This is a genomic window from Brenneria alni (assembly GCF_003666245.1).
Taxonomy (GTDB): domain Bacteria; phylum Pseudomonadota; class Gammaproteobacteria; order Enterobacterales; family Enterobacteriaceae; genus Brenneria; species Brenneria alni.
This window is the reverse complement of the sequence record NZ_MJLZ01000034.1, coordinates 1-50,027: the sequence shown is the minus strand read 5'-3', so window position 1 is coordinate 50,027 and position 50,027 is coordinate 1. Positions and strand designations below refer to the sequence as shown.

46 protein-coding genes, 1 tRNA gene and 2 pseudogenes are annotated in these 50,027 nt (G+C 51.4%); 34 read left to right on the top strand and 15 right to left on the bottom strand.

From position 1 onward, the window contains the following. Nucleotides 1-370 precede the first annotated feature (370 nt). The 10 genes and pseudogenes from BIY29_RS14485 to BIY29_RS14435 all read left to right on the top strand — a co-directional run. Entirely contained in the window at nucleotides 371-1,585 is a 1,215-nt protein-coding gene (locus BIY29_RS14485) for an aspartate aminotransferase family protein (protein ID WP_121575804.1), read from the top strand. 30 nt (nucleotides 1,586-1,615) lie between these two features. After that, nucleotides 1,616-2,650 carry an arginine N-succinyltransferase gene (gene astA / locus BIY29_RS14480; RefSeq protein WP_121575803.1) on the top strand — a complete coding sequence of 345 codons (1,035 nt, stop codon included), beginning with the start codon at nucleotides 1,616-1,618 and terminating at the stop codon, nucleotides 2,648-2,650. Then, nucleotides 2,650-4,134, top strand: coding sequence for a succinylglutamate-semialdehyde dehydrogenase (gene astD, locus BIY29_RS14475; RefSeq protein WP_121575802.1), 1,485 nt, complete (start codon nucleotides 2,650-2,652; stop codon nucleotides 4,132-4,134). The genes astA and astD overlap by 1 nt, the downstream gene beginning before the upstream one ends. 62 nt (nucleotides 4,135-4,196) lie before the next feature. Continuing rightward, nucleotides 4,197-5,537 (top strand): N-succinylarginine dihydrolase, encoded by a 1,341-nt coding sequence (gene astB / locus BIY29_RS14470; RefSeq protein ID WP_121575801.1) that lies wholly within the window; start codon nucleotides 4,197-4,199, stop codon nucleotides 5,535-5,537. 12 nt (nucleotides 5,538-5,549) lie between these two features. Continuing rightward, nucleotides 5,550-6,545: a succinylglutamate desuccinylase gene (gene astE, locus BIY29_RS14465; protein WP_121575800.1), complete on the top strand. Its 996-nt coding sequence runs from the start codon at nucleotides 5,550-5,552 to the stop codon at nucleotides 6,543-6,545. A gap of 123 nt (nucleotides 6,546-6,668) precedes the next feature. Continuing rightward, nucleotides 6,669-7,355: a histidine ABC transporter permease HisQ gene (hisQ, locus tag BIY29_RS14460; protein WP_121575799.1), complete on the top strand. Its 687-nt coding sequence runs from the start codon at nucleotides 6,669-6,671 to the stop codon at nucleotides 7,353-7,355. Then, nucleotides 7,352-8,056, top strand: coding sequence for an ABC transporter permease (locus tag BIY29_RS14455; protein ID WP_121575798.1), 705 nt, complete (start codon nucleotides 7,352-7,354; stop codon nucleotides 8,054-8,056). Before hisQ ends, BIY29_RS14455 begins: the two co-directional genes overlap by 4 nt. A gap of 32 nt (nucleotides 8,057-8,088) precedes the next feature. Continuing rightward, nucleotides 8,089-8,862, top strand: a complete 774-nt coding sequence (gene hisP, locus BIY29_RS14450) for a histidine ABC transporter ATP-binding protein HisP (RefSeq protein WP_121575797.1) — start codon at nucleotides 8,089-8,091, stop codon at nucleotides 8,860-8,862. Between the two features lie 118 nt (nucleotides 8,863-8,980). Further along, complete coding sequence (gene ctlX / locus BIY29_RS14445; protein WP_121575796.1) at nucleotides 8,981-9,901, top strand: citrulline utilization hydrolase CtlX; 921 nt, start codon at nucleotides 8,981-8,983, stop codon at nucleotides 9,899-9,901. Nucleotides 9,902-10,031: 130 nt separating this feature from the next. Continuing rightward, nucleotides 10,032-10,160, top strand: a pseudogene (locus BIY29_RS14435) (IS110 family transposase); the annotation flags it as partial. A 107-nt stretch (nucleotides 10,161-10,267) separates the two neighbouring features. Here BIY29_RS14435 and BIY29_RS14430 read toward each other — a convergent pair. Beyond that, nucleotides 10,268-12,667: a glycoside hydrolase family 3 N-terminal domain-containing protein gene (locus tag BIY29_RS14430; protein WP_121575794.1), complete on the bottom strand. Its 2,400-nt coding sequence runs from the start codon at nucleotides 12,665-12,667 to the stop codon at nucleotides 10,268-10,270. A gap of 384 nt (nucleotides 12,668-13,051) precedes the next feature. Between BIY29_RS14430 and BIY29_RS20255 the strand changes: the two genes are divergently transcribed. The 3 genes from BIY29_RS20255 to umuC all read left to right on the top strand — a co-directional run bounded on the left by BIY29_RS20255 (nucleotide 13,052) and on the right by umuC (nucleotide 15,037). Continuing rightward, nucleotides 13,052-13,207 carry a hypothetical protein gene (locus BIY29_RS20255; RefSeq protein WP_170158948.1) on the top strand — a complete coding sequence of 52 codons (156 nt, stop codon included), beginning with the start codon at nucleotides 13,052-13,054 and terminating at the stop codon, nucleotides 13,205-13,207. A 146-nt stretch (nucleotides 13,208-13,353) separates the two neighbouring features. Then, nucleotides 13,354-13,773 carry a translesion error-prone DNA polymerase V autoproteolytic subunit gene (gene umuD / locus BIY29_RS14425; protein ID WP_147437160.1) on the top strand — a complete coding sequence of 140 codons (420 nt, stop codon included), beginning with the start codon at nucleotides 13,354-13,356 and terminating at the stop codon, nucleotides 13,771-13,773. Between the two features lies 1 nt (nucleotide 13,774). Further along, nucleotides 13,775-15,037, top strand: a complete 1,263-nt coding sequence (gene umuC / locus BIY29_RS14420) for a translesion error-prone DNA polymerase V subunit UmuC (RefSeq protein WP_121575793.1) — start codon at nucleotides 13,775-13,777, stop codon at nucleotides 15,035-15,037. 32 nt (nucleotides 15,038-15,069) lie between these two features. Here umuC and BIY29_RS14415 read toward each other — a convergent pair. Both BIY29_RS14415 and BIY29_RS14410 read right to left on the bottom strand, forming a co-directional pair. After that, nucleotides 15,070-15,146: transfer RNA gene (locus BIY29_RS14415), tRNA-Val, on the bottom strand. 199 nt (nucleotides 15,147-15,345) lie between these two features. Next, nucleotides 15,346-16,716: an MATE family efflux transporter gene (locus BIY29_RS14410; RefSeq protein ID WP_121575792.1), complete on the bottom strand. Its 1,371-nt coding sequence runs from the start codon at nucleotides 16,714-16,716 to the stop codon at nucleotides 15,346-15,348. Between the two features lie 332 nt (nucleotides 16,717-17,048). Between BIY29_RS14410 and BIY29_RS14405 the strand changes: the two genes are divergently transcribed. Beyond that, nucleotides 17,049-17,684, top strand: a complete 636-nt coding sequence (locus BIY29_RS14405; protein ID WP_121575791.1) for a riboflavin synthase subunit alpha — start codon at nucleotides 17,049-17,051, stop codon at nucleotides 17,682-17,684. Nucleotides 17,685-17,734: 50 nt separating this feature from the next. On the opposite strand, the gene cfa is transcribed toward BIY29_RS14405, so the two are convergent. After that, nucleotides 17,735-18,895, bottom strand: coding sequence for a cyclopropane fatty acyl phospholipid synthase (gene cfa, locus BIY29_RS14400; RefSeq protein ID WP_121575790.1), 1,161 nt, complete (start codon nucleotides 18,893-18,895; stop codon nucleotides 17,735-17,737). 343 nt (nucleotides 18,896-19,238) lie between these two features. Then, nucleotides 19,239-20,270, bottom strand: coding sequence for an HTH-type transcriptional repressor PurR (purR, locus tag BIY29_RS14395; protein ID WP_121575789.1), 1,032 nt, complete (start codon nucleotides 20,268-20,270; stop codon nucleotides 19,239-19,241). A gap of 377 nt (nucleotides 20,271-20,647) precedes the next feature. Between purR and cydH the strand changes: the two genes are divergently transcribed. Continuing rightward, nucleotides 20,648-20,737: a cytochrome bd-I oxidase subunit CydH gene (gene cydH / locus BIY29_RS14390; protein WP_121575788.1), complete on the top strand. Its 90-nt coding sequence runs from the start codon at nucleotides 20,648-20,650 to the stop codon at nucleotides 20,735-20,737. Nucleotides 20,738-20,838: 101 nt separating this feature from the next. Here cydH and BIY29_RS14385 read toward each other — a convergent pair whose 3' ends face one another. After that, on the bottom strand, nucleotides 20,839-21,714 hold the full coding sequence (locus tag BIY29_RS14385; RefSeq protein WP_121575787.1) for a C40 family peptidase: 876 nt from the start codon (nucleotides 21,712-21,714) through the stop codon (nucleotides 20,839-20,841). Between the two features lie 342 nt (nucleotides 21,715-22,056). Here BIY29_RS14385 and BIY29_RS14380 point away from each other — a divergent pair, with 342 nt between their 5' ends. Then, nucleotides 22,057-22,407, top strand: a complete 351-nt coding sequence (locus BIY29_RS14380) for a Grx4 family monothiol glutaredoxin (RefSeq protein WP_121575786.1) — start codon at nucleotides 22,057-22,059, stop codon at nucleotides 22,405-22,407. A gap of 102 nt (nucleotides 22,408-22,509) precedes the next feature. Here BIY29_RS14380 and rnt read toward each other — a convergent pair whose 3' ends face one another. Both rnt and gloA read right to left on the bottom strand, forming a co-directional pair. After that, nucleotides 22,510-23,181 carry a ribonuclease T gene (gene rnt, locus BIY29_RS14375; protein ID WP_121575785.1) on the bottom strand — a complete coding sequence of 224 codons (672 nt, stop codon included), beginning with the start codon at nucleotides 23,179-23,181 and terminating at the stop codon, nucleotides 22,510-22,512. Between the two features lie 171 nt (nucleotides 23,182-23,352). Beyond that, nucleotides 23,353-23,760 carry a lactoylglutathione lyase gene (gene gloA / locus BIY29_RS14370; RefSeq protein WP_121575784.1) on the bottom strand — a complete coding sequence of 136 codons (408 nt, stop codon included), beginning with the start codon at nucleotides 23,758-23,760 and terminating at the stop codon, nucleotides 23,353-23,355. A gap of 343 nt (nucleotides 23,761-24,103) precedes the next feature. Here gloA and BIY29_RS14365 point away from each other — a divergent pair, with 343 nt between their 5' ends. Both BIY29_RS14365 and slyA read left to right on the top strand, forming a co-directional pair. Then, a complete protein-coding gene (locus BIY29_RS14365; protein ID WP_121575783.1) occupies nucleotides 24,104-24,349 on the top strand; it encodes a DUF1289 domain-containing protein in 246 nt (81 codons plus the stop codon). A gap of 165 nt (nucleotides 24,350-24,514) precedes the next feature. Next, on the top strand, nucleotides 24,515-24,952 hold the full coding sequence (gene slyA, locus BIY29_RS14360; RefSeq protein WP_121575782.1) for a transcriptional regulator SlyA: 438 nt from the start codon (nucleotides 24,515-24,517) through the stop codon (nucleotides 24,950-24,952). A 407-nt stretch (nucleotides 24,953-25,359) separates the two neighbouring features. Here slyA and BIY29_RS14355 read toward each other — a convergent pair whose 3' ends face one another. After that, complete coding sequence (locus BIY29_RS14355; RefSeq protein WP_121575781.1) at nucleotides 25,360-25,827, bottom strand: outer membrane lipoprotein; 468 nt, start codon at nucleotides 25,825-25,827, stop codon at nucleotides 25,360-25,362. Between the two features lie 344 nt (nucleotides 25,828-26,171). Here BIY29_RS14355 and anmK point away from each other — a divergent pair, with 344 nt between their 5' ends. The 5 genes from anmK to pdxY all read left to right on the top strand — a co-directional run bounded on the left by anmK (nucleotide 26,172) and on the right by pdxY (nucleotide 30,976). Next, nucleotides 26,172-27,284 carry an anhydro-N-acetylmuramic acid kinase gene (gene anmK / locus BIY29_RS14350; protein WP_121575780.1) on the top strand — a complete coding sequence of 371 codons (1,113 nt, stop codon included), beginning with the start codon at nucleotides 26,172-26,174 and terminating at the stop codon, nucleotides 27,282-27,284. Between the two features lie 115 nt (nucleotides 27,285-27,399). Further along, complete coding sequence (locus BIY29_RS14345) at nucleotides 27,400-27,711, top strand: MliC family protein (protein ID WP_121575779.1); 312 nt, start codon at nucleotides 27,400-27,402, stop codon at nucleotides 27,709-27,711. Nucleotides 27,712-27,881: 170 nt separating this feature from the next. Further along, complete coding sequence (gene pdxH / locus BIY29_RS14340) at nucleotides 27,882-28,538, top strand: pyridoxamine 5'-phosphate oxidase (RefSeq protein WP_121575806.1); 657 nt, start codon at nucleotides 27,882-27,884, stop codon at nucleotides 28,536-28,538. A gap of 213 nt (nucleotides 28,539-28,751) precedes the next feature. Continuing rightward, a complete protein-coding gene (tyrS, locus tag BIY29_RS14335) occupies nucleotides 28,752-30,029 on the top strand; it encodes a tyrosine--tRNA ligase (protein WP_121575778.1) in 1,278 nt (425 codons plus the stop codon). A gap of 89 nt (nucleotides 30,030-30,118) precedes the next feature. After that, nucleotides 30,119-30,976 (top strand): pyridoxal kinase PdxY, encoded by an 858-nt coding sequence (gene pdxY / locus BIY29_RS14330; RefSeq protein ID WP_121575777.1) that lies wholly within the window; start codon nucleotides 30,119-30,121, stop codon nucleotides 30,974-30,976. 54 nt (nucleotides 30,977-31,030) lie between these two features. Here the strand turns inward: pdxY and gstA are convergent, their stop codons facing one another. Continuing rightward, nucleotides 31,031-31,639: a glutathione transferase GstA gene (gene gstA, locus BIY29_RS14325; RefSeq protein WP_121575776.1), complete on the bottom strand. Its 609-nt coding sequence runs from the start codon at nucleotides 31,637-31,639 to the stop codon at nucleotides 31,031-31,033. 394 nt (nucleotides 31,640-32,033) lie between these two features. Between gstA and acnA the strand changes: the two genes are divergently transcribed. Continuing rightward, on the top strand, nucleotides 32,034-34,709 hold the full coding sequence (gene acnA, locus BIY29_RS14320; RefSeq protein ID WP_121575775.1) for an aconitate hydratase AcnA: 2,676 nt from the start codon (nucleotides 32,034-32,036) through the stop codon (nucleotides 34,707-34,709). Nucleotides 34,710-34,741: 32 nt separating this feature from the next. Further along, nucleotides 34,742-35,044 carry a hypothetical protein gene (locus BIY29_RS14315; RefSeq protein WP_205680348.1) on the top strand — a complete coding sequence of 101 codons (303 nt, stop codon included), beginning with the start codon at nucleotides 34,742-34,744 and terminating at the stop codon, nucleotides 35,042-35,044. Nucleotides 35,045-35,111: 67 nt separating this feature from the next. Here BIY29_RS14315 and ribA read toward each other — a convergent pair whose 3' ends face one another. After that, nucleotides 35,112-35,705, bottom strand: a complete 594-nt coding sequence (gene ribA / locus BIY29_RS14310; protein WP_121575774.1) for a GTP cyclohydrolase II — start codon at nucleotides 35,703-35,705, stop codon at nucleotides 35,112-35,114. Between the two features lie 260 nt (nucleotides 35,706-35,965). Here ribA and pgpB point away from each other — a divergent pair, with 260 nt between their 5' ends. From pgpB to yciH, 6 genes and pseudogenes are all read left to right on the top strand, one after another. Further along, nucleotides 35,966-36,733: a phosphatidylglycerophosphatase B gene (pgpB, locus tag BIY29_RS14305; protein WP_121575773.1), complete on the top strand. Its 768-nt coding sequence runs from the start codon at nucleotides 35,966-35,968 to the stop codon at nucleotides 36,731-36,733. 81 nt (nucleotides 36,734-36,814) lie between these two features. Further along, nucleotides 36,815-36,910: pseudogene (locus BIY29_RS21020) on the top strand (D-ribose ABC transporter substrate-binding protein); the annotation flags it as partial. Nucleotides 36,911-37,197: 287 nt separating this feature from the next. Continuing rightward, nucleotides 37,198-37,503, top strand: coding sequence for a LapA family protein (locus BIY29_RS14300; RefSeq protein WP_121575772.1), 306 nt, complete (start codon nucleotides 37,198-37,200; stop codon nucleotides 37,501-37,503). 13 nt (nucleotides 37,504-37,516) lie between these two features. Further along, a complete protein-coding gene (gene lapB / locus BIY29_RS14295) occupies nucleotides 37,517-38,686 on the top strand; it encodes a lipopolysaccharide assembly protein LapB (RefSeq protein ID WP_121575771.1) in 1,170 nt (389 codons plus the stop codon). 215 nt (nucleotides 38,687-38,901) lie between these two features. Then, a complete protein-coding gene (pyrF, locus tag BIY29_RS14290; protein ID WP_121575770.1) occupies nucleotides 38,902-39,639 on the top strand; it encodes an orotidine-5'-phosphate decarboxylase in 738 nt (245 codons plus the stop codon). 3 nt (nucleotides 39,640-39,642) lie between these two features. After that, nucleotides 39,643-39,975: a stress response translation initiation inhibitor YciH gene (yciH, locus tag BIY29_RS14285; protein WP_121575769.1), complete on the top strand. Its 333-nt coding sequence runs from the start codon at nucleotides 39,643-39,645 to the stop codon at nucleotides 39,973-39,975. Nucleotides 39,976-40,049: 74 nt separating this feature from the next. Here the strand turns inward: yciH and osmB are convergent, their stop codons facing one another. Beyond that, nucleotides 40,050-40,262, bottom strand: coding sequence for an osmotically-inducible lipoprotein OsmB (gene osmB, locus BIY29_RS14280; RefSeq protein WP_121575768.1), 213 nt, complete (start codon nucleotides 40,260-40,262; stop codon nucleotides 40,050-40,052). A gap of 335 nt (nucleotides 40,263-40,597) precedes the next feature. Between osmB and araD the strand changes: the two genes are divergently transcribed. Further along, nucleotides 40,598-41,293 carry an L-ribulose-5-phosphate 4-epimerase gene (araD, locus tag BIY29_RS14275; protein WP_121575767.1) on the top strand — a complete coding sequence of 232 codons (696 nt, stop codon included), beginning with the start codon at nucleotides 40,598-40,600 and terminating at the stop codon, nucleotides 41,291-41,293. A 79-nt stretch (nucleotides 41,294-41,372) separates the two neighbouring features. Here araD and BIY29_RS14270 read toward each other — a convergent pair whose 3' ends face one another. Beyond that, nucleotides 41,373-43,439 carry a carbon starvation CstA family protein gene (locus tag BIY29_RS14270; protein WP_121575766.1) on the bottom strand — a complete coding sequence of 689 codons (2,067 nt, stop codon included), beginning with the start codon at nucleotides 43,437-43,439 and terminating at the stop codon, nucleotides 41,373-41,375. Between the two features lie 248 nt (nucleotides 43,440-43,687). Further along, nucleotides 43,688-45,622, bottom strand: coding sequence for an exoribonuclease II (locus tag BIY29_RS14265; protein WP_121575765.1), 1,935 nt, complete (start codon nucleotides 45,620-45,622; stop codon nucleotides 43,688-43,690). Nucleotides 45,623-45,877: 255 nt separating this feature from the next. Here BIY29_RS14265 and BIY29_RS14260 point away from each other — a divergent pair, with 255 nt between their 5' ends. After that, a complete protein-coding gene (locus BIY29_RS14260) occupies nucleotides 45,878-47,473 on the top strand; it encodes a PTS transporter subunit EIIC (protein WP_121575764.1) in 1,596 nt (531 codons plus the stop codon). 34 nt (nucleotides 47,474-47,507) lie between these two features. Beyond that, nucleotides 47,508-48,833 (top strand): 6-phospho-alpha-glucosidase, encoded by a 1,326-nt coding sequence (locus BIY29_RS14255; protein ID WP_170158947.1) that lies wholly within the window; start codon nucleotides 47,508-47,510, stop codon nucleotides 48,831-48,833. A gap of 5 nt (nucleotides 48,834-48,838) precedes the next feature. Here the strand turns inward: BIY29_RS14255 and BIY29_RS14250 are convergent, their stop codons facing one another. Then, nucleotides 48,839-49,588: a GntR family transcriptional regulator gene (locus tag BIY29_RS14250; RefSeq protein ID WP_121575763.1), complete on the bottom strand. Its 750-nt coding sequence runs from the start codon at nucleotides 49,586-49,588 to the stop codon at nucleotides 48,839-48,841. Nucleotides 49,589-50,027: the final 439 nt, after the last annotated feature.

Genomic DNA, 50,027 nt, shown 5'->3' with positions numbered 1-50,027 from the left:
CTTCTGGCACGATAGCTGCTCTATGTCTATTACCGGGCAGAGGGAAGGTATTAATTTGCCAATAATCAGTATTTATATCAGTGGTGCCAATAGGGATGTCATTAGATAAATAATAATAAGTTGCTGAGTTTTTCGTGCCTGTTTTTGATACGAACCAGATGATGAAAAAAAGAACATATTTCAGACTGCTGATAAAGTCTGATATTAGGGACAGCGCCCCTCGGTGCGATGAGACCGGGTATCTCGATCTCTCCGCGATGGGTTCGTCATCAACTTCATATTTTTATTTATTTTCTATTTTGCCTTATTTGGTATTCAAACTGTTGATAGCAACAAATTTCGGCATTTTGCCGATCGAAATGAGGTCAATATGCAACAACCAATAGCGATAACCCGTCAGGATTTTGACGAGCGAATGGTGCCTGTCTATGCTCCCGCCGATTTTATTCTGGAGCGTGGCGAAGGGTCCCGCGTGTGGGATCAACAAGGGAAATCGTACATTGATTTTGCCGGCGGCATTGCGGTTAACGCGCTGGGGCATTGCCACCCGGCGGTGCTGGCGGCGCTCACCGCACAGGCGGGCAAGCTGTGGCACATTGGCAACGGCTATACCAACGAGCCTGTGCTGCGGTTGGCCAGGCAGTTGATCGATGCCACTTTTGCCGACAAGGTGTTTTTCTGCAATTCCGGGGCGGAAGCGAATGAAGCGGCGCTTAAACTGGCGCGTAAATATGCCCGTGACAGCGGCGCCGCAGACAAGAACCGCATCGTCGCTTTCAATAATGCTTTTCATGGCCGCACACTGTTTACCGTCAGCGCCGGCGGACAGCCAAAATATTCACAGGATTTCGCCCCGCTGCCGGGCGGGATCGACCATATTGCCTACAACGATCTGATTGCCGCCGAGGCGGCAATCAATGAACAGACTTGTGCGGTGATCGTCGAACCCATTCAGGGAGAAGGCGGCGTACTGCCGGCTGATCCTGCTTTTCTTAAAGGGTTGCGTGATCTGTGCGATCGACACGGCGCATTGCTGATTTTTGATGAAGTGCAAACCGGCGTCGGACGTACCGGGAGTCTCTATGCCTATATGCAGTATGGGGTGGTTCCTGATGTGCTGACCACCGCCAAAGCGTTGGGCGGCGGTTTCCCGATCGCCGCCATGCTGACCACCGACGCTTTTGCCAGCGCATTTTCGGTCGGCTCGCATGGCACCACCTATGGCGGTAATCCGTTGGCGACGGCGGTGGCCAATACGGTGGTCAGCTTGATCAATACGCCGGAGGTACTGGATGGCGTACAACGCCGTCACCAACTGTTTATCGCTGGCTTAAAGGAAATTGATGATAAATATCATATATTTGCTGATATTCGCGGCAAAGGACTGCTTATCGGCTGCGAACTGAACAGCGACTATGCGGGCAAGGCCAAACAACTGACCCAACTGGCAAGCGAAGAAGGGTTGATTGCGTTGATTGCCGGGCCGGATGTGGTGCGGTTTGCGCCGTCGCTGATTATTCCTGAAGGTGATATTGAGCAAGGTTTACTGCGTTTTTCGCGTGCGATTGAGCGTTTTCCCGGTTAATGCGGTGAACAGGAAGAGGTTGATGTTACGATGATGATGATTCGCCCCGTCGCACACCGCGACTTACCTGATTTACTGGCGTTGGCGCGTAAATCCGGCGTCGGTCTGACCACGCTGCCGGTAAATGAAGAGATTCTGTCCGCCCGTATTACTCGTGCGCAGAAAACCTGGAAAGGAGAACTGCACGCAGCCGAACAGGGGTATCTGTTCGTACTTGAAGATAGCGACGCCGGGCGCGTAGTTGGCGTCAGTGCGCTGGAAGTGGCGGTAGGATTGAATGAGCCCTGGTACAATTTTCGTGTCGGCACACTGGTTCATGCCTCAAAAACGCTTAATGTTTACAAGGCGATGCCGACGCTCTCTCTGAGTAACGATCACACGGGCTACAGCGAACTTTGCACACTGTTTCTCGACCGCGATTACCGCCACAATCAGAATGGCAAACTGCTGTCCAAGGTGCGTTTTCTCTTTATGGCCGCTTTTCGTGAGTGCTTTGCGGCCAAAGTGATCGCTGAAATGCGCGGTTACTCCGATGACAACGGCCACTCCCCGTTTTGGGAAGGCGTAGGCAACCACTTCTTTTCCATCGATTTCGCGCAGGCGGACTACCTGAGCGGCATCGGCCAGAAGGCCTTTATCGCCGAACTGATGCCGAAACATCCGCTGTACGTTGATTTTTTGTCTGAGAGTGCGCGTGAGGCGATTGGCCGAGTGCATCCCCATACCGAACCCGCCCGCCGACTGCTGGAGTCGGAAGGTCTGCGCTATCGCGGCTATGTCGATATTTTTGATGGCGGCGCAACGCTGGAAGCAGACATTGACGAACTGCGGGCGGTCAAAGAGAGCCGCTCTAAGCAAGTGAAAGTGATGGAAACGCCGTCGTCAATTGACGCGCCGGTCTGTCTGGCCGCCAATGATAACTATCAGCACTATCGCGCAATGCTGGTACAGACCGATCCAAACGATGACCTATTGCGTATTGATCCCGTGGCCGCAGAGGCGCTGGCGCTGAGAAATGGCGATCAGGCCCGCATTATTACGCTCAATCCCACGGAGGAACGCTGATGACGGATTCTGCTCTGTTTATCAATGGCGCCTGGCGGCAGGGCCGCGGCGCGAAATTCAGTAAAACCGATCCGCTGGATAACCAATTACTGTGGCAGGGCGCGGCGGCGGATGCGACCGATGTCGCCGACGCCTGCACTGCCGCCAGAGCGGCCTTTCCCGTCTGGGCGCGCCTGCCGCTGGATCAGCGGGTGGCGGTGGTACAGCGTTTTGCCGATCTGCTGGCGCAGCACCAGCAATCATTGGCCGCGGTCATCAGCCGCGAAACCAGTAAACCGCGCTGGGAAACCTTGACGGAGGTCCAGTCGATGATCGGCAAGGTCGCTATCTCCGTGCGTGCCTACCAGCAGCGCACCGGTGAAAGCTACACCCCGCTGGCCGACGGCGCCGCGTCGTTACGCCATCGGCCACATGGGGTACTGGCGGTGTTCGGCCCCTACAATTTTCCCGGCCATCTGCCCAACGGCCATATTGTGCCCGCGTTGCTGGCAGGAAACTGTGTGGTGTTCAAATCCAGTGAACTGACGCCGCTTACCGCACAGGAAACCGTCCGGCTATGGCAGCAGGCGGGCCTGCCGGATGGGGTGCTGAATCTGTTGCAGGGCGGTCGCGCCACCGGCGAAGCGTTGGCGGCCCATCCGCAGACGGACGGCCTGCTGTTTACCGGCAGCGCCAACACCGGCTATCAACTGCATCGTCAGTTGGCAGGCCAGCCGGAGAAGATCGTTGCCCTGGAAATGGGGGGCAACAATGCGCTGATCGTTGATGAGGTCACGGAGGGTGATGCCGCCGTCAATCTGGCGATCCAGTCGGCGTTTATCTCCGCCGGACAGCGTTGCACCTGTGCGCGCCGTTTACTGGTAAAACGTGGCGAGGAAGGCGACGCCTTTGTGCAACGCTTTATCGAGGTGGCGCGTAATCTGCGCATTGGCCGCTGGGATGCCGAGCCGCAGCCGTTTATGGGGGGGGTGATCTCCGCGCAGGCGGCGGAAAAAATGATTGCCGCCCAACGGCAACTGCTGGAGCTGGGCGCCACATCCCTGTTGGCAATGACCAGACCGGAGCAAAACAACGCGCTGCTGACGCCGGGTATTGTTGATATCACCGGTGTGGCTGATGTGCCGGACGAAGAATATTTTGGGCCGCTGGTGTGCGTCATCCGCTATGACGACTTTGATGAGGCGCTGCGTATCGCCAACCGGACGCGCTACGGACTGGCGGTAGGGCTGGTGTCGCCACGCCGTGATCGGTTCGACCGGCTGCTGCTGGAGGCGCGTGCCGGGATCGTCAACTGGAACAAACCGCTTACCGGCGCGTCCAGCGCTGCGCCATTCGGCGGGGTGGGCGCGTCGGGCAACCATCGCGCCAGCGCCTTTTATGCCGCAGACTATTGCGCCTGGCCGATGGCGTCGCTGGAGAGCGAAACGCTGGCGTTACCCGCCACACTGACGCCGGGGTTGTCATTTAATATTGCGGCGAACTGACCGGCGGTTAGCCGTGAAAAAGATGCGGTGCATCAGGTAATTTTCCGTTTTCTGGAGTCTACATGCACGGATATGAAGTCAATTTCGACGGACTGGTGGGGTTAACCCATCACTACGCCGGTCTGTCATTCGGCAACGAAGCCTCGACGCGGCATCAGAATAGTATCGCTAACCCGAAACTGGCGGCCAGGCAAGGGCTGCTGAAGATGAAGACGCTATCGGATCTCGGTCATCCGCAAGCGGTGTTGCCGCCGCAGGAGCGGCCTCATTTACCGATGCTGCGGCGGCTGGGATTCAGCGGCAGCGACGAAACCGTGCTGGCGCAGGTGATGCGTCAGTCGCCTCGTCTGCTGTCGGCGCTCAGTTCCGCCTCGGCAATGTGGACGGCGAACGCCGCCACGGTGTCGCCATCAGCCGACAGCGCTGACGGACGCGTGCATTTTACCGCCGCTAACCTGAACAACAAGTTTCACCGTGCGATCGAAGCGCAAACTACGTCTGCCGTGTTACAGGCTATTTTTCGTGACCAAACGCACTTTGCCCATCATCAGGCGCTGCCGCAGGTTGCGCTGTTTGGTGATGAGGGCGCGGCAAATCATAACCGTCTGAGCGGCGATTATGGCAGCCGCGGCATACAGGTGTTTGTTTACGGCCAGCATCAGTTTGGCAACGAGCCTGGGCCGCAGCGCTATCCGGCGCGTCAAACGCGTGAGGCCAGTGAGGCCGTTGCCCGTCTGCATCAGCTCGATCCGCAGTACACGGTGTATGTGCAGCAGAATCCGGCGGTTATCGACCAGGGGGTATTTCACAACGATGTGATCGCGGTCAGTAATCAGCAGGTGCTGTTCCACCATCAGCAAGCGTTCTTGCATCAACAGCGGGCGCTGGAAACCATCCGCCGCAAAATGGCGCGGATAGAACACGATCTGGTGGCAATTGAAGTACCGGACAGCCGGGTTTCGGTTGCCGATGCGGTGAGCACCTACCTGTTTAACAGCCAGATCCTCACCCGGCCAGACGGCAGGATGACCATTGTGGTGCCGGAGGAGTCGCGTCACCATACCGGCGTCTGGAATTATCTGTGTGAGATGGCGGCGTCCGGGGGGCCGATCGACGATATCAAGGTGTTTGACCTGCGTGAGAGTATGCGTAATGGCGGAGGGCCGGCTTGTCTGCGGCTGCGGGTGGCGCTCAATGCACAGGAACGGCAGGCGGTTAATCCGCGGGTCATGATGAATGACCGCTTATTTGTCGAACTTGACCAGTGGATTGAACGCTACTACCGTGACCGGCTGACCCAGGATGATCTGGCCGATCCGCTGCTGTTGCGGGAAGGGCGCGAAGCGCTGGATAACCTGACGTCGATTCTTGATCTGGGATCGGTCTACTCCTTCCAACAGTAGGGAACCAACGGCATGAACGACTTTTTAGCGCTGACGCTGCGCGGTGATGATCCTCAACCGACGCACGGCGAAGCCGCCGGGCTGCACTGGCGGTGGTGGGGCGAGGGGCTGCTGGAACTGACGCCGGATGCGGGATATCAACGGGCGGTGGTGTTGTCGGCGGGGATTCACGGCAATGAAACAGCGCCGATTGAGCTACTTGATCGGTTGGTCAATGACCTGTTGGCCGGAAGGCTGGCGCTGACAGTACGGCTGTTGCTGGTGCTGGGTAATCCGGCGGCAATGCGCGCCGGTAAACGCTACCTGCATAGCGATATGAACCGGATGTTCGGCGGCCGCTATGCGCAATTTGCTCCTAGCGGCGAAACGGCGCGAGCACGCGAACTGGAGCAGGCGCTGACGGCATTTTTCGCCGCCGATGCGCCGCAGAGCGGAGTGGATCGTCTCCATTATGATCTGCATACTGCGATCCGTGATTCGAAGATGCCGCGCTTTGGGCTGTTGCCTTACCAGACACGTTCCTATGGCGGCGTAATGCTGGCCTGTCTGACGGCGGCCAATCTGGATGCGCTGGTGGTGCATAGTGAACCGGGGGGGACTTTCAGCCATTTCAGCAGTGAGCGGTTGCAGGCGGACAGTTGTACGCTGGAACTGGGTAAAGCGAGGGCGTTTGGCTGCAACGATCTGCATCAGTTTAGCGCTATTGATTGCGCCCTGCGGGCGCAGGTGAGCGGTACGACGTTACCGGCGCGGCGCGGGCCGCCGCTGGCGTGGTTTCGCGTGGCCCACTCGCTGATTAAACACAGTGAGGCGTTTCGGCTACATCTCGCTGACGATACCGCCAATTTCACCTGTTTCGCCAAAGGAACCTTGCTGTGCGAACAGCCTGAGGAGCGTTACCGGGTGGAGCATGAGCGCGAATGGATTCTGTTTCCCAATCCTGAGGTGGCGCCGGGATTACGGGCCGGGCTGGTGTTGACCGAGATGGCATCGCAAGCTGGCCGTTAACGGTACGGCGGCAGGGACGCGCAGAGTACCTATTTTACCTTAATGCAACCGGATCCTCTCTGAAGGAGAGTGCTCCCGAATGGAACACTAATCGAATGATGATGCTATACAGAGGAGCGACGCATGTTGCAGGGCTACAATAAACTTATCTTCGACGGCGCGTTGGTGACGCTGGAACTGGCGCTGAGTTCAGTATTGCTGGCGGTGGTTATCGGCCTTATCGGCGCTGGTGGCAAGCTCTCCCGCTACCGCTCGCTGGCCGCCGTGTTCAATATCTACACCACCCTGATCCGCGGCGTACCGGATCTGGTGCTGATGCTGCTGATCTTCTATGGATTGCAGATCGCGCTCAATCACGTCACCGAATTTTTGGGCGTCGCCCAAATCAATATCGACCCGCTGACCGCAGGGATTATTACGCTGGCTTTTATCTACGGCGCCTATTTCACGGAAACCTTCCGGGGCGCTTTTATGGCGGTGCCGCGTGGGCAACTTGAGGCGGCCACTGCGTTCGGTTTCAGCGGCGCGCAGATTTTTCGCCGCATTCTGTTTCCGGCCATGATGCGTTTCGCGTTGCCGAGTATCGGCAACAACTGGCTGATTATCCTCAAGGCGACGGCGCTGGTTTCCATTCTGGGGTTGAACGATGTGGTCAAGGCCACCCAACTGGCAGGCAAAGGCACCTGGCAACCGTTCTTCTATGCTCTGGTAGCCGGGGCGATCTACCTGTTTTTCACCACCATTTCCAATGTTGTGCTGCTGTGGCTTGAACGACGTTATTCCATCGGTGTCAGGAGGGCCGAGCTATGATTGATATTTTACAACAGTACTGGCAGTCACTGCTGTGGAGTGATGGTTACCGTTTTACCGGTATTGCGATAACGCTGTGGCTATTGATTATCTCGGTGGTTATCGGCGGCCTGCTGGCCGTGCCGATGGCGGTTGCGCGGGTTTCATCAATTCGCTGGCTGAGTTTCCCCGCCTGGCTATATATCTATATATTTCGCGGTACGCCGCTCTATGTCCAACTGCTGGTGATTTATTCCGGCGTCTATACGCTGGAGGTGGTACGCGGCACTGAATTGCTCAACGCCTTTTTTCGCAGCGGCATGAACTGTACTATTCTGGCGCTGATACTCAATACCTGTGCCTATACTGCGGAAATTTTCGCCGGGGGGATACGTTCGGTGCCGCATGGTGAGATAGAGGCGGCCAACGCGTATGGTTTCTCACGTTTTAAAATGTACCGCTGTATTATTTTGCCTTCCGCACTGCGTATATCGCTGCCGGCCTATGGCAATGAAGTCATTATGATGCTGCATTCCACGGCGCTGGCCTTTACCGCCACGGTTCCCGATTTGCTGAAAATTGCGCGTGACATTAACGCCGCCACCTATCAGCCTTTTTACGCTTTTGGGATTGCCGCCGTCATCTATCTGGCTATCTCCTATGTACTCATCAGCCTGTTCCGTAAAGCGGAAAATCGCTGGCTGGCTCACCTGAGACCCTAATCACCTGCACATCATTAACATGAGAATAAATTATGTCAGAGAAAAAATTAGTCGTTACCGAATTGCATAAGCATTATGGCGAACATGAAGTGCTCAAAGGGGTTTCGTTATCTGCCGAGGCGGGAGACGTTATTTCAATCATCGGTTCTTCTGGTTCGGGGAAAAGCACTTTTCTGCGTTGTATCAACTTCCTGGAAAAACCGAGCGAAGGAACCATCTGGGTCAATGATGAGGAAATTCGTCTGGTTCGAGATAGTGACGGCCAGTTGAAAGTGTTCGACAAGAAACAGTTACAGTTGCTGCGCACGCGTCTGACTATGGTGTTCCAGCACTTTAATCTGTGGAGCCATATGACGGTGCTGGAAAATGTGATGGAGGCGCCGATTCAGGTACTGGGGATCAGTAAAGCGGAGGCAAAAGAACGTGCTGTACGTTATCTGTCCAAAGTGGGCATTGACGAGCGTCAGCAGATTAAGTATCCGGTTAATCTCTCCGGCGGTCAGCAGCAGCGCGTCTCGATTGCGCGTGCGTTGGCAATGGAGCCGGAAGTGCTGTTGTTTGATGAACCGACGTCGGCGCTCGACCCGGAGCTGGTCGGGGAAGTCTTAAAAATCATGCAGCAATTGGCGGAAGAGGGAAAAACCATGGTGGTGGTCACCCATGAAATGGAGTTTGCCCGCCATGTATCCAGCCATGTGGTCTTTCTGCATCAGGGGCGCATTGAAGAGGAGGGATCGCCGTCCGAGGTGTTCGGTAATCCGAAAAGCCCTCGTTTGCAGCAGTTTCTTTCCGGTTCGCTAAAATAACGCGGTGCCGTTTTATGACGCACGCTGTGACGTTATAGCGGGGGGATTTGCGCATGGTACGTGGATTTCTAATTTTTAGGGTATGAAAGATTGCATGTGTTTTTATTCAGGTGAAAAAATGCAGACCACAGATACTATTTTTATGGTACGGCCTTCTTTATTTAAAATTAATGAAGAAACGGCCAGAACAAATTATTTTCAGCAGTCAGATTATATTTCAGACAATGTACAACAGCGGGCGCTTGCCGCATTTGATAGCTATGTCGATGGGTTGAAGGTGGCAGGCGTGAATGTTCTCGTTTTTGAGGATGATGCGGCCAATAATACACCTGATTCAATTTTCCCTAATAACTGGATTACGTTAGATAATCAAGGCCGTGTCATTGTATACCCGATGGAAGCCGAGAATCGCAGGCGAGAACGCCGCCGGGATATCATCAGTGCGATAGAAGCAAATTTTGTGATAAAAAGTTTTCACGATCTGTCCTATTTTGAAAAGCAGAGTAAATATCTTGAAGGAACAGGGTGCTTGGTTTGCGATCATGAAAACAAGATTGCTTATATTTGCTATTCCTCGCGTAGTTCGGTTGAGGTTATGAATGAATTACAAAAAATAACCGGATATCAGGCCGTGTGGTTTAATGCCTGCGATCAGAATAATCACCCTATTTACCATACCAACGTTATGATGACGGTGGGCAAAAAATACGCTGTTGTTTGTTTGGAGTCCATCACTGATAAGGATGAAGCGCAAAAAGTAACGGCGTCTCTGACGCAGTCTGGAAAGCAGGTTATCGAGATTACTTACCAGCAAATGAAATCTTTCTGCGCCAATATGCTTGAACTCAAATCCGCTGATGGCTCCCCGGTATACGCCATGTCAACCCAGGCATGGAATGCGTTTTCGTCGCAGCAAAAAGATATTCTCTCCAGCTACGCTAAAATTGTGCTTGCCCCGATCGATATTATTGAAACACTAGGCGGCGGTGGCGCAAGATGCATGATAGCCGAAATTTTTCTTGATAAGAGAGCGCCGTAATTTTGTTGGTTTAACGTATTGATTACCGCCCACCCGTGTTTTGATTACGTTCGGGCGGTTAATGAGATGATCCCCACCACCCTGTGAGCGGTACGCTGACAGGGTGTTTTGCTTTCTGGAGAAGACTATCATGCAAAACGTTACGCTTACGCTTATCGATCTCGGCAAGCATTCCTTTCACGTTCACTGCCTGGATAAATCAGGTAAAGCGCTGCTCCATAAAAAATTTACCCGTGCCAAACTCTTGAAGTTTTTGGCAGGTATGCCCGCCGTGCCTGGCTTTTGTATTATCTGGTACAGTATTACCCCGCGCAATTTTGTAGCTGGCGTTGGATTCCGGTGTTTCGGTGGACGAGCGCCCCCTCTCTACGGCGCGCTTTTTATACCGGATTCCTGCACAACTTCGCAGTGACTCACCATCCGCCAGTTTCCGCGTAACACCTGCGTATCACCGGTTACCCTGACCGTCGAGACGCTACGAATATCCCCGCTGGACGCCCCTACCTGAATGTCAAATTCGCCCGGCTCCACCACGCGCAGGCCATCTCGACGGGTAAAGTTCAGCATGTCGGTGGGTAAGCTGAAGATGAGACGAGCACTTTCGCCTGCGGCCAGATGCACTCGCTGGAAGGCTTTCAGCTCCTTTACCGGGCGAACCATCGACGCGACTTTATCATGAACGTAGAGCTGCACAACCTCGCTGCCTGTCGTCTTGCCGGTATTAGTGATGGTCACGCCCACCTGTACCGTCCCTCCCTCTGCGGACACGGTATGGCTTGCCAGTTGCAGTGGGCTGTAATCAAACGTTGTCCAACTTTTTCCATATCCGAACGGATAACGCGCCCCGAAGTGGAAAGCAAAAGGCGTGCCGCTGCTCTTCAGTTTGTGATTGTAATAGTATGGCATTGCACCGGCGTTTTTCGGCACCGAGATCACCAGACGTCCGCCAGGTTCGGCTTTTCCTGTCAGCACATCGGCAATCGCATTGCCGCCTTCCTGTCCTGGCTCCCAGGCCATCAGTAATGCCGCGACCGAATCTTCCTGACCAGCGAGGTTGTATGGCCGCCCACCGGTTATGACCACGACCACGGGTTTGCCGGTAGCGATCAGGGCGTCCAGTAGTTGTTGCTGTACGCCGGGAAGGGAGAGGGAGTCGGTATCAGATCCTTCCCCCACGGTGCCGCTTTGAAATAACCCGGAGAGATCGCCCACACACAGCACGACGATATCGCTCTGCCCAGCGATGCGTACCGCTTCCGGGATCAGGCTGGTATCCCGCGAGACGGGCGACTGCTGCATCGGCTGATTGATACTGTCGCCAGGGAAGACCGGGGCACCCGCCATACGTTTTTCGATAATATGGCAACCCTTGGCATAGCGCACATTGTCGTTCCCCAACTGCGCCCGTAGCGCTTCCAGTGGCGTAATGACCTGCGTGGTCTGTTGATGCATGTCGCTGACAATCAGATGTATCGGGAAACTGTAACCACTGAGCAGCGCCAGCGGGTCATTGGCGGTAGGGCCGATAACCGCTACCTGCGGCTGGCCTTTCAGCGGCAGCGTGCCGTCGTTTTCCAGCAAGGTAATGGAGCGTGTCGCCACCTCATACGCCAATTTTTTGGTTTGAGCCGTTTGCAATGTCACCTGATTTTCATCGGTATACGGTTTTTCAAACAAGCCCAAACGGAATTTTTCACGCAGCACGCGAGAGACAATCTCATCGATCTTTTCCATAGTGATCAGGCGGCGCTCAACGGCGTCGGCCAAATAGCGGGCACAATCATCTTTTGGCAGTTCCATGTCTAACCCGGCGTTAAACGCCAGCGCAGCCGACTCGGCAGCGTCGTGTGAAACGCCATGATGCTCATGAAGCAGCCTCACGCCAGAGTAGTCGGCAACGATCAGCCCATCGAATCCCCATTGTTCCCGAAGCACTGTGGTTAACAAAAAGTGATCTGAATGCGCCGGTTGGTTATCGATATCATGATAAGCTGGCATCACTGAACCCGCGTTGGCCAGTTTGACTGCCATTTCAAACGGCAGCAAAAAGGTATCATTGAGTTCGCAAAAACCAAGATGTACCGGGGCATGGTTACGCCCACCTTCGCTAAACGAATGCCCTGCATAGTGTTTCAGGGTCGCCAGCATGTCGCGTTTTTTACCCTGTAGCCCTTTGACAAAATGTGTAGCCATCAGGCCGACCAGCCAGGGATCCTCGCCAAAAGTTTCTTCCGTACGTCCCCAGCGCACATCACGGGAGACGTCCAGCACCGGCGCCAGCCCCTGCTGGCAACCCGTTGATCGAGCCTCTTCACCAATGGCCTGGGCCACACGCTCAATAAGTTTCGGCTCCCATGTGGAACCATAGTTAAGCGGCGAGGGGAAAAGCGTCGCGCCTTTACACTGTAATCCGACCAGACATTCCTCATGAAACAAGGCCGGAATGCCCAGACGCGTCTCTTCCATCAGGGTTTTTTGCAGCCGGTTTGCCGCTTTTACCCCTTCTCTGGCATCGACAATATGGGTGCCTAATGGCCGGGTAATCTGACCAATACCGAATGCTATCCGTTCAGCCTGCGCGGTTTGCTCACTGGCGCTGGAAAATTCGTTATTCAATTCATCTCGCTGCCGATGATTGCCGTCGCTGGATAACACCAGCCACCAGGCATAGAGCTGGGCGAATTTTTCTTCCGGCGTCATGCGCGCCAATAGGTCGGCAACGCGTTCATCAATGGGACGGTTCGCATCCTTATAAATGGCAGTCATATGTTACTCCTGTATAAATAGGGGATAATTGTCGGGGATTCAAAACGAACGTTTTGCCGCCATTTTACTGGCAATATCCGCAATCTTACGGTTGTTTAATTTGGGCGGCGGTTTGCCAGACGAGTACGCTTGCCATATCACCCAGACCGTAGCCAATTTTATTTTTGACACGGAGAACAGCGACGGTATTCATTATTATTTGATCTCATTTATAGGGCGAAAAATAACCAAATCATCCGTTCTGATTGACGCAGGTATTATTTCTTTACTACTCAGTATTGGTTATTTTTCTTCGCAGTAACAATTGTCGAAATTCCTAACCAAATTACGTTTTTTTGTTTTTTACAATAAATGTGATGAAGGGCAAATATATAGATGTAATGGATGAATAAAAGAAATCCGCCGCACGGCGGTATGCATGGCGAGATTTGGCTAGGGCTTTTCTCTGACGGCGCCAACTCTGCGTCTCAGGCAAAAGTATCGCCGCCGAGCCGCCAATCCATCCTTCGTTTACTGCTCGAACCAACGGATGCCGCTTGAGTAAGGCAACATGCCGGAGGGTTGACCGAAACTAAATATTCAGAAGTATCAGGTCATTGGGGAAAACCGTCGAGCGAAGGCTTGATTGTTTCCTGAATAAGATATTACTGTGTATACATACAGTATTCCGAGAGGGGGTAAAAATCGTGAATTTCATAAAAACAATAGAATTGCTGGAACCAGTTGAATTGCAACTTTTCACCGATCGGGTGCAGTGCGGCTTCCCCAGCCCTGCTAATGACTACGTAGAAGAACGCATTGACCTCAATAAGCTGATGATCCGTCACCCCAGCGCGACTTATTTCGTCCGTGCCAGCGGTTATTCCATGTCTGAAGCAGGCATCAGCGACGGAGATATGCTGGTTGTCGATAGTGCGATAACGGCTGAACATGGCGACATCGTGATTGCGGCGATCGATGGGGCGTTTACGGTCAAAAAACTGCAACTCCAGCCCGATATACAACTGGTTCCGATGAACAGCGCATACAGCCCAATTCGTATTGGAAAGGACGATGCGCTGGAAATCTTCGGTGTGGTGACATTCACGATAAAAGCGAACCGGTAGTATGTTCGCACACGTTGATGTAAACAGCTTTTATGCCGCTTGTGAGACAGTATTTCGGCCAGATCTGAAAGGCAAACCGGTTGTTGTGCTGTCGAATAATGACGGTTGTGTCATTGCCCGCAACAGCGAGGCAAAAAAGCTGGGCATTATAATGGGGGCGCCGTTTTTTAAGATAAAAGACGCGCTGCAACGGCATGGCGTTCACGTATTCAGTTCAAACTATGCGTTGTATGCGGATATGTCGAACCGGGTGATGGCAACGCTTGAAGAGATGGCGCCAGACATTGAAATTTACTCCATTGACGAAGCCTTTATGAACATTGGCGGCCTCAGCAATGGCGTGCTGTTGGAACAGTTTGGCAGAGAGGTGCGCTCACAGGTGCAAAGACATGCGCATTTGACGGTTGGCGTCGGTATTGCACCGACGAAGACGCTGGCCAAGCTGGCTAACTATGCGGCAAAAAAATGGTTAAAGGCGGGGGGCGTGGTGGATTTGTCCCGTCCCGAGCGTCAGCGAAAACTACTCGCGCTGGCGCCGGTAGCGGATGTATGGGGTGTTGGTCGCCGCATCAGTAAGAGGCTGGATATGATGGGGATTGAAACAGCGCTGCACCTGGCGGATTGCTCAACCAGTCTGATCCGTAAACATTTTAATGTCTTTCTGGAACGCACGGTGCGGGAATTGCGTGGCGAGCCTTGTCTGGAACTGGACGCGTTTGCGCCGATAAAGCAGCAAATTGTTTGCAGCCGGTCATTCGGTTCGCGGATTACCCGGTATGAAGATATGCGGGAGGCGGTGTGTGCGTATGCCGAACGCGCAGCGGAAAAACTCCGGGCAGAACAACAGTATTGCCGACACATCAGCGTGTTTCTACGGACAAGTCCACATGCCGAAGATGAAGTTTTCTATTCAAATCAAGCTGCCGGCCAACTGATGATCCCCTCCAACGACACGCGGGACATCATCCGTGTAGCAACAGAGGCGCTGGATCGCATCTGGAGAGAGGGCCACCGTTATATGAAAGCTGGCGTGATGTTGAGCGATTTTTTCAGTCAGGGGGTGGCGCAGCTAAATCTTTTTGACGACCATGCGCCCCGGAAGAATGGTGACGCGCTGATGCATGTGCTGGATGAGCTGAATCGGAGCGGAAAGGGGAAAGTTTGGTTTGCTGGTCAAGGTATTCAGAAATCATGGTCGATGAAGCGGGAACTGCTCTCTCCGGCATACACCACCCGGTATACCGACTTACCAGTCGTCAGATAGCGGCTTTATGTTTGGTTGAGAATAATACTTGATGGTGCGTTCTAATGGACTCGAACCATCGACCCCCACCATGTCAAGGTGGTGCTCTAACCAACTGAGCTAAGAACGCATTCAGGGGAACAAACTTGTTTAAAACCAGGCTGTCAGCCTGACAGCGGGGAAGAATATTAACGGGCTATATCGCTGCTGGCAAGGAGAAAAATGCAAATTTGCTCCCTTATACGGTGCGATTGCTGCGCTTCTATTCATCCCGCTGTTTTTTTCACCCTTTACTGGTATGTATATCTGACTATGAGGCCAAATCAGTATTAACGGGCGGCCCGCATCAGGATTTGTGCCGCAGGCTGGCGCTGGAGCCAGCGAATTCGTGTAACCATCATGATCGCCGCCGCTGTCAGGCCAATAATAAATCCCCACCAAAATCCCGCAGGCCCCATGCGTGGCGCGATATGATCCGTTAAAGCCAGCAGATAGCCACTGGGCAGCCCCAGTCCCCAATAGGCGGTGAATGTAATATAAAAAATCGATCGGGTATCTTTATATCCGCGTAATACACCGCTGCCGACAACCTGCACTGCATCAGATATTTGATAAACGGCAGCCAGTAGCATCAACTGAGAGGCCATTGCCACCACGTCCGGATCCTGGTTGTAAAGCAGGGCGATGGGTTCGCGTAAAAGCGTAGTAAAAATTGCGGTACAGAACGCCAGTATCACGCCAGTCATCAGCCCCGTATAGGCAGCGATACGTGCATTATCTACAGAGCCTTCTCCTAATCGATGCCCGACACGTATTGTCGTCGCTATACCAACGGATAGCGGGAGAACGAACATCAATGAGCTGAAATTCAGTGCGATCTGATGACCAGCAACGTCAACAACGCCCAGGGGTAAAACCAGCAGGGCGACGATGGCAAATAACGTCACTTCAAAAAGCAGCGCCAGTGCAATAGGCAGGCCGAGATTAGACAGGCGCTTCAGTGCCTGCCAGTCTGGTTTGAAAGGGGAGCGCGGCTTAATATCACGCAACCAGGCCGCACGTTTGGTGTAGGCTATCATCATCAGCAGCATGATCCAGTAAACGGCGGCGGTCGCCACGCCGCAGCCAACTCCGCCCATTTCAGGCACGCCAAATTTGCCAAAGATGAAAATATAATTAATCGGAACGTTAATTAATAACCCGATTAAACTAATGACCATGCCCGGCTGGGGTTTTGACAGACCTTCGCACTGGCAGCGCAAAACCTGATAGAACAGATAGCCGGGCACGCCCCACAGCAGTGCGTGTAAATAGCCAACGGCTTTTTCAGCCAGTTCGGGAGCGTCGCCGTTCATCAGGCGGATGATGTGCTCCCCCTGGTAAAGCGCCAGCATGATTAACAGGGAAACCATCAACGCCAGAAAAAAGGATTGCTGAACCTGATGAGCAATGTGATCACGGCGACCGGAGCCATTCAATTGGGCAACCACCGGGGTCAATGCCAGTAATAATCCGTGGCCGAAGAGTATCGCGGGTAGCCAGATAGACGTGCCAACGGCAACGGCGGCCATATCCGTGGCGCTGTAAGAACCGGCGATGATGGTATCAACCACACCCATAGATGTCTGAGACACTTGCGCAATGATGACAGGAACCGCGAGCGCCAATGACTTACGCGCCTCTGACAAATACTTCTGCACAAACACCTTCCTTGAATTGACTCAACGGGTAGCGGGATAATTGAATGCGGGTAAATGCAGCGGGTGTCGCTGCTGGAAACAAGGCTGATATTGTAACGGCTTGTCAGAAGTAAGCCAGCTTGACGGAGAATAAATTAGAGCCTACTGGGATAGGCTGTTAATTGAAGGTGCGGTAGCGGTTAACCAGCTCCTCGATTTTGGCAATGAGGTTTGGTTTTCAACGTAATATGGGGCAAACTGAATAAAAGTCATCTCTATCAATCAGCAATGAGCGAGTTGCCTGCATCGCCCAACGCTCATTTTATTTACGCCATTTTTTAAGAGGCAAGTGTATGTTTACCGGTATTGTTCAAGGCACTGCGCCGGTGGTGTCCATTAATGAAAAATCAAATTTTCGTACCCATGTTGTTAAACTCCCGCCAGAATTATTGCCGGGATTAGTCCCTGGCGCTTCTGTGGCCAATAATGGCTGCTGTCTGACGGTGACGTCGATAGATGGCGATCGCGTCAGTTTTGATTTAATGAAAGAGACGCTGCGACTGACCAATTTGGGGGATATTACCGAAGGCGACAGCGTTAACCTTGAACGTGCGGCAAAATATGGTGATGAGATCGGTGGGCATATTATGTCCGGTCATATCATTTGTACCGCAGAAGTGGTGAAAATTCTGGTTTCAGAAAACAACCACCAGATTTGGTTTCGTCTGGCAGACGAATCACTGATGAAGTATGTGCTGCATAAGGGGTTTATCGGAATTGATGGGATCAGTCTGACGATTGGCGAGGTTAGCCGCAGCCGATTCTGTGTGCATTTGATTCCAGAAACGCTAAATCGTACGACCCTGGGACAAAAGCGGCTGGGGCATCGGGTGAATATCGAAATCGACCCGCAGACACAGGCGGTGGTGGATACGGTGGAACGGGTATTAGCCAGCCAACAGACTCCGGCCCCGGTTACTGAAGAGTAAAAAATAAGCCGTTCGGGAAATGATCGCGAACGGCCTGATTAACATCAGTCTCAGCGCGGAACACGCAGGCCGCCCTCGATACCGTCAATACTGAACAGGACTTGCCAAAGCTGAATGTTACGGGCGCGGAACGCACCGGCGCAGGCATTGAGGTAGTAGCTGAACATGCGGTGGAATCGTGCGGAGTAGCGTTCGGATAGCTCCGGCCAGCATTGCTGGAAACGTTCGTGCCAGGCCATCAGAGTTCGATCATAATCGGCGCCAAAGTTATGCCAGTCTTCCATCACCATGTAGGGTTCGCTGGCATGAGCGATATGCTGTACTGAAGGGATGCAGCCGTTAGGGAAAATGTATTTATCAATCCAGGGGTCGACTTCAGAGTTGGTTTTTGTTGCGCCAATGGTATGAAGTAAAAATAATCCGTCTGGCTTAAGGTTCTTACTTACAATCCGGAAATAGGTTGCGTAGTTCCTTGGCCCGACATGTTCAAACATCCCGACGGAAACGACCCGATCAAATTGCAGATTCAGATCACGATAGTCTTGCAGCAAAATGGTGACATCCAAATCCTTGCAGCGTAGCTGGGCCAGTTTTTGCTGTTCTTTGGAAATGGTGACGCCGCAGACGGATACGCCATACCGGCGTGCGGCAAATTCCGCCAGTCCGCCCCAGCCACAGCCGATATCCAACAATTTCATTCCTGGCTTAAGTTGCAGCTTTTCGCAGATCATCGCCAATTTGTCTTCCTGCGCTTGCTCTAGCGTAGATGCTTGTTTCCAGTAGCCGCAAGAGTACTGCATATAAGGATCCAGCATCAGCGAAAATAAGTCGTTGCCTAAATCATAGTGCTCTTTACCGACTATCCAGGCGCGCTTTTTAGATTGTAAATTTACTAGCCGTGCGGCAGCGACACGCAAGACATCTTTCAGATGGTGAGGCAATTTTTCATCCAGTCCGGCGCGCAATACGCGATGAAAAAATACGTCCAGTCTCTCACACTCCCACCAGCCATCCATGTAGCTTTCACCCAATCCCAATGATCCTTCACGCAGTACGCGTTTAAAAAAACCAGGATTTTTAACCTTGATATCAAAAGGGCGAGAGCCGTTGATTTTGATATCGGCCATGTCCAGCATTTCGCGCACAATTTGAAACCAGGACGTGTTATGACGGCCCAGTTCCTCTACATCCTCTACACATGATGAACTCATAACTTCTCCCTACCTTGCTACTCGTGATGAAACCGCAAGGAAAGCATAGACAATTTTTACCTATTAATCGGTATCGGTGGGGGATCGCCCATCGTCTACTCTCTGAATAATCAGAGCAAATAAAGAGAAAAGCCGGTACGCAAACACGTAGGGGCACTCATCCATAAGATAAACACGCACATTCCGTATGCGCTTACCACTAAAGGATAGTGATAAACAGGGTTGTTGTCACAAAAGGCCAAAAATAGTTTATGACTGCTTCAGCCAGGGTACAAGTATAAATTGGCTGAGGCAGTTGGTGGCATCATGGGGGGGCCGCCTGATATAAGAAATTCGTCTGTTCTCAGGAGTAACGCCGGTAATCGCGGAATGGGCCATCGGCAACGGAGCGACGTTCAATCAGGGTAGGGTGTACCTCAATGACCTGTGCGTCTTCACGCTTGCTGGTGATACGGTCCAGTAACATGGCGAAAGCAGATTGCCCTAGTCGTTCTTTGGGCTGGTGGATGGTTGTCAGCGCCGGGGTAAAAAAGCGGGCATGACGAATATTGTCGTATCCAATCACTGAAATATCCTGAGGAACACGCAACCCCAACTCATCGGCTGCGCAAATTGCCCCCATGGCCATAATATCTCCACCGCAGAACACCGCCGTCGGCCGATGTTTTTGCGCCAGAATCTGATGCATTGCCTTATAACCGGATTCCGGTTCAAAATCTCCCTGAACGACCCATTCATCACGGATCTGAATAGCGGCATCATTCAACGCTTGCAAAAAGCCAAGATAGCGCCCGCTACCGGTATTCCGTTCTTGAATACCAGGGATGGCGCCGATGTCCCGGTGGCCGCGTTCGATAAGGTAGCGACCTGCCATATACCCCCCCTCAAAGGCGTTATCAATAATGGTATCGGTAAAATCATTGTGAGCCTGACCCCAATCCATGACCACCATCGGAATGCTGCGATAGTCTTCCAGCATGACGAGCAACTCAGGGGGATATTCTGCACACATGACCAGCAATCCATCGACACGTTTCTGGGCCAGCATGGAAAGATAGGCGCGTTGTTTATCGAGATCGTTATGCGAGTTACACAAAATCAGCGTGTAACCCTTGGCATAGCAACTGTTTTCAACGGCTTCTATGATTTCAGCAAAGTAGGGGGCTTCACTTGACGTGGCCAGTAACCCAATGGATTTGGTGTGATTGACTTTAAGACTGCGGGCGACGGCACTGGGTGAATAGTGTAATTCCTTAATGGCGGCCCTCACGGCAGCTTTAGTCTCTTCGGCGACGAAACGTGTTTTATTAATCACGTGTGATACGGTTGTGGTAGAAACGCCGGCACGTTTTGCCACATCTTTGATCGTTGCCATGTAAAAATGACTCCTGAACTGACTTATTACAGTCGTAAGTATATTGTTAATCGTTTGCCTGCGTTTCATCTTCTCTTTCTAAGTAAAAACAGGTTTTTCAGAAGGAGAATGCCGAATGGTATACCTGAAGGGGCAAGGTTGACGTTTTTCGACTAATACGCGACGTGCCGTTAAACAGCGGATTTTGTCCGATTTGCCACGAAAGTGGAAGCGGTAATTTATACTGGTAGTGATACACCGGTATGAGATTTTTCGGTCAAACTATGGAAGAATCTCAATCGTCATAGGCTATGCCGTTTTAACTCGAAGTTTGGTTTGAGCGTCCCAAGATGGTTAATGCTTTCTTCCGATAACTTGATGTGCAAAAGGAGACACTTATGGATACTGACCTGAAGATGTCGTTGCTGACCACCGTTGGTGCGCTGGCAATGATCATTGTATTTAGTTTTGTTGCGGTATTGAATTAATCAGCGTCCCGCTGTTTATCGTCATCATTCAGGCACGTTTACGTGCCTGAATTCTTTCTGTTTATGCTGAACGACTTTGGGTGTACTTGTCTGAACCCAGATCAGCGAATGGTCTGAGGGGTGACAACACGACGGGCACCGACATAATGATCCTGCCAGTAATCCTCACTCAGTTTACTGATACGGATATCTGAGCCGGTGCGCGGTGACTGAATAAATTTACCCTCCCCCAGATAGACCCCGACATGATCGGCTTCGCCACGATTATTGATGCGGAAGAAAACCAAATCGCCGCTTTCCAACTCATTTTTCTTTATCGGCGCCGCATCGCGCAAATGATACATTTCATTTGCTGTGCGGGGGATGGGAATTTTTACAACGTCTTTGTAGGCGTAATAAACCAAACCACTACAGTCAAACCCGGTAAAAGGTGATGCCCCCCCCCAACGATAGGGTTTGCCCACCTGGCTCATCAGCTTGTTCATTGCCGTTAATTTGGCATGTTGGTAGCGTCTTTTGTGGGTATCGCTCAATTCTAATCCTTTGTGGGTATTGCTCAGTTCTAATCCTTTTTCTGTTTTATTTTTAAGGCGGATGACTTTTATTTTGGAATGTGTAGAAGCCATCTTCGCGTCGTTTTCCGATCGCAATTTTTTGAGGTTTTTCCTAACCAGCGCTGGTGTGCTGCCCTTCGTTCTTGGCAGTGCTTGTTCTTGTTTATGCCTGGTGATGAGGGGGTGATTAACTTTATCGGCGGCAGAGTTTACTTTGTCGATGGGCTTTTTCTGGCTTTTTATCGGTATCGGTGATTTTTGAGGATTTTTCTTCGTCTGCTTGCTTTTCTTATGATCTCCCGCCGGTGCGCTGTTTACGTTGACTTTTCGCGGCGAGGAATTTGGCGTATGAGGTGTCGCCTGCGCTAAGTTCAGGAATAGATTACTGAAAAATAATATAAAAATGGTAGTAAACAAGCGCATGATGGCTGGGGGGGATCATCCTTAATATCGTTAAGCCCGTACAGTATTCCCGAAAACGGCATTATAAAAAAGTGGGAATGACCTCTTTATTGATACAGAATAGTGAAAAAAAGTTAATTGTGGTTTTTTTTTGCGGATTTATCATCGTTTTTTGCCCTGGCTTCCATCAAATACCGTTCGTTTACAGGGAAGATATATCCCTACAAAAAATGGCGTTTTTTTGTTGACGCTGCCCTCGGTACAATATAATTGCGTGGATGGCGCTGTAATGGCACATCTGACAGATGCTCATGGTTAATTAATATTGCGTTAGCCATCCAATAGATTTAAGGAAGCAAGAGAATGACGACAACGACAATTGAAAAAATTCAGCGCCAGATCGCTGAAAACCCGATTCTGCTGTATATGAAAGGTTCACCTAAATTGCCAAGCTGCGGGTTTTCCGCACAGGCAGTACAGGCGTTGTCTGCTTGTGGCGAACGTTTTGCCTATGTCGATATCTTGCAGAACCCGGATATCCGTGCAGAGTTACCTAAGTATGCTAACTGGCCGACGTTTCCCCAACTGTGGGTCGATGGTGAATTAGTCGGCGGCTGCGACATCATTATTGAAATGTATCAGCGCGGCGAGTTACAGCAACTGATTAAAGAAACAGCAGAAAAATATAAGTCCCAGCAGGAAGATCAGGAATAAATCCGGCGGAAAGCCATACGCTTAAGCGCGATACAGATAAAATCTTGCTGTGTGATGAAACAAGACAGGGGGCGGAAGCTACCCTGTCATTTTTAATGACGGCTAACTGGCAACCGGGGTTTCTTGTGATTGATTCTCGTCAAAAGCGATAGGCCACCCCCCCATCCGTTTCCATCTGTTAACCAGTTCACAAAATAGCAGTGCAGTCTGATTGGTATCATAGAGTGCGGAGTGCGCCTGGCTGGAGTCAAAAGCGATACCCGCAGTGATACAGGCTTTGGCAAGAACAGTTTGCCCTAAGACCAGACCACTAAGAGCCGCCGTGTCAAAAGTGGCGAAAGGATGGAAAGGATTACGCTTTAAACTGCAACGTTCAGCCGCAGCCATCATAAAGCTATGATCAAAAGTGGCGTTATGCGCCACGATAATTGCCCGATTACAACCCTGGTCTTTTAATCCCTTGCGGACAACTTTGAAAATTTCATGCAGAGCTTCATATTCGCTGACCGCACCACGTAACGGGTTGCTTGGGTCAATACCGTTAAACGCCAGAGCGGCGGGTTCCAATATTGCGCCGTCAAAAGGCTCAACATGAAAATGTAAGGTTTCATCTGGCTGTAGCCATCCATCAACATCCATTTTTAATGTTACCGCTGCGACTTCCAGCAATGCATCGGTCTTGGCATTAAACCCGGCAGTTTCAACATCGATCACCACCGGGTAAAACCCACGGAAACGACCACTCAGGGCGTTCAGGTCATTTTTATCAGCCATTAGTCTCTTAATCTTTAGCAAAATGCAGCGCGCATTATGGCAAATTTTGGCGAGAGATGCAGTATACCTTGCTTACCTGATTTGGGGTTGCAGCCTCTTGCCGCAACGCTAATGATTGGGGAGCGTATGTGAAAACAGGGCAGGTGCCCGCCTGGCACCTGCATAGCGTAATTAGCGGCCAATCCCCTGACCGGATTGTGCGTTTTCAATCAGCTCAATTTTGTAACCATCAGGATCTTCAACAAAGGCAATAACGGTTGTACCGCCTTTTACCGGGCCAGCTTCACGGGTTACATTTCCCCCCGCTTTACGAATGCGATCACAGGTGGCCGCTACATCATCTACACCCAGCGCGATATGGCCATATGCGTTACCCAGATCGTAACGATCTACGCCCCAGTTATAAGTTAATTCAATGACAGCCCCTTCGCTTTCTTCGGTATAGCCGACGAATGCCAGAGTATATTTATATTCGGTGTTTTCACTGGTACGTAGCAGACGCATACCTAGCACATTGGTATAAAAGTCGATAGCGCGTGGTAAATCGCCAACACGCAGCATGGTGTGAAGTAGGCGCATAATTTCAACTTCCTCGATTGGCTATTGTGGTTAAACGGCAACATGGTGGAAAAAACGATAGGAAGGAAGTATAGCGTTGCAGATATGCTGAGTCCAAGATATTGCCGGCAAAGGCCGTGGCTTGATGCTCCACCGTTTCAGGAGAGCGTCGGTAGTAAAACGTTGTCTCTTCTGACTCATACGGGCTGAAAATAGGAAAATCGTGCCGGTGAACGGTGCGATAACGCAGGAAAATTATCTGAAATTACAATGGGTACTAATTATTTTACTTGTTATCCTTAGCTAGGACTTGCCAGCGAGAGAGAACCGGGCTTCAATAAACACAGTGGTGAAAGGAGGTACGGTGCCTGAGCAACTTGAGCTCTTTGTTGTCCCCAATCCATGTCGCGGCGTTTGTCAGTCTGATGAGCGTGGTTTTTGTCGCGGTTGCTTTCGCAATCGCCATGAGCGTTTTGTCTGGGGGCAGATGAGTGATGCACAGAAACAGGACGTATTGCGCCTGTGCCGGCAGAGAATGAAACGTTGGTTGCGTGCAGAAAAAACAACGCAGTCAGTGACAGTGGAACCTCAGCAACCGCCCTTATTTTAGCGTCAAGTAAACAGCCACTGAATAAAATAAGCCTAAGATCATTTTTAAAGGACTTTTATTTGGTAGAATCCCTTTTTCTGAAATAATAAAAGTCATTTTTTTTATAAATCGGAATCGATTGCAATCCAGGGATATAACTTAGCAAGCTAATTATAAGGAGCGTTTATGGAATTGCCATTAGGATCTGATTTAGCTCGTTTAGTGCGCGTTTGGCGTGCATTAATTGATCATCGGTTAAAACCACTGGAATTGACTCAAACACATTGGGTGACATTACACAATATACATCATTTGCCGCCGGGCCAGTCACAGATTCAACTTGCCAAAGCTATAGGGATCGAGCAGCCTTCATTAGTCAGAACATTAGATCAACTGGAAGAGAAGGGATTGATTACCAGACATGTATGCTCACATGACAGACGCGCTAAACGTATATTGCTTACCGAAGCCGCAGATCCAATAATACAGGCGGTTAATGATGTGATTAGCCACACCCGTAGAGAAATTCTATTTGGCATTACTCCTCAACAGGTCGAGGAATTAGCCTTGCTGATTGCGCGTTTGGAACAAAATATACTGGCATTACATGAGGACCAGTCTTAGTTAATTGTCTCATCCGCCTTTGTGGAAAAGAAATAATTCCCAGTAAGGTTTTCAAGTTTATTATTGTCCGTCTTTTAATATACTCTAAATAATTCGAGTTGCAGGAAGGTGGCAAGAGAAGGACAAATTCGTCGGGAACGAATTTGACCAGCCAACGGCTGACCTTTGGTGAGAGACAGGATGTCTCTCATTAATCCCGATGAGCTTACACAAGTAAGTGATTCGGGTGACAAATCTGCCAGGAGCAGATTTGAACGCTGTTCACAGCGGCCCCGAAGGGGCGAGGCCCACGGATGAGCCGAGTAGTGAACGCGGCCAACGCACATGCAACTTGAAGTATGACGAGTACAGACGTTTAATTATTGATGATAATCACCACCTGTACAGGTGGTGATTATTTTCATGTGTTAGCGAGGGGAGACGGTAATGCTGCGGCCATTACTCGCCATAGCCACACGTTGTCCTGCGCTGAATTTGGTATCACCTTGTTTTTGAACAACCATGACGGTGCTGCCATCATCTTTACGGATTTCCAGTTCGACACCTTGAGTACGGTTCAGGGCGTCAGTGGCGCTGTTACCTGCTACGCCGCCTGCAACAGCACCTGCCGCAGTTGCCAGACTACGGCCTGATCCCCCACCGATGGTGTTACCCAGAAAACCCCCTAAAACCGCCCCGCCAAGTGCGCCGATAACGTTGGCGTCTTCACCCGCCTGAATCTGAACCGGACGTGTCGATACAATGGTTCCGTAGGTGACGGTTTGCACCTGTTTGGCTTCGGAGGCGCTGTAAACATCTCCGGAAAGCGTACTGGTATTGGCACAGCCAGCCAGTGTGATACCAGCCAGAGTAACCACAAGCAAACGCTTCATCATAAACAATACTCCTGTAATGGCGATATGTCGGGTTGGCAAAGCCTTGGCCGACGAATTTTATACGATTAAATTATGGTCTGGCTTGGCGTTCCATTCCACTCTTTTTACTCTTTTTTGCAGAATATAATAGTGCGCCTAAATTGGTGGTAAACGGCGAGTAAAATCCGCCCAATCTGTTTTTTTTTTGTTGTAAATACCATCACTCGGCTATTTTTTAACAAAAATTCAACTGAGATAACAAAACATAAAAAATATAATAATTCAGTGTGTTAAAATGTTATTTTTGCCCTAATCCTATTTTCAAGGGTTACTTTTCTTTATCCCGCAGGGAAAAAGGTCATGAAATGAGATCCGGCAGATACATTGGTGTGATGTCAGGCACCAGCCTCGATGGTATTGATGTGGTGATGGCGGCTATTGATGAAGACACCGTTGCGCAGCAAGCCAGCTATTGCCACCCTATCCCGCAGCATATTAAAAAGGCCGTTCTGGGTATGTGTCAGGGGCAGAAGGTCACACTGTCCGCTCTTGGGCAGCTAGACACCCGGATGGGAATCTTGTTCGCAGAGGCGGTTCTGGCATTGCTCAAAGAAACAGGGCTGGGAGCGCAGGATATTACCGCTATCGGCTGCCACGGGCAGACCGTCTGGCACGAACCGAATGGCGAGGCATCCTGTACGCTACAGATTGGTGATAATAACCGTATTGCCGCAATGACCGGGATTACCACCGTGGGCGATTTTCGCCGCCGCGATCTGGCATACGGCGGGCAGGGGGCTCCACTGGTGCCGGCATTTCATCATGCATTATTGCAGCACCCGGTTGAGCGGCGCATCGTACTTAACATCGGTGGTATTGCCAATTTGTCGCTATTGGTTCCGGGGGCAGTCGTACGTGGTTATGATACCGGTCCGGGTAATATGTTATTAGATTCCTGGATCTGGCGTCATTGTGCGCAACCCTACGATAAAAATGCCAAATGGGCGATGACGGGGCAGGTTCATCCGCTGCTATTACACCGAATGATGGCCGATCCCTATTTTTCGCTAAGGGCGCCGAAGAGTACAGGGCGTGAATACTTTAATCTGGGCTGGCTGGAGAAAAAACTGGCGGGTCTGCCGCCGATATCGACTCAGGACGTTCAGGCTACGCTGGTTGAACTGACGGCCATGAGCATCGCCGAGCAGGTTTTGTTGAGCGGTGGCTGCGAACGATTACTGGTGTGCGGCGGCGGCGCCCGCAACCCCCTTATCATGGCTCGGCTTTCGGCTTTGTTAGCCGGTATTGAAGTCAGTACAACGGATGAATTCGGCGTCAGTGGTGATGATATGGAAGCGCTTGCCTTTGCCTGGCTGGCGTCTCGTACCTTATCTGGCTTACCGGGAAATCTGCCGTCGGTTACGGGGGCAAGTCAGGAAACGGTGCTGGGGGCAATTTACCCTGCCATGATGGACTAATCGGATTTTGCTGAGTTTCATTAATCCGCCTATTGTTAAACTGGTAACAGTGAAATTGTTGATGCCGCCGGACTGGCGCACATTTCACTGATATCGGAAAAACAGGAGAAGAAGAATGAAACCACTGCTGACAGGGGCGGTACTGGTACTATTAAGCGGATGCAGCTATTTTGGTCATCAACAATCGGTTGAAACGTTGTACTACCAGTGCGGTACGATGCCGCTGACGGTAACGATGCAGCAGGATGATCAATCGACCTCGCAGGTCAGCTTTTTGCTTGACGGAGAGAGCCATACCTTGCCGCAGGTTGTCTCTGCCTCCGGAGCAAGATACAGCGATGGGGCGTATACTTTCTGGAGCAAGGGAAACCATGCTTTTATTCAGCGCGGTGAACGGGTCATTGTTGATGATTGCGCGTTAAGATGACGGTGCTTTAACGCTATAATCGCCGTTATGACCACAGGCTGGCCGTGTTGTTGCTGATTGAGATTTTTCGGGTACGGGCGCAAAATAATGAGATTCACCCCCTTTTCCGACTCGTGATTGTCACAGCAGGACACCAGCACACTATGACACAGGAAAGCATCTCTTCCAGTATGACGCCCCCCTCTCAGGAACCCGATATCGCGGATCTGCGCCGTGAATATACCCGTGGGGGGCTGCGCCGCAGCGATCTCACCGATAACCCGCTGGATCTGTTTGAGCGTTGGCTAAAACAGGCATGTGAAGCGAAACTGGCGGATCCAACGGCCATGTCGGTCGCAACGGTTGATGAGCAGGGACAGCCTTATCAGCGAATCGTTTTGTTAAAACATTACGATGAAAAAGGCATGGTGTTTTACACCAATATGGGGAGTCGCAAAGCGCTGCATCTGGCGCATAACCCGAAAGTCAGCCTGCTGTTTCCCTGGCATATGCTGGAACGGCAGGTAATGGTGCTGGGCCGGGCCGAGAAGTTGCCTGCGCTGGAGGTTCTGAAGTATTTTCACAGCCGCCCCAAAGACAGTCAGATTGGCGCGTGGGTCTCCAAACAGTCCAGCCGGATCTCCGCCCGCGGTATTCTGGAAAGTAAATTTCTGGAGCTTAAACAGAAATTCCAGCATGGTGAAGTGCCGTTGCCGAGCTTCTGGGGCGGTTTTCGCATTACTATCGATTCCGTGGAGTTCTGGCAAGGCGGCGAGCACCGCCTGCACGACCGGTTCTTCTATCAACGGCAGGACGATGGCTGGCAGGTTGATCGCTTGGCGCCTTAATCCTCAAATATCCTTGTTAAACTCTGGCGCTCCTGACGTGAGCGCTTTATCCTATGGCGTTTCGCGCCATCGGCGTTTTTGGCCGGGATGGGCGATTAACCTGATATTTCAGTCCTTGATTTTTAACGGGATGAGTAGACCAATAAATAGGCGACTGCCAGTAGGCTATGCCTTGCATACAATACGATATTTTGCATAAAAACGGAGTTATCGATGGCGAGTAGTAACCTGATTAAACAACTGCAAGAGCGGGGCTTAATTGCCCAGGTGACGGATGAGGAAGCGTTGGCAGAGCGACTGGCGCAAGGGCCAATCGCGCTGTATTGCGGCTTCGATCCCACTGCCGACAGCTTGCATTTGGGGCATCTGGTGCCGCTGCTTTGCCTGAAGCGTTTCCAGCTGGCCGGACACAAACCGGTGGCGCTGGTCGGCGGCGCCACCGGCCTGATCGGCGACCCAAGTTTTAAGGCAACGGAACGTAAACTGAACACTGCGGAAACCGTCAGTGAATGGGTAGAAAAAATACGCCGTCAGGTTTCTCCGTTCCTGGATTTTGATTGCGGTGAAAACAGTGCGATTGCTGCCAACAACTATGATTGGTTCGGCAAGATGAATGTGCTGGATTTCCTGCGCGATATCGGCAAGCATTTCTCCGTTAATCAGATGATTAACAAAGAAGCGGTTAAGCAGCGCCTGAACCGCGATGATGTGGGTATTTCCTTTACCGAATTTTCCTACAACCTGTTACAGGGTTACGACTTCGCCTCTTTGAATAAGCAGCATAATGTTGAGCTGCAAATTGGCGGTTCGGATCAGTGGGGGAACATTACGTCCGGTATTGATTTGACCCGTCGAATGAATCAGAAACAAGTTTATGGCATGACTGTGCCGCTGATCACCAAGTCTGACGGCACTAAATTCGGTAAAACCGAAGGCGGCGCAATCTGGCTCGATGCCAGCAAAACCAGTCCCTATAAGTTCTATCAGTTCTGGATCAATACGGCTGATGCCGATGTTTACCGCTTCCTGAAGTTCTTCACTTTCATCAGTCTGGAGGCGATCAATACGCTGGAAGAAGAGGATAAAAACAGCGATAAGGCGCCGCGTGCTCAACATGTGCTGGCGGAAGAGGTAACCCGTATGGTTCACGGTGACGCGGGATTAGCTGCGGCACGCCGCATTACGCAAAGCCTGTTCTCCGGCTCAGTGCAGGATATGACACAGGAAGATTTTGCCCAGTTGGCTCAGGATGGTATGCCGATCATTGAACTGGAGCAGAATGCTGATCTACAGCAGGCGCTGGTCAGTGCGGAACTGGTGCCATCGCGCGGCCAGGCTCGCACGATGATTTCCTCTAATGCGGTGGCGATCAACGGTGAAAAACAAGCCGATCCAGAATACACATTTAGTGCAGGCGATCGTCTGTTTGACCGTTATACCTTGTTGCGCCGGGGTAAAAAGCACTACTGCCTGGTCTGCTGGAAAGCATAAGCATAGGTAAACGGGGAACGTAAGCCCCCTGTATTTTGTTAGCCGTTATTGATGCGCCAATGCGCAGGCAAGGATTTAAATCATATACAATGAAAAATATACTTTCTATTCAGTCACATGTTGTTTTTGGACATGCGGGGAACAGCGCCGCCGAATTTCCGATGCGTCGCATGGGCGCAAACGTTTGGCCGCTTAATACGGTTCAATTTTCCAATCATACGCAATACGGTCACTGGACTGGTTGCGTTATGCCAGCCAGCCATTTAACCGAAATTGTGCAAGGTATTGCGGATATCGGCAGGCTGAAAGACTGTAATGCGGTGCTGAGTGGTTACATTGGTTCGCCGGAACAGGGTGAGCATATTTTGAATATCGTTCGGCGGGTCAAAGCAGTGAATCCTGAAGCGTTGTATTTCTGCGATCCGGTGATGGGTTCGCCCGAAAAAGGCTGTATTGTTGCACCGGGGGTAGCCGAGTTTCATTGTCGTCAGGCATTGCAGGCGGCGGATGTTATTGCGCCGAATCTGCCTGAACTGGAGCAACTTAGCGGCCATACCGTGCAAAATGTGGAAGACGCGGTAAATACTGCACGGGCATTGTGCGCGCAGGGGCCGAAAATCGTTCTGGTCAAGCACCTCAGCCGGGCGGCTTATCGCCATGACAGCTTTGAAATGCTGCTGGTTACGCCGACCGATGCCTGGCACATCAGCCGTCCATTGGTTGAATTTGAACGTCAGCCCGTTGGCGTAGGCGATCTGACCAGTGGGTTACTGCTGGTGAATTTACTGAAAGGGGTTGCGCTGGATAAAGCGCTGGAGCACACCACGTCGGCGGTTTATGAGGTGATGCTGATGACGAAAGAAATGAATGAATATGAGCTGCAACTGGTCGCCGCTCAGGAAGGTATTGCTAACCCACGTCACCATTTTCAAGCGGTACGCTTATAATTACCCTCAGGAAAAAAGCGCGGTGAGTCACCGCGCTCTTTATTCTTCAACCTTTCAACCTTTCAACCTTTCAACCTTGAGCGCCGTGACGACAGAAGGCCGTTCGGCAATGTGCTCCAGGTAAGCGGCCAGCGCAGGGTGGCGAAACATATCCAGCTTCAATGACTGCGCCCAGCGCATAACCGTGAACAAATAGGCGTCTGCGATGCTAAAACGGTTAGCAACCAGATAATTCTGTTCACTCAGCACCAGATTGATATAACGAAATCTTACCTGTAGATATTCAAATAACAGCTCTTTATATGTCTCCGGCGTACCGGGGCGGAATATCGGGGAAAAGGTTTTATGCAACTCGGTGGCAATATAGTTAAGCCACTCAATAGTGTGGTAACGGGCAATGCTGCCGATGGGGGCGATAAGGTTGCAGTGTGGAACCCGGTCTGCGACGTACTGTGCAATAGCGACGCCTTCGGTAAGCACGGTGTTATCATCCAGTAATAAGGCTGGCACAAGCCCTTTGGGATTAATTGACAGGTAATCCGTACCGCGTTCAGTTTTCTTAGCTTTGAGATCCACCTTTTCAAGTTTGAAATCCAACTTGGATTCAAGCAAAACGATATGAGCAAAAAGGGAACTGCTTTCAGGCTTGTAAAACAATTTCATGTAGAACCCCTTGATATTATTATTTTATCCATCCCAAAAGATGGGCTGCCGTTTATTAAATAAACGTATTTTGTACTTTTACTACATACAGCGATATCAGGTTGTGATGCGTTCTGCAAAACGTTTGTCGTACAAAAAAACGATAGAAAATTAACAGTTAACCTTACATGTATCGGCCAAAAGAGCCACTAACTTTAGTTAATTTATCATCTGTCGAAATCACCCCTTCTATTTTTATCAATAGCCATAGGCTATCGCTGTATTCATACTGTATTGTTGCCAAAATGTTATTTTTTGTTTGTGTTATATTTAAATAAGACCGTATATTCAGGCTGGGTATTGAATGATCGGTTGACGCAAAATAATGATTAATCAGGTCACTTTGGGAGGAAGCATGTCATCTCATTTTCTTCGCGACACCTGTCTGGATACGCTTAGGATACGGCAACAAACCTATCACTATTACAGTTTGCCCCTGGCGGCCCGGCAACTTGGCACGATTGATAACTTACCCAAGTCGTTAAAAGTATTGCTGGAAAACCTGTTACGCCATCTGGATGACGATACGGTTCAGCAAGACGATCTCCACGCCGTGGTTTCATGGCTGAAAACCGGGCATGTCGAGCGGGAGATTGCCTACCGTCCTGCGCGGGTGCTGATGCAGGATTTTACCGGTGTACCTGCCGTTGTCGATCTTGCCGCTATGCGTGCGGCGGTCGAGCGGCTTGGCGGAGATGTTAATAAAGTGAATCCGCTATCACCGGTTGATCTGGTTATCGACCACTCGGTAACGGTTGACCATTTCGGTGACGACCAGGCGCTGATTGACAACACCCAACTGGAAATGGAGCGTAACTATGAGCGATACCAGTTCCTGCGTTGGGGGCAAAAGGCGTTCAGTCGCTTCAGTGTGGTGCCGCCGGGAACAGGAATTTGCCATCAGGTTAACCTTGAATATCTGGCAAAAACGGTATGGTATGAACAGCAGCAGGATAAGCTGATGGCGTATCCTGATACGCTGGTCGGGACGGACTCACATACCACCATGATTAATGGTCTTGGCGTACTGGGGTGGGGTGTCGGGGGGATTGAGGCCGAAGCCGCCATGCTGGGCCAGCCGATTTCCATGCTCATCCCGGACGTGGTAGGGGTTAAGTTAACCGGGAAAATGCGTGAAGGGATCACCGCGACCGATCTGGTTCTTACCGTGACCCAAATGTTGCGTAAGCATGGTGTGGTTGGGAAGTTTGTTGAATTCTACGGCGACGGTCTGGACTATTTACCATTGGCCGACCGTGCCACCATCGCCAATATGGCGCCGGAATATGGCGCTACCTGCGGTTTTTTCCCGGTTGACCGCATCACGCTGGAATATATGCGGCTGACTAACCGTAGCGATGACCAAATCGCCCTGGTGGAAGCCTATAGTAAGCAACAGGGGCTGTGGCGACATACCGGTGATGAACCTGTATTCACCAGTCAACTGTCGCTGGACATGGATAGTGTTGAAACCAGCCTGGCCGGCCCTAAACGACCGCAGGACAGAGTCCCGCTGGCGGGTGTGCCTCGGGCATTTAATGCCAGCAGGGAACTGGACATCAATACGGTGAAAGATCGTCCGGACTATGAAGAATTTACCCTGTCCGGTGAGACGCACCGCTTACAGCAGGGCGCCGTTGTGATTGCGGCGATCACTTCCTGTACCAATACGTCAAATCCCAGTGTGCTGATGGCGGCCGGATTACTGGCGAAGAATGCGGTAAAACGAGGGCTGAAGAAAAAGCCCTGGGTTAAAACATCGCTGGCGCCGGGGTCGCGGGTGGTAACGGATTACTATGCCAAAGCCGGACTAACGGCGTATCTCGATGAATTGGGCTTTAATTTGGTGGGATACGGCTGCACCACCTGTATTGGTAATTCAGGGCCGTTGCCTGAAGCCATTGAAGCGGCGATTAAAGCGGGTGATTTAACCGTAGCCGCCGTGTTGTCAGGAAACCGTAACTTTGAAGGCCGTATTCATCCGCTGGTGAAAACCAACTGGCTGGCCTCGCCGCCACTGGTAGTGGCATATGCACTGGCGGGAAATATGAATATTGATCTTACCCGCGAACCACTGGGTGAGGATCGACAAGGTCGTCCGGTCTATATGAAGGATATCTGGCCTTCAGCGAAAGAGGTGGCCGACGCGGTATTGAACGTCAGTGCGGATATGTTTCATAAACAATATGCCGCAGTATTTGAAGGTACGCAGGAGTGGAGAGATATTGAGGTTGATAACAATCCCACCTATCAGTGGCCTCAGGAATCGACCTATATCCGTCAGACGCCATTTTTCCTCAATATGGGAAAAGTCCCGGAACCGGTTCAGGATATCCATCGTGCCCGTATCCTGGCCATGCTGGGCGACTCGGTCACCACCGATCATATCTCTCCCGCGGGCAATATCAAACGGGACAGCCCGGCAGGGCGTTACCTGCTGGAGCGTGGCGTGGAAACCAAAGAATTTAACTCTTATGGCTCACGGCGTGGCAATCATGAAGTGATGATGCGCGGCACGTTTGCCAATATTCGTATCCGTAATGAGATGGTGCCCGGCAAAGAGGGGGGATATACCCGGCATATCCCTTCACAAAACGAGATGACGATCTATGACGCCGCCATGCGTTATCAAGAGGAAAATGTTCCGCTGGCCTTACTGGCAGGTAAGGAGTATGGCTCAGGCTCCAGCCGTGACTGGGCGGCAAAAGGCCCGCGTTTGCTGGGGGTGCGCGTGGTTATCGCTGAATCATTCGAGCGTATTCACCGTTCTAATCTGATCGGTATGGGGATCCTGCCACTGGAGTTCCCGCAAGGTGTAACGCGTAAAACTTTGATGTTGCACGGCGATGAGCAAATATCGATTACCGGATTAAACCAGTTGACGCCCGGCGCCACGGTAGCGGTTACGATTACGGATAATGAGGGCCGAAATCAGGTGATTAAAACCCGTTGCCGTATTGATACCCGCAATGAACTGACCTACTACCAGAATGACGGCATCCTGCATTATGTGATTCGTAATATGCTCTGAATCAGACCACGACGCGTGGAGCATTTTGCGTCGTGGGCTCGTCCTGGGCGGCGGATTACAATGAGCCTTCCACCTATTTCAATATGTTGCGTACGGGCGATAGCAATAATCAGGGGAAATTTTCCCACGCTGACTACGACGCCCTGCTGGATCGTGCGGTTAACGCAGGCACCTCAACGGCATGGAATAACGATTATCATCAGGCGGAAAAAATCCTACAGCAGCAGATTTCGTTGCTCCCCATTTATTACTATGTGCGGGCGCAACTGGTAAAACCCTACGTCGGTGGGTTTAAGCCTGACCAGAAAGCGGATGTATACAGCAAGGATATTTAGATCATCAAGCATTAGGGCAGAATGAATGCCAGGGGGGACTCATCTGGCATTCGCATTTATTGATGTGTTATTTCATATCCAGCAGATGGCCCATTTTGGCGGCTTTTGTCGCCAGATAGCGTTCGTTTTTCGGATTACGGCCTACCAGCAACGGCACCCGCTCGACGATATTAATGCCGGCTTCATTGAGAATTTTTACTTTTTGCGGATTATTGGTCAGCAGTCTGACTTCATCGACACCCAGCAGTTTGAACATATCCGCACATAATGTGAAGTCGCGTTCGTCAGCAGCAAAACCTAACTGATGATTTGCTTCAACGGTATCCGCGCCCAAATCCTGTAACGCATAGGCCCGGATCTTATTCAGCATACCAATATTGCGGCCTTCCTGGCGGTGGTACAGCAGTACGCCACGTCCTTCCTCGGCAATATGGCTCAGTGCGGCTTCAAGCTGAAACCCACAGTCACAACGCAGGCTAAACAACGCATCACCCGTCAGACATTCAGAGTGCACACGCGCCAGAACTGGAACCGGGCCAGAAATATCACCATAAACCAAGGCGAGATGATCATGTCCTGTAGCTAATTCTTCAAATCCTACCATCAGGAAATCGCCCCAGGGGGTGGGTAATTTGGCATCTGCCACCCGTTTTAGCTGCATGTTATTCTCCAAAAAACAAAAATGCTGACGCGCATCCTACTGATGGATGGGGGCCTTGACCAGCAAAAAACCATCGCTGAAAAAGTTAGGGCATTGCACTCACTGATCGTATTCAAACGGTTCGAAAAGCGTGAGACGATGGTTCTTTCATTGACGGAACCGGGAGCCATTTTACGCCATACTGACAGTTCGTGTCGGTTTTTCTGATAGAATTGTGAAATATTTGTTTCAGTCATCACACTGAATTATAGGAATAAATGATGTACGACATCGCCAGGCGCACCACTATTGGTGCGGCATTTCTGCTGATAATGCCATTGATTAGTTGGGTGAGCGGGTGGCAGTGGCAACCGGAATATAGTGGGTTGTGGCTGCGCATGTTGTTCTGGACTACAGAAACGGTGACTTCACCATGGGGAACGTTGACCAGTGTCGTATTGAGCGCCTGGTTTTTGTGGTGTTTGCGCTTTCGTCTGAAACCGGCGATCTGCATCGTGGCGATCATGATTATCACGGTACTGATCGGGCAGGGGATGAAGTCCGCGATTAAAGAGTGGGTTCAGGAACCACGCCCGTTCGTCGTCTGGCTGGAAAAAAACCATCAGGTTGACGATAGCTACTTCTACTCTCTGCCACGTAAGGCACGCGCTGAACTGGTAAAAAACCAATTGCATGATGAAGCGCAGATCCCCCGGTGGTTACGCCTTCACTGGCAGTTTGAAACAGGGTTTGCTTTTCCGTCAGGACATACCATGTTCGCGGCGACCTGGGCTTTGCTGGGCGTCGGGCTGTTGTGGGCGCGCCGGCATTACAAAACGGTAGTGGTGCTGATGCTGTGGGCGACGTCTGTGATGGGAAGCCGTCTGGTATTGGGGATGCACTGGCCGCGGGATCTGGTGGTCGCTACGCTGATAAGCTGGTTGCTGGTGGTGATGGCCTGTTGGTTGGCCCAACGATGGTGTGGCCCGCTCTCTCTCCAGCGTGCAGAAATCGACAAACAGGCGTTAGACAATAGCGCCAGAAGGTAAAGCATTATTCTGTATCTCTGCGGATGACGGCACGCCATCCGCCTCTGCGTTTATAAATTCATACCTTATTTTCGTCAAATCACACTGGCCGCCTCTCATAATGATGACATCAGTAAACAGAATCAGTTGATTGAAACGGCGATCGACCGCAAGGTAAAAGCTATACTTCAGGTCAATCCTGATATCGCCCCCCGTGCAAAGAACCTCAGGTGACGGGGATGTAATATTCACCGGTTGGTTTGGGAGATGGTAATGTAATGGGATTTATCCCCGTCATACGTCAAATTGAATGTGCGTTGGCTGCTCTTACTACTCAGCCCATCCCTGGGCCCCGCCCGTAAAGGGCTAACGCTTTATGTTGTTCAAAACGACAACGTTTTGTTCTGCAACTCGAATTATTTAGGGTATGCCGCCAAAATTTGGCATAATTCATTCGGTTAATAGCAAATCACAGGAAAGAAAACGTGAAATACTTGCTGATTTTTTTACTCGTGCTGGCGATATTCATCATTTCTGTCACCCTTGGTGCGCACAACGATCAGGTGATTACGTTTAATTATCTGTTGGCGCAAGGGGATTATCGTATATCGACACTGCTTGCCGCATTGTTTGCGCTGGGGTTTATCCTTGGCTGGGTAATTTGTGGTTTGTTTTATCTCCGTCAGCGCATTGCATTAGGCCGCGCTCAACGTAAAATCAAGCGCCTGGAACAACAACTCTCAGCCTCGAACGAGGAAAGCGTGACGCCAGTACAGCCTGCCACCCACTAAGGAAGCATTTTCTATGTTAGAACTGCTGTTTCTGTTGCTGCCAGTGGCCGCCGCTTACGGTTGGTACATGGGTCGCAGAAGTGCGCAGCAGGACAAGGAGCATGAGTCTAACCGCCTGTCACGCGAGTATGTTACCGGGGTGAACTTTCTGCTCTCTAACCAACAGGATAAAGCCGTCGAACTGTTTCTCGACATGCTCAAGGATGACAGTAATACCTTTGAAGCACATCTTACCCTCGGCAATCTGTTTCGTTCACGCGGCGAAGTGGACCGCGCCATTCGCATTCATCAGGCACTGACAGAAAGTACCTCTCTTTCATTTGAGCAACGCTTGCTCGCAGTGCAGCAGCTAGGCCGGGACTATATGGCCGCAGGGTTGTATGATCGCGCTGAAGAGGTTTTCAACCAACTGGTGGACGAAGAGGATTTCCGGCGCAGCGCACTACAGCAACTTTTGCAGATTCATCAGGCCACCAGCGACTGGTTAAACGCCATTGATGTGGCGGAAAAACTGGTCAAAATGGGTGAAGATCAACGTCGGATAGACATTGCGCATTTTTACTGCGAGCAGGCATTACTCGCTATGGGCAGTGACGATCTTGATAAAGCGCTGGCTTTGTTGAAGAAAGGGGCGACGGCAGATAAGCAGTGCGCCAGAGTATCAATTATGATGGGGCGCATTTATATGGCCCGGCAGCAATACGCCCGTGCCATTGATTCGCTGCAACAGGTACTTGATCAGGACAAAGAACTGGTTAGTGAGACAGTAGCAATGCTGCAAGAGTGCTATCAGCATTTACAGCAGCCTCAGGCCTGGGCCGAGTTTCTGAAACGTTGTGTGGAAGAAAACTCAGGTGCGACGGCGGAACTGATGTTGGCCGATATTGTTGAGCAAGAGCAGGGGGCGGAAGCGGCGCAGGCCTATATCGTCCGCCAGCTTCAACGGCACCCGACGATGCGTGTATTTCATCGGCTAATGGATTTCCACCTAAATGAAGCAGAGGACGGGCGGGCAAAAGAGAACTTGCTGGTTCTGCGCGACATGGTTGGTGAGCAAATCCGTACCAAACCGCGCTATCGCTGCCGCAAATGTGGTTTTACCTCGCAATCATTATATTGGCATTGTCCTTCCTGCCGAACCTGGGCAAGTATCAAACCTATTCGTGGGTTAGACGGTCAATAACCTCATTATTGCTTCACGGTGAAGATGAAACTGGCAACATGCGGCACATATTTAATTTAGTTACAACATACTAAATGAATAAATACACCTACCTTTCCAGACACTATCATTGATTGAATTCGCTGAACAGGTGGCTGGGATTTCCATAGCGGGGCAGGTAGAATGCGGCGGGAATTTCAGGCACGAATAATGACTTGAACTGCAACGGGTGACATGTGAAAAGAGAAAAGAGAAAAGAGAATAGTCAGGCTACCTCATCCCCGATTATTGTGGCGTTGGATTATGCCGATCAGCAGGCCGCTTTGTCATTTGTTGACCGAATTGCCCCTCAGGATTGCCGGTTAAAAGTGGGTAAAGAGATGTTCACCCTGTTTGGCCCACCATTTGTACGGGCGCTACAGCAGCGGGGTTTTGACGTATTCCTCGATTTAAAATTTCATGATATCCCGAATACCACCGCCCATGCCGTCGCCGCCGCCGCCGATCTGGGGGTATGGATGGTGAATGTTCATGCCAGCGGTGGTGCGAGAATGATGATGGCGGCGAAAGACGCGTTATTGCCATTCGGTAGTGATGCGCCATTATTGACTGCCGTTACGGTGTTGACCAGTATGGAAGAGCAGGATCTGCGCGATCTGGGTATCACGGCCAGCCCGGCGCAACAGGCCGAAAGGCTGGCGCTGTTGGCGTGTAACTGTGGTCTTGATGGCGTGGTCTGCTCCGCTCACGAAGCCGTGCGTCTGAAACAGGTATGCGGTGATCAATTCAAACTGGTCACCCCAGGTATTCGCCCTGCCGGCAGCGATGCCGGCGATCAGCGCCGTATCATGACACCGATTCAGGCACAGCACGTTGGCGTGGATTATATGGTGATCGGTCGTCCGATTACCCAGTCTGCCGATCCGGCGCAAACGTTGCGTGATATCCGCACGTCGCTGGCCACCGGAGAGTGAGTGATGAACCGCAATGACAGTAGTCGTCGTTTGGTGTATTCCACAGAAACCGGGCGGATCAAACCGGAAGAGGAGAAAACCGTTCGCCCTCAGGGTGACGGGATTGTTCGTATTCAGCGCCAGACCAGCGGGCGCAAAGGTAAAGGTGTTTGCCTAATCAGCGGAATCGATCTTGACGATGTCGCGCTGAGTAAGCTGGCGGCTGAATTAAAGAAAAAGTGTGGCTGTGGCGGCTCAATAAAACAGGGCGTGATTGAAATACAAGGTGATAAACGCGATCTACTGAAACAGCTACTGGAAGCAAAAGGGATGAAGGTCAAGCTGGCAGGCGGATGAGTATCCGCACTGTTTACGGTGAATAACAACAGGCTCAGAATAAAAATCTCTGAAGCCTGCTGTCAGTTGATTGGTTAGTCGACCTGACGGCCAATAATGCCCCCGATGGCTGCGCCGCCGAGCGTACCCAATGTGCCGCCATCCGTCAGCACGGCGCCGCCTATTGCACCGGCGCCAGCGCCAATGGCCGTATTACGGTCGCGTTTAGACATATTGGAGCAGCCAGCCAGTGCAACGGTCAGTGCGATGGCTAAAGCTGCGGTGGCAAACTGTTTGTTTACTTTCATATTGTTCCCCTTTCTCCTCTCGGCTTCACTCTTTCAAATGAAGAAAATATCGCATTACAACTTTTTCGCGGTATTAAATAATTATACTGCGCTTTCCATTCTCTGCTGGCCAGTATAATCATCGGTAAAAACGGTAACAGGTAAAAAATCTTAATTCCCTCACGTTACGATAACGATAGCAATAATTGGTAAAGATGGTTGTCTTTTAGACACACGATGAAAACAAATATCGGGTTACAGCAGAATACTGCTGGATCTTTAGCGATTTACCCCATAGCGAGGGCGGCATATGGCCGGGAAAATGATCCTATGCCGTTGATGGGTGAGGGTCGACAATGTTAGATGAACTCAAACAGCAGGTTCTGAACGCCAATCTGGCATTGCCACAGCATCAGTTGGTGACATTTACCTGGGGAAATGTCAGTGCGTTGGACAGAGATCGGGGCCTGATGGTAATTAAACCTTCTGGCGTCGAGTATTCCGTCATGACGGTAGATGACGTGGTGGTGGTTGAACTGGAGAGCGGCAAGGTTATTGAAGGGACTAAAAAACCCTCTTCTGATACGGATACGCATCGTTTGCTGTATCTGGCATTCCCTGAGATTGGCGGCATTGTCCATACCCATTCCCGACATGCCACCATCTGGGCTCAATCTGGTAAAGATATTCCTGCCTGGGGAACCACACATGCGGATTATTTTTATGGCGCGATCCCCTGTACCCGTCTCATGACGGATGAAGAGATTGAAGGGCGTTATGAATGGGAAACGGGCAAGGTGATTGTTGAAACATTCCATTCCCGCCAGCTTTCACCGGTGGCGATTCCTGCGGTGTTGGTGAATTCGCATGGCCCTTTTGCCTGGGGTAAAGATGCAGACAGCGCAGTACATAATGCCGTTGTGCTGGAGGAAGTGGCGTACATGGGGATTTTTTCCCGCCAGTTATCGCCTGACCTCGGTGTGATGCAGCAAACGTTGCTGGATAAACATTATCTACGCAAGCACGGTAAAAACGCTTATTACGGGCAGTAGTACGCCGGAAAAAATCCCTCCATTGCGGAGGGATTATAGGATGGCTGAATATTAAACGATCGGATTTCAACCCCACGGATTAACCATGCGGCGCTTCCTCCCGTAATACTATCGCCGTTTCCTGGGCTGTCGGTTTTTCGCTGTTCAAGGCCCGACGGATAACAAACAGCGCCGATATCAGCATTGTGACGGCAACCAGCATAAAGAAACCGCACAGCGCGGCGTTAATCTGGTTACTGAACACGATCGTTTCCATATCTTTGATGGTTTTCGCCGGGGCAATCAGTGTGCCTTGCTCAATGCCTGCGGAGAAACGTTTAGCCTGCGCCAAAAAGCCGATGCTGGCTTTTTCGTGGAAAATCTTCTGCCAGCCAGCGGTCATTGAGGTGATGAAGAGCCAGATAGTTGGCAGGATGGTGACCCATGCATAGCGCTGTTTTTTCATCTTGAACAGTACCACGGTGCCAAGAATTAGCGCCATTGATGCCAGCATCTGGTTACCGATGCCAAACAGCGGCCACAGCGTATTGATCCCACCCAGCGGATCGATAACCCCTTGATAAACGAAGAAGCCCCAGCCAGCAACGGCGACGGTGGTGCCCGCCAGATTACCCAGCCACGAACGGCTGTTCGCCAGTTTGGGGATCACCACGCCCACCAGATCCTGTACCATAAAGCGGCAGGCGCGGGTGCCGGCATCCACGGCAGTCAGAATAAACAAGGCTTCAAAAAGAATGGCGAAGTGATACCAGAAGGCCATCATTGCCCGGCTGTTAAAGATTTCGGTAATGATGAATGCCATTCCCACGGCGAAGGTGGGGGCACCACCCGCACGGGATAGCACTGATGCCTCTCCCACGTCACTGGCAATGGCGGAAAGGGCTTCCGGCGTAATGACAAAACCCCAGCTATTAATCACCTGCGAGGCATTTTCCACCGTAGTGCCAATCAACGCCGCAGGTGAGTTCATGGCGAAATAAACGCCGGGTTCGATAACCGACGCACAGATTAACGCCATGATGGCGACAAATGATTCCATCAACATAGCGCCGTAGCCGATAAAGCGGATATGGCTCTCACGTTCTACCAGTTTTGGCGTAGTACCGCTGGAAACCAGCGCGTGGAAGCCAGAAATTGCGCCACAGGCAATAGTAATAAACAGAAAGGGAAACAGACTGCCGGAAAAGACCGGGCCGCTGCCGTCAATAAAGCGGGAAACGGCGGGCATTTTCATTTCCGGCATGGCAAACACGATACCGATTGCCAGCCCGACAATCACGCCGATTTTCAGGAAGGTGGAGAGATAATCACGCGGAGCCAGCAACAGCCAGACGGGCAATACGGAGGCGATAAAACCGTAAACCACCAACGCCCAGGTCAGGGATGTTCCCTTTAACGTGAAGAACGGCCCCCAGTATGGATGGGCGGCAATGTTACCGCCATAAACAATCGCCAGCATCATCAGGACAAAACCAATGATGGACACCTCGGCGATTTTCCCCGGACGCAGGAAACGCATATAGACGCCCATAAACAACGCAATTGGAATGGTCGCGGCAATGGTGAACAGTCCCCACGGGCTATCCGCCAGCGCTTTTACCACCACCAGCGCCAACGCCGACAGGATAATGATCATCACACCTAATGCCCCAAGCATGGTAATCACGCCCGCAAAGGCCCCCAACTCCTGTTTAGCCATTTCCCCCAAAGAACGGCCGTCACGGCGGGTAGAAATAAATAGCACCAGAAAATCCTGCACGGCGCCAGCCAGCATGACGCCCACTAAAATCCAGATAGTTCCGGGCAGAAAACCCATCTGAGCGGCAAGGATAGGGCCAACCAGCGGCCCGGCGCCGGCAATGGCGGCAAAATGGTGACCAAACAGCACCCATTTATTGGTCGGGACATAGTCCAGACCATCATTGCGGCGTTCCGCTGGCGTTAAGCGACGATCGTCGAGCTCAAAGATTTTCCTGGCAATAAACAGACTGTAGAAACGATAGGCAATACTGTAACAGGCCACTGATGCAACAACCAACCACACAGCATTCACGTGTTCACCACGGCTTAAGGCCAGCATGGCGAAAGCGATTGCTCCCGCCAGACCGACCAACAGCCAGATCACGACGCTCTTGATGTTATTCATAACAACAACTCCTTCGTTATTCAAGAAGAGGTGTAGCGCGAGTGTTAATCCAATTTAACAATAGTGCGTTTGGTGCCGAAGAGAAGGGAGTGGATGAGAAAATGTGAGCAATCATGAATTTCTGTAAAGAAATTCAAATACTAAACCATTCTGGCCCGAAATAATTGGCAGTAACAGAGTAAAAACCGTGAGTTAAGGGCAGATAGTCTGCCACCGACGCGCAGGCGAATCGGTGGCATGAGGGGGGATTATGCCGCGGGTTTGGCGATGATGTTGCGGGTTTCGAGGCGAACCTCTGCAATGACGACATCAAGGGTATCGCCCTGACGGTAAACCGTCTCACCTTTTACGGATACCGTACCGGTGTCCTGGCTGCATACCAGTTCATCGCGCACGGCGTGAATAAAGGAGGAGGGGATAAACGCCACCGCACCGTTATCCAGCAGGCGAACACGCAGGCCGCCACGGGTGACATCCATAATTTCCGCCGGGAAGCGGGTGTGAGTTCCTGCTTTGTCCTTAAGGAAACGTGCATATAGCCAGTCACCGACATCACGTTCCGCCATGCGGTTAAGACGGCGGCGCTCTGAGAGTTGCACCGTGACGTCATCCTGCGGTTTCTCTGCCGTCTTCCCGGCGATCACCGCCTTCAGCAACCGGTGGTTGACCATATCGCCATACTTACGGATAGGGGATGTCCAGGTGGCGTAGGCTTCCAATCCCAGACCAAAATGCGGCCCCGGCGTGGTGCTGACTTCGGCAAATGACTGGAAGCGACGGATGCGGCTGTCCAGGAACGGAGTGGGTTGGGCATCCAGTTCGCGTCGCAGAGAGCAGAAACCATCGAGCGTCAGTAAAGCCTGCGCATCGGCCTGCACGCCGAACGAATCCAATACCGCCACCGCCTGTTCGACGGACGCCGGATCAAAGCCGTTATGAACGTTGTAGATACCGAAACCCAGCTTGTCACGCAGCACAATGGCGGCGCAAACGTTGGCGGCGATCATTGCCTCTTCGACGATGCGGTTGGCAATGCGTCTGGGCTCGACGACGATGTCCAGCACGTCGCCTTTTTCTCCCAGCAGGAAACGATAATCAGGGCGATCTTTAAATACCAGCGCATGGGCGGTACGCCATGCGCTACGAGCCAGGCAACCGCGTTGTAACAAGCGGAGCTGTTCGGCAATCGCGTCGGAAGGCGGTTGCCATTCACCTTGCTGTTCCAGCCAATCGGATACGTCGTCATAGGCCAGCTTGGCTTTAGATTCGATCCAGGCGGCAAAGAATTGAATATCATCCCCCAGAGAACCATCAGCGGCGAGAGTGACGCGGCAGGCGAGAACCGGGCGGCGCTCATTCGGGCGCAGCGAACAGATGTCGTCTGACAATTGGCGCGGCAGCATCGGAATATTGAAACCGGGCAGGTAATTGGTGAAAGCGCGCTGGCGGGCAATGTTATCCAGTTCGCTGCCTGCCTCAACATAGGCGGTGGGGTCGGCAATGGCGATAGTCAGCAGCAGCGAACCGTCACCCTTGTCCTGCACATGCAGGGCATCATCCATGTCTTCGGTGCTGGCGCTGTCTATGGTAACAAAGTCCAGCGCAGTCAGATCTTCGCGTACCAGCGCGCCATCATTGCGTTCGGTGGTTTCGACATCAGGCGCCGCACGTTCCAGATTATGTCGTGACAGTGTCACCCACCACGGCGCCAGCGGATCGTCGCCAGTGGTGATGTACTGGGTTAATTCGGCATGAAAGGCGCGATCGCCCTTGAGCGGGTGACGGCGCATTTCAGCTACCGCCCAGTCCCCATCCTGAAACGCATGGCTAAGGTCACGAGCGGGACGGCAGCTAATGGCCTCATTTAATAACGGATGGTCAGGAACGATAGACAGACGATCATCTTTTTTCTGAACGCGGCCAACAAAGCGGCTGAGAAAAGGTTCAATCAGCTTTTCAGGCTCGGCGATTTCGCGCTCTTTCTCTGTGTGCAGCGTGGCAGTGATGCGGTCGCCATGCATTACTTTTTTCATGTGCGGTGGTGGAATGAAATAGCTTTTTTGTGCATCAGCTTCAAGAAAGCCAAAGCCTTTGTCAGTGCCTTTGACGACACCTTCAACCCGTGGCGTCTGAGAGTGAAGTTGCTGTTTTAGCTGTGCAAGCAGCGGATTATCTTGAAACATAGCGTCCAGAAATACGGTTGTAAGTAGCTCGATTAACGGTTGACAGTTTTACGCGAATCAGAGGCTGGCGGCAAGCCTGATGTGCGGAAGAACCAGGGGTAACGTGCAGTTGTGATCGAGCCGGAATGGCGGTGATTTAAGCGGGTTAAAGTGTGACCGAGTACTGATTCTTGATTTTTTGTCTAGTTGTATAGACAAATAATTCTGTTTTCCGGCTATTACTTAACCAGTGGCGAAAAACAGGAAGGGTAAAAGATGAAAGATCTTGGCAATAAAGTTCATGCTTTTGGTAAAGCATTGATGATGCCGATTTCGGTAATCGCCGCCGCCGGGATTTTCCTGGGGCTGGCGGCGGCAATGCAAAATCCTGCCGTCACCGGTGATGCTTTCGCGGATATGAAGACCCCGCAGTTAATCATCGGGTTTATTCGCCAGATTGCCGGCGCGCTGTTTGCCAACCTGCCGCTGTTTTTTGCCGTCGCCAGTGCGATTGGCCTGGCAAACGCAGAGAAACCCACGGCGGCGTTTGCCGCAGTGATCGGTTTTATTTCCATGCACGTTGGGGTAAAGGCGACGCTCACCGCACAAAACTTAACGCCCGCCACTACCTCTATTGATGCGCTGACGGCGGCGGGTATGGATCACACCGCCGCGCTGATGTATGCCGCCGAATTTACCCAGACGCTTGGGATCTTCACCTATAACATGAGCGTACTGGGCGGCGTGATTGCCGGGGTGATCACGGTGTTGTTACACAACCGTTTTTACACCATCGAACTTCCCACAGCCATCAGCTTTTTTGGCGGACGGCGCTTTGTGCCCATTATCACCGTGGTGTGTCTGCCGTTAGTCGGCATCGGGTTGGCGCTGATTTGGCCGACCATTGGTAAAGGTATCTCCTGGGTGGGGGAACTGATCGGTCACAGCGGTCAATATGGCGCTTTTCTGTATGGTTTTTCCGAACGGATACTGATCCCCACCGGGCTGCATCATATTCTGAATGAAACGGTGCGGTTTACGCCGATTGGCGGGGTAGCCACCATTGATAATCAAACGGTAGTCGGTGCGCTGAATATTTTCAATGCGTCCTTAACGCACCCGGGGATGGTCAGTGATGACACGATCCGTGGAGCGACCACATTTCTGGCTCAGGGCAAAATCCCCATTATGATGTTTGGTCTGCCGGGGGCGGCGCTGGCGATGTATCACTGCGCCCGCCCTCAGCATAAGAAACGGGTGAAAGCGCTGGTGCTGGCTGGGGCGCTGGCCTCGTTTACCACCGGTATCACCGAACCGCTGGAGTTCTGCTTCATCTTCGTCTCGCCGCTGTTGTATCTGATCCATGCGGTACTGAGCGGACTGTCCTTTATGTTGATGTCCATGCTGCATCTGATGATCGGCAATATTCAGGGCGGGGCGATTGATCTGGTGGTGTTTGGCATTTTGGGCGGGCTGAAAACCCAATGGTGGTATGCGGTTTTACTGGGGCTGATTGACTTCCTGATTTATTATTTCACGTTCAAATTCATTATCAAACGGATGAATGTCGAGACGCCAGGGCGTGAGTCTGAAGAACAACCCCCGGAAGCGACGCCCATCAGTGCGGACGAGCGCACCAAAAACATTATCAGCGGTCTGGGCGGAGAGAGCAACATTGCAGAGGTGGATTGCTGCTTTACCCGTCTGCGGGTGCAGGTAAAAGACATGAAACTGGTGGTGGACAAGACCTTGATGACCACCGGCGCGAACGGCATAAAACGGGTTAACGAGCATAACATTCAGGTGATTTATGGCCCGAAAGTGGAAAAAATCGCCAATGATGTCAAGATCGCACTTGGCGTGACAGGGTAACGTTATCATAAACCGGACAAAACAGGATATCGCTATGATCAAGAAGTACAGCATTGTGATTGTCGGTGGCGGGTCGACCTGGACGCCGGGCCTGCTGAAAGCGTTGTGTAAACGTCAGGCGACCTTTCCGCTCAAGCGGCTGGTGATGTTTGACGTTAACGCCGGGCGTCAGGCGGTGATTGGTGATTTTGCCCGGCTGCTGTTCAACGAGGAGTATCCGCAACTGGATTTTTCCTACACCACCGATGTAGAAGAGGCGTTTCGGGAAGTGGATTTTGTTTTCTGCCAGATGCGCACCGGCGGTTATGAGATGCGGGAAAAAGATGAAAAAATCCCGCTGTCGCTGGGGGTGATCGGACAGGAGACCTGCGGCCCCGGTGGTTTTGCCTACGGAATGCGCTCTATCGGCGATATGATTGAACTGGTGCAGAATGTTCGCGCTCGCTCACCGGGTGCGTGGATACTGAACTACACCAACCCCGCGGCGATTGTTGCCGACGCGCTGCGGGTGAAATTTCCCCATGACCGGCGCATTCTCAATATTTGCGATCAGCCGGTCAATCTGCTGCGTTCTTACGCCCGGCTGTTGGGGCGAGACGTCAATGAGTTTGAACCAGTCTATTTTGGCCTGAATCACTTCGGCTGGTTTACCCATCTGTATGACCGGGAAGGGACGGATCTACTGCCGCAGTTGAAAGAGATTATCCTCAACCAGGGCTTTAAACCGGCGGATGCGGAACAGCGGGATCGTTCATGGCTGGACACCTATGCGGTGGTTGCCGACATGATGCGCGATTTCCCGGATTATCTGCCGAACACTTATCTGCAATATTACCTCTATCCCGACTATAAACTCAGCAAACTGGATCCGAACTTTACCCGCGCCAACGAAGTGATGGCCGGTAGAGAGAAGCGGGTGTTTGAAACTTGCCGCGAGGCGGTGAAAGCCGGAACCACAAAAGACGCCAGCGTGGTGCATAACGATGCCCACGGCGACATGATTGTCGAAGTCGCGGAATCTATCGCTTACAACCAGCATCGGATTTTTGTGGTGATCGTCGAAAACAAGGGTCTGATAAACAATCTGGATGACAGCGCAATGGTGGAAGTGGCCGCCACGTTAGGGAGCAACGGGCCGCGGCCTTATGGCGTCGGCCCTATCCCGACCTTCTATAAGGGGATGATTGAACAGCAGTTTGCCTATGAGCGCCTGACGATAGAGGCCTGGTTTGAGGGATCTTACCATAAGGCGTTGCAGGCCTTGACGCTTAACCGGCTGGTGGTGGACGCTAAAAAAGCCCGCAAGGTACTGGATGCCTTGATTGACGCTAACAAAGGCTATTGGCCGGAACTGAAATAATGTGGTTATAGAGCGAGTAGTGAGCGCAGCGGCGCATCAAGCGTAAAGGTGTAGTGCCGCTGGTTATAATAAACATTCGACAATTCGAAGGGCATATCGCCGGTGAAGAAAGCGATCACGCTGGCGCGCAGTACTGGTTCATCTCGCGTCAGCCCCAGTGCTTCCCGTATTTCGGACGAAGGGAGTTCGGCAAAGATCTGTTTATGGCTGCCGACGGCGTCATAGCCTTTTGACTTGAGGTAGGCATATTTGGACTGGCTGAGATCCTGCCCGCTCAGATCGGGGAACAGCGCCTGATTCATCCACGATTGTTCATAAACAAACGGCGTGCCGTCAATCAGGCGCAGGCGAACCATATAGTGAACCGGTGTATTCTCAGTCATGTGCAGCGCACTGGCAACCTCCTGATTTGCCGGTTGCTGGGAAAAATGCAGTAAATGATTGACGATCTTTCGATGGGTGCTGCCAGCGACTTCACTGGATGTCAGGTGCTGATCCAGCGGCAGTTGAACTTTGACGCGTTTATCCGGTTGGGCGACAAAGGTGCCGCGGCCACGATAACGCTCAACCAATCCCTGTCTGACCAGATAATCCACCGCTTTGCGCGCCGTCATCCGTGAAACCTGATATTGCTGGCACATTTCCGCTTCCGTTGGCAGCGGATCGCCGGGTTTCAGCGTATTCTCATGGATCTGACGACCAAGAATCTGCTCGATTTGCAGATAGAAGGGGACAAAGGAGTGCTTATCAATCATTTTACCTTTCTCTCATAAGACTTACCTGCCCATATTAAATCTTAATATTATATACCCAATAGATTTCGAGATGCAGGAAAGCGGCAACCGAACGATAAATTCGTCGGGAACGAATTTGATCAGCCAACGGCTGGTCTTCGGTGAGAGACAAGATGTCTCTCATTAATCCCCAGGAGCTTACTCAAGTAAGTGACTGGGGTGAGTAAGGGCAGCCAACGCACCTGCAACTTGAAAGATGACGGGTATAATTGAGTCGTTATCTAAACAGTAGCCCCTTGGCGGGAAAATTCTGTCAATCTGCGGTAGCTGAATTGACGCAGTTACAACAGTGCCTGAAATTTGTTCGACACATATAAAATAGCTTGTAATTAATAACGGTGATTGTCCGTTAGTTTATATCCACAAAATAAACATGGATAAGTAGAATTGGCTTTTTATC

Bases quoted from the DNA above. Each gene is read 5' to 3' on its own strand.
- BIY29_RS14485 (WP_121575804.1), top strand. From the start codon at position 371: ATGCAACAACCAATAGCGATAACCCGTCAGGATTTTGACGAGCGAATG.
- astA (WP_121575803.1), top strand. From the start codon at position 1,616: ATGATGATGATTCGCCCCGTCGCACACCGCGACTTACCTGATTTACTG.
- astD (WP_121575802.1), top strand. From the start codon at position 2,650: ATGACGGATTCTGCTCTGTTTATCAATGGCGCCTGGCGGCAGGGCCGC.
- astB (WP_121575801.1), top strand. From the start codon at position 4,197: ATGCACGGATATGAAGTCAATTTCGACGGACTGGTGGGGTTAACCCAT.
- astE (WP_121575800.1), top strand. From the start codon at position 5,550: ATGAACGACTTTTTAGCGCTGACGCTGCGCGGTGATGATCCTCAACCG.
- hisQ (WP_121575799.1), top strand. From the start codon at position 6,669: ATGTTGCAGGGCTACAATAAACTTATCTTCGACGGCGCGTTGGTGACG.
- BIY29_RS14455 (WP_121575798.1), top strand. From the start codon at position 7,352: ATGATTGATATTTTACAACAGTACTGGCAGTCACTGCTGTGGAGTGAT.
- hisP (WP_121575797.1), top strand. From the start codon at position 8,089: ATGTCAGAGAAAAAATTAGTCGTTACCGAATTGCATAAGCATTATGGC.
- ctlX (WP_121575796.1), top strand. From the start codon at position 8,981: ATGCAGACCACAGATACTATTTTTATGGTACGGCCTTCTTTATTTAAA.
- BIY29_RS14430 (WP_121575794.1), bottom strand. From the start codon at position 12,667: ATGACTGCCATTTATAAGGATGCGAACCGTCCCATTGATGAACGCGTT.
- BIY29_RS20255 (WP_170158948.1), top strand. From the start codon at position 13,052: ATGAATAAAAGAAATCCGCCGCACGGCGGTATGCATGGCGAGATTTGG.
- umuC (WP_121575793.1), top strand. From the start codon at position 13,775: ATGTTCGCACACGTTGATGTAAACAGCTTTTATGCCGCTTGTGAGACA.
- BIY29_RS14405 (WP_121575791.1), top strand. From the start codon at position 17,049: ATGTTTACCGGTATTGTTCAAGGCACTGCGCCGGTGGTGTCCATTAAT.
- cfa (WP_121575790.1), bottom strand. From the start codon at position 18,895: ATGAGTTCATCATGTGTAGAGGATGTAGAGGAACTGGGCCGTCATAAC.
- purR (WP_121575789.1), bottom strand. From the start codon at position 20,270: ATGGCAACGATCAAAGATGTGGCAAAACGTGCCGGCGTTTCTACCACA.
- cydH (WP_121575788.1), top strand. From the start codon at position 20,648: ATGGATACTGACCTGAAGATGTCGTTGCTGACCACCGTTGGTGCGCTG.
- BIY29_RS14385 (WP_121575787.1), bottom strand. From the start codon at position 21,714: ATGCGCTTGTTTACTACCATTTTTATATTATTTTTCAGTAATCTATTC.
- BIY29_RS14380 (WP_121575786.1), top strand. From the start codon at position 22,057: ATGACGACAACGACAATTGAAAAAATTCAGCGCCAGATCGCTGAAAAC.
- rnt (WP_121575785.1), bottom strand. From the start codon at position 23,181: ATGGCTGATAAAAATGACCTGAACGCCCTGAGTGGTCGTTTCCGTGGG.
- gloA (WP_121575784.1), bottom strand. From the start codon at position 23,760: ATGCGCCTACTTCACACCATGCTGCGTGTTGGCGATTTACCACGCGCT.
- slyA (WP_121575782.1), top strand. From the start codon at position 24,515: ATGGAATTGCCATTAGGATCTGATTTAGCTCGTTTAGTGCGCGTTTGG.
- BIY29_RS14355 (WP_121575781.1), bottom strand. From the start codon at position 25,827: ATGATGAAGCGTTTGCTTGTGGTTACTCTGGCTGGTATCACACTGGCT.
- anmK (WP_121575780.1), top strand. From the start codon at position 26,172: ATGAGATCCGGCAGATACATTGGTGTGATGTCAGGCACCAGCCTCGAT.
- BIY29_RS14345 (WP_121575779.1), top strand. From the start codon at position 27,400: ATGAAACCACTGCTGACAGGGGCGGTACTGGTACTATTAAGCGGATGC.
- pdxH (WP_121575806.1), top strand. From the start codon at position 27,882: ATGACGCCCCCCTCTCAGGAACCCGATATCGCGGATCTGCGCCGTGAA.
- tyrS (WP_121575778.1), top strand. From the start codon at position 28,752: ATGGCGAGTAGTAACCTGATTAAACAACTGCAAGAGCGGGGCTTAATT.
- pdxY (WP_121575777.1), top strand. From the start codon at position 30,119: ATGAAAAATATACTTTCTATTCAGTCACATGTTGTTTTTGGACATGCG.
- gstA (WP_121575776.1), bottom strand. From the start codon at position 31,639: ATGAAATTGTTTTACAAGCCTGAAAGCAGTTCCCTTTTTGCTCATATC.
- acnA (WP_121575775.1), top strand. From the start codon at position 32,034: ATGTCATCTCATTTTCTTCGCGACACCTGTCTGGATACGCTTAGGATA.
- ribA (WP_121575774.1), bottom strand. From the start codon at position 35,705: ATGCAGCTAAAACGGGTGGCAGATGCCAAATTACCCACCCCCTGGGGC.
- pgpB (WP_121575773.1), top strand. From the start codon at position 35,966: ATGTACGACATCGCCAGGCGCACCACTATTGGTGCGGCATTTCTGCTG.
- lapB (WP_121575771.1), top strand. From the start codon at position 37,517: ATGTTAGAACTGCTGTTTCTGTTGCTGCCAGTGGCCGCCGCTTACGGT.
- yciH (WP_121575769.1), top strand. From the start codon at position 39,643: ATGAACCGCAATGACAGTAGTCGTCGTTTGGTGTATTCCACAGAAACC.
- osmB (WP_121575768.1), bottom strand. From the start codon at position 40,262: ATGAAAGTAAACAAACAGTTTGCCACCGCAGCTTTAGCCATCGCACTG.
- araD (WP_121575767.1), top strand. From the start codon at position 40,598: ATGTTAGATGAACTCAAACAGCAGGTTCTGAACGCCAATCTGGCATTG.
- BIY29_RS14270 (WP_121575766.1), bottom strand. From the start codon at position 43,439: ATGAATAACATCAAGAGCGTCGTGATCTGGCTGTTGGTCGGTCTGGCG.
- BIY29_RS14265 (WP_121575765.1), bottom strand. From the start codon at position 45,622: ATGTTTCAAGATAATCCGCTGCTTGCACAGCTAAAACAGCAACTTCAC.
- BIY29_RS14260 (WP_121575764.1), top strand. From the start codon at position 45,878: ATGAAAGATCTTGGCAATAAAGTTCATGCTTTTGGTAAAGCATTGATG.
- BIY29_RS14255 (WP_170158947.1), top strand. From the start codon at position 47,508: ATGATCAAGAAGTACAGCATTGTGATTGTCGGTGGCGGGTCGACCTGG.
- BIY29_RS14250 (WP_121575763.1), bottom strand. From the start codon at position 49,588: ATGATTGATAAGCACTCCTTTGTCCCCTTCTATCTGCAAATCGAGCAG.